General features: G+C 55.9%; 54 protein-coding genes (1 of these 54 running past the window's edge). 34 read left to right on the top strand and 20 right to left on the bottom strand.

All coding sequences use genetic code 11. The features are described from left to right. Positions 1-715, top strand: the end of a protein-coding gene (gene flgK, locus IM284_RS05885; RefSeq protein WP_047368283.1) for a flagellar hook-associated protein FlgK. The gene continues 926 nt to the left of window position 1, outside the view; only the last 715 of its 1,641 coding nucleotides appear in the window; the start codon falls outside the window, past its left edge; it ends in the stop codon at positions 713-715. A 14-nt stretch (positions 716-729) separates the two neighbouring features. Next, positions 730-1,683: a flagellar hook-associated protein FlgL gene (flgL, locus tag IM284_RS05880; protein WP_041910520.1), complete on the top strand. Its 954-nt coding sequence runs from the start codon at positions 730-732 to the stop codon at positions 1,681-1,683. Between the two features lie 75 nt (positions 1,684-1,758). Here flgL and IM284_RS05875 read toward each other — a convergent pair whose 3' ends face one another. Further along, positions 1,759-2,973 (bottom strand): MFS transporter, encoded by a 1,215-nt coding sequence (locus tag IM284_RS05875; protein ID WP_045261646.1) that lies wholly within the window; start codon positions 2,971-2,973, stop codon positions 1,759-1,761. Between the two features lie 109 nt (positions 2,974-3,082). Here IM284_RS05875 and IM284_RS05870 point away from each other — a divergent pair, with 109 nt between their 5' ends. Beyond that, positions 3,083-4,021, top strand: a complete 939-nt coding sequence (locus IM284_RS05870; protein WP_193055752.1) for a LysR family transcriptional regulator — start codon at positions 3,083-3,085, stop codon at positions 4,019-4,021. Between the two features lie 41 nt (positions 4,022-4,062). On the opposite strand, the gene rne is transcribed toward IM284_RS05870, so the two are convergent. Continuing rightward, the gene (gene rne / locus IM284_RS05865; RefSeq protein WP_193055751.1) at positions 4,063-7,170 is read right to left on the bottom strand and encodes a ribonuclease E; all 3,108 of its coding nucleotides are present in this window, start codon (positions 7,168-7,170) and stop codon (positions 4,063-4,065) included. Positions 7,171-7,742: 572 nt separating this feature from the next. Between rne and rluC the strand changes: the two genes are divergently transcribed. After that, the gene (gene rluC / locus IM284_RS05860; protein ID WP_028012713.1) at positions 7,743-8,690 is read left to right on the top strand and encodes a 23S rRNA pseudouridine(955/2504/2580) synthase RluC; all 948 of its coding nucleotides are present in this window, start codon (positions 7,743-7,745) and stop codon (positions 8,688-8,690) included. 79 nt (positions 8,691-8,769) lie between these two features. Here the strand turns inward: rluC and IM284_RS05855 are convergent, their stop codons facing one another. Then, positions 8,770-9,354 (bottom strand): nucleoside triphosphate pyrophosphatase, encoded by a 585-nt coding sequence (locus IM284_RS05855; protein WP_047368285.1) that lies wholly within the window; start codon positions 9,352-9,354, stop codon positions 8,770-8,772. A 140-nt stretch (positions 9,355-9,494) separates the two neighbouring features. Here IM284_RS05855 and yceD point away from each other — a divergent pair, with 140 nt between their 5' ends. From yceD to ptsG, 14 genes are all read left to right on the top strand, one after another. Continuing rightward, the gene (gene yceD, locus IM284_RS05850; RefSeq protein ID WP_047368286.1) at positions 9,495-10,016 is read left to right on the top strand and encodes a 23S rRNA accumulation protein YceD; all 522 of its coding nucleotides are present in this window, start codon (positions 9,495-9,497) and stop codon (positions 10,014-10,016) included. A gap of 16 nt (positions 10,017-10,032) precedes the next feature. Beyond that, positions 10,033-10,206 (top strand): 50S ribosomal protein L32, encoded by a 174-nt coding sequence (rpmF, locus tag IM284_RS05845; RefSeq protein ID WP_003857964.1) that lies wholly within the window; start codon positions 10,033-10,035, stop codon positions 10,204-10,206. Between the two features lie 80 nt (positions 10,207-10,286). Further along, the gene (gene plsX, locus IM284_RS05840) at positions 10,287-11,321 is read left to right on the top strand and encodes a phosphate acyltransferase PlsX (RefSeq protein WP_028012715.1); all 1,035 of its coding nucleotides are present in this window, start codon (positions 10,287-10,289) and stop codon (positions 11,319-11,321) included. Positions 11,322-11,327: 6 nt separating this feature from the next. After that, complete coding sequence (locus IM284_RS05835; protein WP_041910515.1) at positions 11,328-12,281, top strand: beta-ketoacyl-ACP synthase III; 954 nt, start codon at positions 11,328-11,330, stop codon at positions 12,279-12,281. Between the two features lie 15 nt (positions 12,282-12,296). Then, complete coding sequence (gene fabD / locus IM284_RS05830) at positions 12,297-13,226, top strand: ACP S-malonyltransferase (RefSeq protein WP_047368287.1); 930 nt, start codon at positions 12,297-12,299, stop codon at positions 13,224-13,226. Positions 13,227-13,238: 12 nt separating this feature from the next. Then, positions 13,239-13,973, top strand: coding sequence for a 3-oxoacyl-ACP reductase FabG (gene fabG / locus IM284_RS05825; RefSeq protein WP_010429699.1), 735 nt, complete (start codon positions 13,239-13,241; stop codon positions 13,971-13,973). A 154-nt stretch (positions 13,974-14,127) separates the two neighbouring features. Further along, complete coding sequence (gene acpP, locus IM284_RS05820) at positions 14,128-14,364, top strand: acyl carrier protein (protein WP_003857954.1); 237 nt, start codon at positions 14,128-14,130, stop codon at positions 14,362-14,364. 91 nt (positions 14,365-14,455) lie between these two features. Further along, a complete protein-coding gene (gene fabF, locus IM284_RS05815) occupies positions 14,456-15,697 on the top strand; it encodes a beta-ketoacyl-ACP synthase II (protein ID WP_045630098.1) in 1,242 nt (413 codons plus the stop codon). A gap of 121 nt (positions 15,698-15,818) precedes the next feature. Beyond that, entirely contained in the window at positions 15,819-16,634 is an 816-nt protein-coding gene (gene pabC / locus IM284_RS05810; protein ID WP_047368288.1) for an aminodeoxychorismate lyase, read from the top strand. Next, positions 16,631-17,653, top strand: coding sequence for a cell division protein YceG (yceG, locus tag IM284_RS05805; protein WP_047368289.1), 1,023 nt, complete (start codon positions 16,631-16,633; stop codon positions 17,651-17,653). The genes pabC and yceG overlap by 4 nt, the downstream gene beginning before the upstream one ends. Further along, positions 17,643-18,284, top strand: coding sequence for a dTMP kinase (tmk, locus tag IM284_RS05800; RefSeq protein ID WP_047368290.1), 642 nt, complete (start codon positions 17,643-17,645; stop codon positions 18,282-18,284). Before yceG ends, tmk begins: the two co-directional genes overlap by 11 nt. Beyond that, positions 18,281-19,285, top strand: coding sequence for a DNA polymerase III subunit delta' (gene holB, locus IM284_RS05795; protein WP_045261638.1), 1,005 nt, complete (start codon positions 18,281-18,283; stop codon positions 19,283-19,285). The genes tmk and holB overlap by 4 nt, the downstream gene beginning before the upstream one ends. A 10-nt stretch (positions 19,286-19,295) precedes the next feature. Beyond that, positions 19,296-20,090, top strand: a complete 795-nt coding sequence (locus tag IM284_RS05790) for a metal-dependent hydrolase (protein ID WP_047368291.1) — start codon at positions 19,296-19,298, stop codon at positions 20,088-20,090. A 297-nt stretch (positions 20,091-20,387) separates the two neighbouring features. After that, positions 20,388-21,821 carry a PTS glucose transporter subunit IIBC gene (gene ptsG / locus IM284_RS05785; RefSeq protein ID WP_028012724.1) on the top strand — a complete coding sequence of 478 codons (1,434 nt, stop codon included), beginning with the start codon at positions 20,388-20,390 and terminating at the stop codon, positions 21,819-21,821. Between the two features lie 71 nt (positions 21,822-21,892). Here ptsG and fhuE read toward each other — a convergent pair whose 3' ends face one another. Next, positions 21,893-24,082, bottom strand: a complete 2,190-nt coding sequence (fhuE, locus tag IM284_RS05780) for a ferric-rhodotorulic acid/ferric-coprogen receptor FhuE (RefSeq protein ID WP_047368292.1) — start codon at positions 24,080-24,082, stop codon at positions 21,893-21,895. Between the two features lie 341 nt (positions 24,083-24,423). Between fhuE and hinT the strand changes: the two genes are divergently transcribed. The 8 genes from hinT (at position 24,424) to IM284_RS05740 (ending at position 30,511) form a co-directional block, all read left to right on the top strand. After that, positions 24,424-24,783 (top strand): purine nucleoside phosphoramidase, encoded by a 360-nt coding sequence (gene hinT / locus IM284_RS05775; protein WP_006809243.1) that lies wholly within the window; start codon positions 24,424-24,426, stop codon positions 24,781-24,783. Position 24,784: 1 nt separating this feature from the next. Beyond that, positions 24,785-25,159 (top strand): YcfL family protein, encoded by a 375-nt coding sequence (locus IM284_RS05770; protein WP_041910507.1) that lies wholly within the window; start codon positions 24,785-24,787, stop codon positions 25,157-25,159. 13 nt (positions 25,160-25,172) lie between these two features. Next, positions 25,173-25,817, top strand: coding sequence for a penicillin-binding protein activator LpoB (gene lpoB, locus IM284_RS05765; RefSeq protein WP_088205017.1), 645 nt, complete (start codon positions 25,173-25,175; stop codon positions 25,815-25,817). Continuing rightward, positions 25,798-26,622 (top strand): thiamine kinase, encoded by an 825-nt coding sequence (thiK, locus tag IM284_RS05760; RefSeq protein WP_047368293.1) that lies wholly within the window; start codon positions 25,798-25,800, stop codon positions 26,620-26,622. Before lpoB ends, thiK begins: the two co-directional genes overlap by 20 nt. An 11-nt stretch (positions 26,623-26,633) precedes the next feature. Continuing rightward, a complete protein-coding gene (gene nagZ, locus IM284_RS05755) occupies positions 26,634-27,659 on the top strand; it encodes a beta-N-acetylhexosaminidase (RefSeq protein WP_047368742.1) in 1,026 nt (341 codons plus the stop codon). Between the two features lie 34 nt (positions 27,660-27,693). Next, the gene (gene ycfP / locus IM284_RS05750; protein ID WP_008500781.1) at positions 27,694-28,236 is read left to right on the top strand and encodes an alpha/beta hydrolase YcfP; all 543 of its coding nucleotides are present in this window, start codon (positions 27,694-27,696) and stop codon (positions 28,234-28,236) included. A gap of 237 nt (positions 28,237-28,473) precedes the next feature. After that, entirely contained in the window at positions 28,474-29,778 is a 1,305-nt protein-coding gene (locus IM284_RS05745) for an NAD(P)/FAD-dependent oxidoreductase (RefSeq protein ID WP_028012730.1), read from the top strand. Between the two features lie 193 nt (positions 29,779-29,971). Then, positions 29,972-30,511, top strand: coding sequence for a glycine zipper 2TM domain-containing protein (locus IM284_RS05740; RefSeq protein WP_028012731.1), 540 nt, complete (start codon positions 29,972-29,974; stop codon positions 30,509-30,511). A 60-nt stretch (positions 30,512-30,571) separates the two neighbouring features. Here IM284_RS05740 and comR read toward each other — a convergent pair whose 3' ends face one another. Continuing rightward, positions 30,572-31,207, bottom strand: a complete 636-nt coding sequence (comR, locus tag IM284_RS05735; protein ID WP_193055750.1) for a TetR family copper-responsive transcriptional repressor ComR — start codon at positions 31,205-31,207, stop codon at positions 30,572-30,574. A gap of 244 nt (positions 31,208-31,451) precedes the next feature. Here comR and bhsA point away from each other — a divergent pair, with 244 nt between their 5' ends. Beyond that, entirely contained in the window at positions 31,452-31,709 is a 258-nt protein-coding gene (gene bhsA, locus IM284_RS05730) for a multiple stress resistance protein BhsA (RefSeq protein ID WP_023332711.1), read from the top strand. 73 nt (positions 31,710-31,782) lie between these two features. Here bhsA and IM284_RS05725 read toward each other — a convergent pair whose 3' ends face one another. The 3 genes from IM284_RS05725 to IM284_RS05715 all read right to left on the bottom strand — a co-directional run bounded on the left by IM284_RS05725 (position 31,783) and on the right by IM284_RS05715 (position 37,568). Continuing rightward, positions 31,783-32,748, bottom strand: a complete 966-nt coding sequence (locus IM284_RS05725) for a L,D-transpeptidase family protein (protein WP_047368294.1) — start codon at positions 32,746-32,748, stop codon at positions 31,783-31,785. A 150-nt stretch (positions 32,749-32,898) separates the two neighbouring features. Continuing rightward, a complete protein-coding gene (mfd, locus tag IM284_RS05720; RefSeq protein WP_047368295.1) occupies positions 32,899-36,345 on the bottom strand; it encodes a transcription-repair coupling factor in 3,447 nt (1,148 codons plus the stop codon). Positions 36,346-36,494: 149 nt separating this feature from the next. Further along, positions 36,495-37,568, bottom strand: coding sequence for an acyltransferase family protein (locus IM284_RS05715; RefSeq protein WP_047368296.1), 1,074 nt, complete (start codon positions 37,566-37,568; stop codon positions 36,495-36,497). Positions 37,569-37,824: 256 nt separating this feature from the next. On the opposite strand from IM284_RS05715, the gene lolC reads away from it, so the two are divergent. The 5 genes from lolC to cobB are packed head-to-tail and all read left to right on the top strand — an operon-like array spanning position 37,825 to position 42,763. Beyond that, positions 37,825-39,024, top strand: coding sequence for a lipoprotein-releasing ABC transporter permease subunit LolC (lolC, locus tag IM284_RS05710; protein WP_193055749.1), 1,200 nt, complete (start codon positions 37,825-37,827; stop codon positions 39,022-39,024). Next, positions 39,017-39,718 carry a lipoprotein-releasing ABC transporter ATP-binding protein LolD gene (gene lolD / locus IM284_RS05705; protein ID WP_047368297.1) on the top strand — a complete coding sequence of 234 codons (702 nt, stop codon included), beginning with the start codon at positions 39,017-39,019 and terminating at the stop codon, positions 39,716-39,718. Before lolC ends, lolD begins: the two co-directional genes overlap by 8 nt. Further along, entirely contained in the window at positions 39,718-40,962 is a 1,245-nt protein-coding gene (lolE, locus tag IM284_RS05700) for a lipoprotein-releasing ABC transporter permease subunit LolE (protein ID WP_047368298.1), read from the top strand. Before lolD ends, lolE begins: the two co-directional genes overlap by 1 nt. Before the next feature lie 53 nt (positions 40,963-41,015). Beyond that, positions 41,016-41,927 (top strand): N-acetylglucosamine kinase, encoded by a 912-nt coding sequence (gene nagK / locus IM284_RS05695; RefSeq protein WP_028012741.1) that lies wholly within the window; start codon positions 41,016-41,018, stop codon positions 41,925-41,927. A gap of 14 nt (positions 41,928-41,941) precedes the next feature. Continuing rightward, a complete protein-coding gene (cobB, locus tag IM284_RS05690) occupies positions 41,942-42,763 on the top strand; it encodes a Sir2 family NAD+-dependent deacetylase (protein ID WP_041910499.1) in 822 nt (273 codons plus the stop codon). 39 nt (positions 42,764-42,802) lie between these two features. Here cobB and potD read toward each other — a convergent pair whose 3' ends face one another. Genes potD through potA form a run of 4 tightly spaced genes read right to left on the bottom strand, consistent with a single transcriptional unit; the run spans position 42,803 to position 46,611 of the window. Continuing rightward, a complete protein-coding gene (potD, locus tag IM284_RS05685; RefSeq protein ID WP_028012743.1) occupies positions 42,803-43,837 on the bottom strand; it encodes a spermidine/putrescine ABC transporter substrate-binding protein PotD in 1,035 nt (344 codons plus the stop codon). Further along, entirely contained in the window at positions 43,834-44,625 is a 792-nt protein-coding gene (gene potC / locus IM284_RS05680; RefSeq protein WP_028012744.1) for a spermidine/putrescine ABC transporter permease PotC, read from the bottom strand. Before potC ends, potD begins: the two co-directional genes overlap by 4 nt. Continuing rightward, a complete protein-coding gene (gene potB / locus IM284_RS05675) occupies positions 44,622-45,479 on the bottom strand; it encodes a spermidine/putrescine ABC transporter permease PotB (protein WP_041910497.1) in 858 nt (285 codons plus the stop codon). Before potB ends, potC begins: the two co-directional genes overlap by 4 nt. Next, positions 45,463-46,611 carry a spermidine/putrescine ABC transporter ATP-binding protein PotA gene (gene potA / locus IM284_RS05670; RefSeq protein WP_167401640.1) on the bottom strand — a complete coding sequence of 383 codons (1,149 nt, stop codon included), beginning with the start codon at positions 46,609-46,611 and terminating at the stop codon, positions 45,463-45,465. Before potA ends, potB begins: the two co-directional genes overlap by 17 nt. Before the next feature lie 237 nt (positions 46,612-46,848). On the opposite strand from potA, the gene pepT reads away from it, so the two are divergent. Continuing rightward, positions 46,849-48,072 carry a peptidase T gene (pepT, locus tag IM284_RS05665; protein WP_032644861.1) on the top strand — a complete coding sequence of 408 codons (1,224 nt, stop codon included), beginning with the start codon at positions 46,849-46,851 and terminating at the stop codon, positions 48,070-48,072. A gap of 43 nt (positions 48,073-48,115) precedes the next feature. Here pepT and IM284_RS05660 read toward each other — a convergent pair whose 3' ends face one another. The 8 genes from IM284_RS05660 to rluE all read right to left on the bottom strand — a co-directional run bounded on the left by IM284_RS05660 (position 48,116) and on the right by rluE (position 55,923). Next, positions 48,116-49,237 (bottom strand): cupin domain-containing protein, encoded by a 1,122-nt coding sequence (locus IM284_RS05660; RefSeq protein WP_047368299.1) that lies wholly within the window; start codon positions 49,235-49,237, stop codon positions 48,116-48,118. Between the two features lie 90 nt (positions 49,238-49,327). Continuing rightward, positions 49,328-50,791, bottom strand: coding sequence for a two-component system sensor histidine kinase PhoQ (phoQ, locus tag IM284_RS05655; RefSeq protein ID WP_045630113.1), 1,464 nt, complete (start codon positions 50,789-50,791; stop codon positions 49,328-49,330). Continuing rightward, the gene (gene phoP / locus IM284_RS05650; RefSeq protein ID WP_025911763.1) at positions 50,792-51,463 is read right to left on the bottom strand and encodes a two-component system response regulator PhoP; all 672 of its coding nucleotides are present in this window, start codon (positions 51,461-51,463) and stop codon (positions 50,792-50,794) included. A 124-nt stretch (positions 51,464-51,587) separates the two neighbouring features. Next, positions 51,588-52,958: an adenylosuccinate lyase gene (gene purB, locus IM284_RS05645; protein ID WP_014883421.1), complete on the bottom strand. Its 1,371-nt coding sequence runs from the start codon at positions 52,956-52,958 to the stop codon at positions 51,588-51,590. Between the two features lie 19 nt (positions 52,959-52,977). Continuing rightward, positions 52,978-53,607 carry a high frequency lysogenization protein HflD gene (gene hflD, locus IM284_RS05640; RefSeq protein WP_013097081.1) on the bottom strand — a complete coding sequence of 210 codons (630 nt, stop codon included), beginning with the start codon at positions 53,605-53,607 and terminating at the stop codon, positions 52,978-52,980. Positions 53,608-53,633: 26 nt separating this feature from the next. Continuing rightward, complete coding sequence (gene mnmA / locus IM284_RS05635; RefSeq protein WP_028012751.1) at positions 53,634-54,746, bottom strand: tRNA 2-thiouridine(34) synthase MnmA; 1,113 nt, start codon at positions 54,744-54,746, stop codon at positions 53,634-53,636. 40 nt (positions 54,747-54,786) lie between these two features. Further along, positions 54,787-55,260 (bottom strand): NUDIX hydrolase, encoded by a 474-nt coding sequence (locus tag IM284_RS05630; protein WP_028012752.1) that lies wholly within the window; start codon positions 55,258-55,260, stop codon positions 54,787-54,789. A gap of 9 nt (positions 55,261-55,269) precedes the next feature. Then, on the bottom strand, positions 55,270-55,923 hold the full coding sequence (gene rluE, locus IM284_RS05625) for a 23S rRNA pseudouridine(2457) synthase RluE (RefSeq protein WP_047368300.1): 654 nt from the start codon (positions 55,921-55,923) through the stop codon (positions 55,270-55,272). A 117-nt stretch (positions 55,924-56,040) separates the two neighbouring features. On the opposite strand from rluE, the gene icd reads away from it, so the two are divergent. After that, positions 56,041-57,291 (top strand): NADP-dependent isocitrate dehydrogenase, encoded by a 1,251-nt coding sequence (gene icd, locus IM284_RS05620; RefSeq protein WP_003857898.1) that lies wholly within the window; start codon positions 56,041-56,043, stop codon positions 57,289-57,291. The last annotated feature ends 380 nt before the right edge of the window (positions 57,292-57,671 follow it).

Here is a 57,671-nt window from a genome sequence, read left to right as displayed (position 1 = left end):
GAACAAGCAGCATGAGGCCGGCTTTGATGCCAACGGCGATGCGGGCGGCAAGCTGTTCGGCTTCGGTTCTCCGGCTGTGCTTTCCAACAGCAAAAATAGCGGCACGGCGGTCGTCAATGCCACCGTTGCGGACAGCACCAAAGTTCAGGCAACGGACTATAAGCTGCAGTTTAACGGCACCGACTGGACCATCACCCGCACGTCTGACAAGACCAGCTTTACCATGAGCCCGGATGCCAGCGGTAATCTGTCGTTTGACGGTCTTAACGTGAACGTCAGCGGTTCGGCCAACGCCAAAGACAGCTTTACCGTGAAGCCCGTCTCTGACGTCATCATGAATATGGAACTGTCGATCAGCGACGAATCCAAACTGGCCATGGCCGCGGTGCAGAACGGCGGTGAGAGCGATAACCGCAACGGGCAGAAAATGCTCGATCTGCAAAACAGCAAAGTGGTTGGCGGGAACAAAACCTTTAACGATGCCTATGCCTCACTGGTGAGCACCGTAGGGAGCACCACCGCTTCACTGAAAGTCAGTAGCCAGACGAAAGCCAATGTGGAAACGCAGTTAATTAAGCAGCAGCAGACCATCTCTGGGGTAAACCTCGACGAAGAGTATGGCAACCTGCAGCGTTATCAGCAGTATTACCTCGCCAACGCGCAGGTGCTTCAGACTGCCAGTACGCTCTTCGATGCAATTATCAACATTCGTTAAGGTTGAGGTGAAAAATGCGTATTAGCACCCAGATGATGTACGAACAGAACATGCGCGGGATCACCGATTCCCAGAGCAGATGGCTGAGCTACGGTGAGCAAATGTCCACCGGCAAGCGCGTTAACCGTCCGTCGGACGATCCTATCGCGGCTTCACAGTCTATTGTGCTGTCACAGTCTCAGTCTCAAAACAGCCAGTTCGCGTTAGCGCGCACCTTTGCTACGCAAAAAGTGTCGCTGGAAGATAACGTGCTGACCCAGGTGAACACCGCGTTATCAAGCGTGCGTGAGAAGCTGGTCTACGCGTCAAACGGCACCTTAAGCGATGACGACCGTCTCTCTCTGGCGACCGATATCCAGGGGATCCGCGACCAACTGATGAACCTGGCTAACACGACGGATGGCAATGGTCGCTTTATCTTTGCGGGATACAAAACCGAGAGTGCACCGTTTGATGCCGCAACCGGCACCTACAATGGTGGTACTGAGGCGATCACTCAGCAGGTCGATACGGCGCGAAACATGGCGATCAGCCATACCGGCCAGCAGATCTTTGAGAGCATTACCAGCAATGCACAAGAGCTGCCGGGCGGTGGGTATGGCGATACCAACATGTTTAAAATCCTTGATTCCGCCATTGCTTCGCTGAAGACGCCGATTGAGAACGATCCGGCCGCGGCCGCCGCGCAAGGTCAGGTGATTTCCAACGCGCAGATCGGTATTAAAAATGCTCAGAACAACGTCCTGACGGTCGTTGCGGATGTGGGTACTAAACTGAACGAACTGGAAAAACTCGATACCCTGGGTGACGACCGCGCGCTGGGTCAGACTAAGCAGATGAGCGACCTGGTGGACGTGGACTGGAACGAAGCGATTTCCTCTTACACCATGCAGCAGGCGGCCCTGCAGGCCTCTTATAAAGCGTTTAGCGATATGCAGGGCATGTCTCTGTTCCAGCTGAACAAATAACATCTTGACCTCTTGGAACATGTCTTGAAACTGGGCATGTTTTACTGCCCAATCCGTCTGGATTGGGCATTTTTTTTATGCCATTTCTGCTGGTGCCGAGGCGACCCGCGCGCTTTCAATCATACGGATTGCCAGCGCAATGATGCCGCAGACCGTTGCCAGCGCAACCACGCCCGTCCAGCCAGCCAGCGTGTAAATATTGCTGCCTAACGCGGAACCCAACGCCATGCCGATAAAGATCACGGTAAAGAGCAGGGCGTTCAGACGACCCCGCGCCTGTGGCTCAAGGCTGTAAACCAGATTCTGGTGCGCGACCAGGCTGGACTGCAGACCCAGATCGAACCCGATAGCAGAGACGGCAATCAGAATCAGCTGTCCGTGAACTCCCAGGGCGGGCATCAGGAACATCAGGGCAAACGAGACGGTCACAAGGACGGCACCAAGCTGCGTGACTTTCCCGGCACCCAGTTTATCCGCCAGGCCGCCCGCCAGCGGGGCTGCCAACGCACCGGCTGCCCCTGCGATACCAAAACCACCGGCGACGGCACTCCCGAGGTGATAGCGTTCCAGCAGCATGACCGCAAGCGTAGACCAGAAGGCGCTAAAGGCTATCGACAGAAAACCCTGGGCCAGCGCGGCACGGCGCAGAGCGGGGTAGCGACGCCACAGATGTTCCATCGAGCGCAGCAGAGCGGGATAGCTCAGCGTGGAGTGAACGGCGAAACGAGGGAGTACGGCCCACATCACCACGCCGATAAACGCAATACTTGCCGCAGCCAGTTGATACATCACGCGCCAGCCAAACGCTTCGCCCACCACGCCGCTGACGGTTCGGGAGAGCAAAATACCCAGCAGCAGACCGGTCATCACCGTACCCACGGTTTTCCCCTGTTTGCCTTCCGGCGCAAGGATCGCCGCAGCCGGGACAATATCCTGCGCCATGGTGGCGGCCATGCCGATGAGCAGGCTTGCCAGCAGCAGGGAGTGGATCTGTCCGGTCAGGCTACAGCCCAGCAGGAACAGCGCCAGGGCCGCGCTCTTTATCAGGATTAATGTTCTGCGGTCGTGGCGATCGCCGAGCGGCAGCAGGAACAGGATCCCTAAGGCATATCCCGCCTGGGTGAGGGTCGGGACCAGGCCCATTCCTTCGATACTCAGGTGAAGGTCGGCGCCCATCAGAGGCAGCAGAGGCTGGGCATAATAAATGGATGCCACGCTGAAGCCTGCACCGAGCGCCAGCATTAAGATTACCCAGCGGCTTACGGCATGGGCGGCGGTTGTTGTGTTCATAAGACGTTCCTCATTCATCGTGTGAGGCTATTTTTTATCAGTACGCCTTGCGGCGGTAGCGGGCGCGGTGGTAAAACGCTTATACGTTGAACGTATAGATGAAAAGTAAATGAAAAGAGCTGAGCGTATAGACAGGGTAGAGCTGATGCGGACGTTTGTCCGCATTGTGGAGGCGGGTTCCCTTTCTGCGGCGGCACGGCAGCTGGACACCACCCAGGCTACGGTGAGCCGGCGGCTGCAGTCGCTTGAGACAATGCTGGGCGTGCGTCTGATGTTGCGCACCACCCACACGACGCGGCTGACGGATGACGGGGAGCGCTGTTATCAGCATGCCCGCCGGGTAATTGACAGCTGGCTGGCGCTGGAAGATGAGGTGGGGCAGACGGAAGATGAACCTGTAGGCGTGCTGCGGGTGCGGGCACCGCATGCGTTTGGTCAGGATCAGCTCCTGAAACCACTAACCGAATTTCTACAGCGTTATCCGCAGCTTTCTATTGAGTGGATGCTCAACGATCGGTCGGCTGATTTTCTGGGCGACAACCTTGACTGCGCTATTCGGGTGGGAATGGAAGTCGACCCGGCGACCGTGTCCGTGCTGCTGGCCGAAGTGCCGCGCTCGGTGGTGGCTTCTCCGGCATTGCTGGACCGCTTTCCGACGGTTAACACCCCGGAGGATCTGCAGCAGCTTCCCTGGATTGCCATCAGCTCTTTCTACCAGCGCCATGTGGAGCTTTTTCACGAGGCATCATCCGCCACCGCGCGCGTGATAATTACCCCACGCCTGAGCACCGACAGTCTGTATGTCGCACGCAATACGGCACTCACCGGTCTTGGCGTGGCGGTAGTATCCAGCTGGACGGTACAGGATGATATCCGGGAAGGTCGGCTGGTACATTTGCTGCCAGAGTGGCAGCCGGCGGCGTTACCGGTGCATCTGGTTTACCCCTGGTCCCGGTATTATCCTGCGCGCTTGCGGCGATTTCTGGAGCTAATGCGGCAGATCATGCCGGGGGTCACCGGGATGAGAAAGCCCGTGCAGCAGCCATAAAAAAAGCCGACCCGAAGGTCGGCTTTTTACTTTCTGCGTCGTTATTCGACAGACTGTGGACGCGTCGCTGGTGCAGTCGCCTGATGCGTTGCACTGTGACCGCCTGCAGCGCCTTTACCGTCAAAGCTGAACGCCGGGCGAACCCAGTCGCTGTGACGCGGTGCTTCAGGCACATACTCTGGTGCCGGAGCGCGCGTCATCGGCGCTGTCGCAACGTGAGCAGGCGCAGGAGCGGCAACAACCTTAACCGGCTCTGGTTCCACTTCAGGCGCTTTCGCTTCTTCAACAACCGGTTCAACCTGAATCTCAACGTCCTGAACGATTTCTTCAGTGGTGGTTTCTACGACGGTTTCAGCGGCTTCTTCCACTGCGGCTACTGGTTCAGCCTCTTCAGCGACTTCCTCAGCCACCACGACATCTTCTTCGGCGATAATCTGCGGTGCGGCATCAACCGGCGCGGCAATCACTTCAGGATGGGTGGTTTCGACGTCCACTGCGTGTGGTTCTGCCGCTTCAACAACCTGAGGTTCAACCACGGTTGCTGCTTCGGTCACAGCGTCTTCAACCGCTGCTACAGGAGCAATCACCTCTTCGGTCACAGCCTGCTCTTCAACAGCCTGCTCCAGGCGAGCGACCGGATAACGGATCCAGACTTTGCCGGATGCCATTTCTGGTGACGCGCACGCCACGGTCAACGGCATTGGAGACTGAGTCGGATAACGCTCGTCACGGTAGCGACGACGACGCTGGCCACTCACGCGCAGATGACGCGGAGAACGGCGGGAGCGACGCGGCATACCTGCGTTGTCACGGTTTTCACCGTTTTCATCCTGCTCAACGTTATTGTCCACGATGGCTGGCAGGTCAACTTTTGCAACCTGCGTGCCTGTTGCGGTTTCTGCCGCTTCAGCCGCAACTACGGTGGTTTCTTCTACCGGAGCCGCACCAACGCGCACTTTCTGTGACAGCTGGCGCTGCTTACGACGAGGCATCACCTGAGTACGTTCTTCCTGCTCGCCGTCCTGCTGCTCAGCGGGCTCTTCGCGGTTCAGGTTTTTAACTTCCTGCTGCGCCTGACGCTTCTCGTCGTTACGACGACGGTTGCGTTCGCGGCGTGGCTGCTGCTCGTCGCGCTGTTTGCTCTTCTCGGACTCATCGCCCGCCTGCTGGCGAATTTCACGATCTTCAACATTCTGCTGCTGTTTCTCGCGACGGTTGCGACGGTTGTCTTCGCGCTGCTCACGGCCTTCGTTATTGTCTGAACGGCTGTCACGACGCTCGTTACGGTCGCTGCGGTCGTTACGATCGCGGCGGTTGTTCTGACGCTTGCGACGGTCCTGCTGACGTTCAGGTTTGGCTGCTTTAGGTTCTTCTTTCGGCTGCTCTGGCTGAACTTCTTCACCCGCAAACATCTTCTTCAGCGCGCCGAAGAAGCGGCTCAGCAGACCCGGTTGCGCCGGCTGGGCTTTCACTGCCGTTGCTTCTGGTTTCTGCGCCGCCGGTTTGGCTGCAGGTTTTTCCAGCGCCGCTTCCGGTGGTGCTTCAGGCATAATGAAGGTCGCTAACGCAGGCTGCTCTGGGAGTTTGCGCTCGGCAGGTTCTTCATCGGAAGGCAGCGCCATCTCTTCTTCATGCAGCTTCGGCAGCAGGTAGCTGAGGGTGCTGGTCTCTTCGCCCTTACGGACACGCAGCACGTGATAGTGCGGAGTTTCCATCTGGTCGTTTGGCACGATGATGCAGCGAACGCCGCCCTGACGCGCTTCGATTGCGCTGACCGCTGCACGTTTTTCGTTCAGCAGGTAGGAGGCAATCGGCACAGGCACAATGGCGTGAACCTCTTTGGTGTTCTCTTTCAGCGCTTCTTCTTCAATCAGACGCAGGATAGAGAGAGACAGCGATTCGTTATCACGCACGGTGCCGGTGCCGGAGCAGCGCGGGCAGACGTGATGGCTGGACTCACCCAGCGACGGGCTCAGACGCTGGCGGGACATCTCCAGCAGGCCGAAGCGCGAGATGTGGCTAATCTGGATACGCGCGCGATCCTGACGCACCGCTTCACGCAGGCGGTTTTCAACCGCGCGCTGGTGGCGAACAGGAGTCATGTCGATGAAGTCGATAACAATCAGACCGCCCAGGTCGCGCAGGCGGAGCTGGCGGGCGATTTCATCAGCGGCTTCAAGGTTGGTGTTGAAGGCCGTCTCTTCGATGTCCCCGCCGCGGGTTGCACGCGCGGAGTTGATGTCGATAGCGGTCAGCGCTTCGGTGGTATCGATAACGATAGAACCGCCGGACGGCAGGCGCACTTCACGCTGGAAGGCGGACTCGATCTGGGATTCGATCTGATAGTGGCTGAACAGCGGGATTTCACCGGTGTACAGTTTAATTTTGCTGGTGAAATCCGGACGACCCAGCGCGGCGATGTGCTGGCGAGCCAGCTCAAGCACTTTCGGGTTATCGATCAGAATCTCACCGATGTCCTGACGCAGGTAATCACGGAAGGCACGCACGATAACGTTGCTTTCCTGGTGAATCAGGAACGGAGCAGGGCGGCTTTCTGCGGCTTTCTGGATAGCTTCCCAGTGCTTCAGACGGAAGCTCAGGTCCCACTGCAGCGCTTCGGCAGATTTGCCCACGCCCGCGGTACGCACGATAAGCCCCATGCCATCCGGCAGCTCAAGGCTTGCCAGCGCTTCTTTCAGCTCGGTACGGTCATCACCTTCGATACGGCGAGAGATGCCCCCCGCGCGCGGGTTGTTTGGCATCAGCACCAGATAGCTCCCCGCCAGGCTGATAAAGGTGGTCAGTGCGGCACCTTTGTTGCCGCGCTCTTCTTTATCAATCTGAACGATAACTTCCTGACCTTCACGCAGAACATCTTTGATGTTTGGGCGGCCATGGGCGTTGTAGTTTGCAGGGAAATATTCGCGGGCGATTTCTTTCAGAGGGAGGAAACCATGACGCTCAGCACCGTAATCGACAAATGCAGCTTCAAGGCTTGGTTCAATGCGGGTGATTTTACCTTTGTAAATGTTCGCTTTTTTCTGTTCGTGTCCAGGACTTTCGATATCCAGATCGTACAGGCGCTGCCCATCCACAAGGGCGACACGCAACTCTTCTTGCTGAGTTGCGTTGATTAACATTCTTTTCATCGTAACTTACTCGTTATTCTTACATTGACGACAAAGCTGCGGGCAAGGTGACGCTTTCCGGGGTATGAACCGATGGCCTCGTGTCTGTTCACGTCGCCAACCTCACGGTTGTCGCTCGCTTAAGAGGCGCAGAGTGTCGGTTGCCTGTATTTCATACGGAAACACAGCGCAATTATCAGGGGAATTGCCTGGGTAGAACTCTCCAGAGAACAATCCTTATACCGGGAAGTACTGCAACCCGCAGCCCGCTAACTGCCTGAAAGATCAATACGTCTTACGCCATTGCTGCGTGGATGATCGGTCAGACAAAATTGGTCATTCCGTCGACATCCTTACAAAACCCGGATTTAACGCGGAAAACAGCCCCATTATTCCACTGCTCGCCGGGTTATAGCAAGATGACTTTTACCAATTATCACCCGGTTACTCACAGTTTCTTCACCTCAAGGTGGTGATTGGTTTAATAACCACCAAATCGATTGCGTGAAACGGGGCGCAGGCCGGATAAAAGTAAATATAAGCATAGAAAAATGAGTGGCGCTAATGGCTGACGATATTTAGAATCGCCAACCATGAAAACAGAGACTCCAGCCGTAAAAATGGTTGCTATCGCGGATGACTACGCGGGGCAACGCATCGATAACTTCTTGCGCACCCAACTGAAGGGCGTGCCAAAGAGTATGATTTACCGCATCCTGCGTAAGGGCGAGGTGCGGGTGAATAAAAAACGCGTGAAGCCTGAGTATAAGCTCGAAGCCGGTGATGAAGTGCGTATTCCACCGGTGCGCGTGGCTGAACGTGAAGAAGAGGTGGTTTCGCCGAAGCTGCAAAAAGTCGCGGCCCTGAGCGATGTCATCCTTTATGAGGACGATCATATTCTGGTGCTGAATAAGCCATCGGGTACCGCGGTCCACGGTGGTAGCGGTCTGAGCTTCGGCGTGATTGAAGGGTTACGTGCGCTGCGTCCGGAAGCCCGTTTCCTCGAACTGGTTCACCGCCTGGACCGTGATACCTCAGGCGTGCTGCTGGTAGCGAAAAAGCGTTCAGCGCTGCGTTCCCTGCACGAGCAGCTGCGTGAAAAGGGCATGCAGAAAGATTATCTGGCGCTGGTGCGCGGTCAGTGGCAGTCCCATGTGAAGGTGGTGCAGGCCCCGCTGCTGAAGAACATTCTGCAAAGCGGCGAGCGCATTGTGCGCGTGAGCCAGGAAGGGAAACCGTCTGAGACGCGCTTTAAGGTTGAAGAGCGCTACGAGTTTGCCACGCTGGTGCGCTGCAGCCCGGTGACGGGGCGTACCCATCAGATTCGCGTGCATACCCAGTTTGCGGGCCATCCGATTGCGTTTGATGACCGCTACGGCGATCGCGAGTTCGATAAGCAACTGGCGGGTACGGGCCTGTCGCGTCTGTTCCTGCATGCGGCAGCGCTGAAGTTTACCCATCCTAATACCGGGGAAGTTATCCGTATTGAAGCGCCGCTGGATGAGCAGTTGAAACGCTGCCTGAAGGTTCTGCGCGGCTGATTAGGTGCCGGGTGGCGCTGCGCTTACCCGGCCTACGAAACCCGTAGGCCCATGCAAGCGAAGCGCCGCTGGGCATAACTTACACGATCAGCGGATTACACTCTTCTCGCCGTAACATCTGGCACAAGGCAATCAGCGGCAATCCCACCAGTGTGTTCGGATCCCGACCGTCCAGCTTGTCGAACAGCGCAATTCCCAGCCCCTCACTTTTGAAGCTTCCTGCGCAGTTCAGCGGACGTTCCCGGCGCACGTAGTCCATAATCTCCTGCTCGCTAAGATGGCGGAAGTGCACGTCGAACGGCTCGCATTCGGTTTGCAGATGGCTGGAGGCGGAGTTATAGAGCGCCAGGCCCGTGTAAAAGGTCACGATAGTGCCCCGCGCACGCAGAAGCTGCTGGCAGGCATTCTCCTCCGTATGGGGCTTGCCGGTGATTTCGCCGTCCAGCACGCAAACCTGATCGGAGCCTATAATCAAATGTGCAGGATAACGTGCGGCCAGTGATTGCGCTTTCTCCTTAGCGAGACGCGTTACCAGGTGGCGCGGTGATTCACCCGGCTGCGGCGTCTCATCAACGTCCGGCGCGGCGCATTCAAACGGGATCCCGAGCTTTTCCAGCAGCGTTCGACGGTAGGGAGAAGTGGAAGCAAGGACGAGATTTGGCATATTTTTATCACCAGATATAGCGTATCGATGCCAGCCATTTTAAACTACAGGCCGCAATGTGTGCGAATAATTGGCAAAAGGCAGCTCTGGTTGCCTTTTTCTTTGACTCTATGACGTTACAAAGTTAATATGCGCGCCCTATGCAAAAGGTAAAATTACCCCAGACTCTTGATCCGGTTCGTACGGCTCAAAAACGCCTTGATTACGAAGGTATCTATACTTCCGATCAGGCCGAGCGTATTGCCGAATCTGTAGTCAGTGTGGACAGTGATGTAGAATGCTCCATGTCGTTCGCTATCGACAACCAGCGTCTCGCCGTTTTAACCGGTGATGCAAAGGTAACGGTAACGCTCGAGTGTCAGCGTTGCGGGAAACCGTTTGTACAGCATGTTCACACAACGTATTGTTTCAGTCCGGTTCGTTCTGACGAACAGGCTGAAGCACTCCCGGAAGCGTATGAGCCGATTGAGGTTAACGAATTCGGTGAAATCGATCTTCTGGCTCTGGTTGAAGATGAAATCATCCTCTCCTTGCCAGTCGTTCCGGTGCATGATTCTGAACACTGTGAAGTGTCCGAGGCGGACATGGTCTTTGGGGAACTGCCTGATGAAGCGCAAAAACCAAACCCATTTGCCGTATTAGCCAGCTTAAAGCGTAAGTAATTGAGGAGTAAGGTCCATGGCCGTACAACAGAATAAACCAACCCGTTCCAAACGTGGCATGCGTCGTTCCCATGACGCGCTGACTGCAGTTACCAGCCTGTCTGTAGACAAGACTTCTGGTGAGAAACACCTGCGTCACCACATCACCGCTGACGGTTTCTACCGCGGCCGCAAGGTTATCACTAAGTAATCGCGCGAAAGCGTGATTAGGCTTAGTGAGGATTTCCCCGTGCAAACGGGGAAGTTACCGAACCAGGCTGCGACGATACCTTGACACGTCTAACCCTGGCGTTAGATGTCATGGGGGGAGATTTTGGCCCTTCCGTGACAGTGCCTGCAGCATTGCAGGCACTGAATTCTAATTCGCAACTCACACTTCTTTTAGTCGGCAATCCCGACACAATCACGCCATTACTTGCAAAAGCTGACTTTGAACAACGTTCGCGTCTGCAGATTATTCCTGCGCAGTCAGTTATTGCCAGTGATGCACGCCCCTCACAGGCGATTCGTAATAGCCGTGGCAGCTCTATGCGCATGGCGCTGGAGCTGGTAAAAGAAGGGCGAGCGCAGGCTTGCGTCAGCGCCGGCAATACCGGCGCGCTGATGGGGCTGTCGAAATTACTGCTCAAGCCGATTGAGGGCATTGAGCGCCCGGCGCTGGTGACGGTGTTACCGCATCAGCAGAAGGGGAAAACGGTGGTGCTCGATTTGGGCGCTAACGTGGATTGTGATAGTACCATGCTGGCTCAGTTCGCCGTGATGGGGTCGGTGCTGGCAGAAGACGTGGTCGGGATCAACAATCCCCGCGTTGCGTTATTGAATATTGGTGAAGAAGAGACCAAAGGCCTGGACAGCATTCGCGACGCTGCTGAAATGCTCAAACAGGTTCCCTCCATCAACTATATTGGTTATCTCGAAGCCAATGAGTTGCTGACGGGAAAAACGGATGTTCTGGTGTGCGATGGCTTCACCGGAAACGTAACGTTGAAGACCATGGAAGGGGTCGTGCGCATGTTCCTTTCTCTGCTGAAATCTCAGGGAGAAGGCAAAAAAAGCGCCTGGTGGTTGATTTTATTGAAGCGTTGGTTACAAAAGAGCCTGACGCGGCGATTCAGTCACCTCAACCCCGACCAGTATAATGGCGCCTGTCTGTTAGGATTGCGCGGCATCGTGATTAAGAGTCATGGCGCCGCCAATCAGCGAGCATTTTCTGTCGCCATTGAACAGGCAGTGCAGGCGGTGCAGCGACAAGTCCCTCAGCGGATTGCCGCTCGCCTGGAATCTGTATTAGCTAAAAGTGACTGAGCGTACATGTATACGAAGATTTTAGGTACCGGCAGCTACCTGCCAAAACAAGTGCGTACCAACGCCGATCTGGAAAAAATGGTAGATACGTCTGACGAGTGGATTGTCACGCGCACAGGTATCCGTGAACGTCGTATCGCCGCGCCAGACGAAACCGTGTCCACCATGGGTTACGAAGCCGCACAGCGCGCTATCGAAATGGCGGGTATCGATAAAGAAGAGATTGGCTTGATCGTGGTTGCCACGACGTCAGCCACGCATGCTTTCCCAAGCGCGGCGTGTCAGGTGCAGAACATGCTCGGTATTAAAGGCTGCCCGGCGTTTGACGTTGCCGCCGCGTGCGCAGGTTTCACCTACGCGCTGAGCATTGCCGATCAGTATGTTAAATCTGGCTCCGTCAAATATGCGCTGGTTATCGGTGCTGACGTTTTGGCGCGTACCTGCGATCCAACCGATCGCGGAACGATCATTATTTTCGGTGATGGTGCCGGTGCGGTGCTGCTGGGGCAGTCCGAAGAGCCGGGTATCATCTCCACGCATCTGCATGCCGATGGCCGCTACGGCGAGCTGTTAACGCTGCCTAACGCCGATCGCGTTAATCCGGACAGCTCCATCTACCTGACCATGGCGGGTAACGAGGTGTTCAAGGTGGCGGTGACCGAGCTTGCGCACATTGTCGATGAGACGCTGGAAGCAAATAACCTTGAACGCACCGCACTCGACTGGCTGGTGCCGCATCAGGCGAACCTGCGTATCATCAGCGCCACCGCTAAAAAGCTGGGCATGTCGATGGATAACGTTGTGGTGACGCTGGATCGTCACGGCAACACCTCTGCGGCGTCGGTACCGTGCGCATTTGATGAAGCGGTACGCGACGGACGAATCAAACGGGGCCAGCTGGTCTTGCTTGAAGCCTTCGGTGGCGGGTTCACCTGGGGTTCCGCGCTGGTTCGTTTCTAGTATAAGGAATAAAAAATGACGCAATTTGCTTTTGTGTTCCCGGGCCAGGGTTCTCAAACCGTTGGGATGTTGTCTGAAATGGCAGCAAACTACCCGGTCATTGAAGAGACTTTTCGTGAAGCTTCTGATGCGCTGGGTTATGATCTGTGGGCGCTGACCCAACAGGGTCCGGCCGAAGAGCTGAACAAAACCTGGCAAACTCAGCCAGCGTTGCTGACTGCGTCCGTTGCGCTGTGGCGCGTATGGCAGCAGCAGGGCGGTCAAGCGCCAGCGCTGCTCGCGGGCCATAGCCTGGGTGAATACTCTGCGCTGGTGTGCGCCGGTGTGATTGCGTTTGCTGACGCGGTGCGCCTGGTAGAACTGCGCGGTAAATTCATGCAGGAAGCGGTGCCAGAAGGAACGGGTGGCATGTCTGCCATTATTGGTCTGGATGATGCCGCGATTGCAAAAGCGTGTGAAGAATCTGCTGAAGGGCAGGTGGTTTCTCCGGTTAACTTCAACTCGCCGGGCCAGGTTGTTATTGCTGGTCATAAAGAGGCCGTTGAACGTGCCGGTGCTGCCTGTAAAGCCGCGGGCGCCAAACGCGCACTGCCGCTGCCGGTCAGCGTACCGTCTCACTGCGCACTGATGAAGCCCGCAGCCGAGAAACTGGCGGCTGAGCTGGAAAAAATTACCTTTAACGCACCGACGATTTCCGTTGTGAACAACGTCGATGTGAAATGCGAAACCGCGCCGGAGGCGATCCGTGACGCACTGGTTCGCCAGCTCTATAGCCCGGTACAGTGGACCAAAACCGTTGAGTTTATGGCCTCTCAGGGCGTTGAGCACCTTTATGAAGTCGGTCCTGGTAAAGTCCTCACCGGTCTGACGAAACGTATTGTTGACACCCTGACTGCCTCGGCGATTAACGAGCCGGAAGCGATGTCAGCGGCACTCTCGCAATAAAAGAGGAATACCATGAGTTTTGAAGGAAAAATTGCCCTGGTTACTGGCGCAAGCCGCGGTATCGGGCGTGCAATTGCTGAAACACTGGTCGCGCGCGGCGCGAAGGTGATTGGTACAGCAACCAGCGAGAATGGCGCTCAGGCCATCAGCGAGTATCTGGGTGCGAACGGTAAAGGTCTGGTACTGAATGTGACCGAACCTGCATCTATCGAATCTGTTCTGGAAAATATTCGCGCAGAGTTTGGTGAAGTGGATATTCTGGTCAATAATGCCGGGATCACTCGCGACAACCTGCTGATGCGAATGAAAGATGATGAGTGGAACGATATTATCGAAACCAACCTGTCATCTGTATTCCGTCTGTCAAAAGCGGTAATGCGCGCTATGATGAAAAAACGTCATGGTCGTATTATCACTGTTGGTTCTGTGGTTGGTACCATGGGAAATGCTGGTCAGGCTAACTACGCTGCGGCGAAAGCAGGTCTGATCGGTTTCAGTAAGTCGCTGGCGCGTGAAGTCGCGTCCCGCGGGATTACTGTAAACGTTGTTGCTCCGGGCTTTATTGAAACGGACATGACGCGTGCGCTGACTGATGATCAGCGTGCGGGTACGCTGGCGGCAGTTCCGGCGGGTCGTCTTGGCGACCCTAAAGAAATCGCCAGTGCGGTTGCATTTTTAGCCTCTGACGAAGCGGGTTACATCACTGGTGAGACCCTCCACGTCAACGGCGGGATGTACATGGTTTAATCACGATCGAAAATATTTGCGTTATTAGGGCAAATGGCCTCAAAATAACGTAAAATCGTGGTAAGACCTGCCGGGATTTAGTTGCAAATTTTTCAACATTTTATACACTACGAAAACCATCGCGAAAGCGAGTTTTGATAGGAAATTTAAGAGTATGAGCACTATCGAAGAACGCGTTAAGAAAATTATCGGCGAACAGCTGGGCGTTAAGCAGGAAGAAGTTGTGAACTCCGCTTCCTTCGTTGAAGACCTGGGCGCAGATTCTCTTGACACCGTTGAGCTGGTAATGGCTCTGGAAGAAGAGTTTGATACTGAGATTCCGGACGAAGAAGCTGAGAAAATCACCACCGTTCAGGCTGCCATTGATTACATCAACGGCCACCAGGCGTAAGTGAACATCTCCAGGCGGTCATTCGACCGCCTGAGTTTTATCTTTTTTAGTCCCACGTATCTCTTTTTTTATCCCTCCCTGGAGGACAAACGTGTCTAAGCGTCGTGTAGTTGTGACCGGACTTGGCATGTTGTCTCCTGTCGGCAATACCGTAGAGTCCACCTGGAAAGCTCTCCTTGCCGGTCAGAGCGGCATCAGCCTAATCGACCATTTCGATACTAGCGCCTATGCAACGAAATTTGCTGGCTTAGTAAAGGATTTTAACTGTGAAGAGATTATCTCGCGCAAAGAACAGCGCAAGATGGATGCCTTCATTCAATATGGAATTGTCGCTGGCGTTCAGGCCATGCAGGATTCTGGCCTTGAGATTACGGAAGAGAACGCAACCCGTATCGGCGCCGCTATCGGCTCCGGGATTGGTGGTCTTGGCCTGATCGAGGAAAACCATACATCGCTGATGAATGGCGGACCGCGTAAGATCAGCCCGTTCTTCGTTCCGTCCACGATTGTTAACATGGTGGCAGGTCACCTGACCATTATGTTCGGCCTGCGTGGGCCAAGCATCTCTATCGCTACCGCGTGTACGTCTGGCGTACATAATATCGGCCAGGCCGCGCGTATCATTGCGTACGGCGATGCAGATGCTATGGTTGCGGGCGGTGCTGAAAAAGCCAGTACCCCACTGGGTGTTGGTGGTTTCGGCGCAGCGCGTGCGCTCTCTACCCGTAACGATAACCCTCAGGCGGCGAGCCGTCCGTGGGATAAAGACCGCGATGGTTTCGTGCTGGGTGACGGCGCAGGTATGCTCGTACTGGAAGAGTACGAACATGCGAAAAAACGTGGCGCGAAAATTTATGCTGAAGTCGTTGGCTTCGGGATGAGCAGCGATGCGTATCACATGACGTCTCCTCCGGAGAACGGCGCGGGTGCTGCGCTGGCGATGGAAAATGCGATCCGTGATGCGGGTATTACCCCTGCACAGATTGGCTACGTTAACGCGCACGGCACTTCTACGCCTGCAGGCGATAAAGCAGAAGCGCAGGCGGTTAAGTCTATCTTCGGCGAGGCTGCCAGCCGCGTAATGGTCAGCTCCACGAAATCCATGACCGGTCACCTGCTGGGTGCGGCGGGTGCAGTAGAGTCAATCTACTCTATCCTTGCGCTGCGCGATCAGGCTGTGCCGCCAACCATCAACCTGGATAACCCGGATGAAGGTTGCGATCTGGACTTCGTTCCGCACGAAGCGCGTCAGGTTAGCGGTATGGAGTACACCCTGTGTAACTCCTTCGGCTTTGGCGGTACGAATGGTTCTCTGATCTTCAAAAAGGTCTGAGCCTGACTGCCTGAAAGCTATAAAAAAAGGTCCGCTTGGCGGGCCTTTTTTATTAGGGAAAATCCCCTTGTCCGGCTTTTAACATCCTGCCAGACTGAGCCTCCACGCATAAGGAGCCACCATGTTTTTAATTAATGGCCTTGAGCAAGAAACGCTGCCGGCAAGCGACAGGGCAACCCAGTTTGGCGATGGTTGTTTCACCACTGCGCGTATTCTTGACGGTGAGGTGAGCCTGCTTGACGCCCATATCCGTCGTTTACAAAAAGCCTGCGAGAAATTGCTGATTCCCTTCATGCAGTGGGACATTCTCGAGCGCGAGATGCGCCGGCTGGCGTCAGGTAATACAAACGGCGTTTTAAAAGTTATTCTTAGCCGTGGCAGCGGTGGGCGAGGGTACAGCGGTTCCGCCTGTCAGCATCCCACGCGTATTCTTTCCGTATCAGCGTATCCTGCTCACTATGCACTCTGGCGTGAGGAGGGGGTAACGTTGACGCTGAGCCCGGTACGGCTGGGGCGAAACCCTATGCTCGCCGGAATAAAACATCTTAACCGCCTTGAACAGGTGCTTATTCGTACTCATCTTGAACAGACGGACGCCGATGAGGCGCTAGTCCTTGACAGCGAAGGGTTAATTACGGAATGCTGTGCGGCTAATTTACTCTGGCGGAAGGGCCGTGAGGTCTTCACCCCTTCGCTGGAGCAGGCTGGGGTTAACGGCATCATGCGCCAGTTTTGTTTGCAACAGCTGGCACATGCAGGCTTTCGCGTTGTCGAAGTAAACGCGAAGGAAGAGGCGCTGCTGTCCGCCGATGAAGTTGTGATCTGCAATGCGCTGATGCCTGTTATACCCGTTCGGGCGTATGGTCAACAGCGCTGGTCTTCGCGAGAGCTCTTTACGTTTTTAGCCCCGATATGTGAGCAAATCAAAAAGTCATGAAGAAAATGTTGCGCTTTGTCCTTCTCCTGCTCGTTGCGCTGGGTATTGCCGGCGGAGCGGGAGTATGGAAGGTTCGCCAGCTGGCGGACAGTAAAATACTGATTAAAGACGAGACGATTTTTACCCTGAAAGCCGGTACCGGGCGGATGGCGCTGGGCGAGCAGCTTTACGGGGATAAAATCATCAACCGTCCACGCGTGTTCCAGTGGTTATTGCGTATCGAGCCTGAACTGTCTCACTTCAAGGCTGGTACCTATCGCTTTACGCCCGGCATGACCGTCAGAGAGATGCTGCAGCTGCTGGAAAGCGGTAAAGAGGCACAGTTCCCGCTGCGCTTTGTTGAAGGGATGCGCTTAAGCGATTACCTCAAGCAGCTGCGTGATGCGCCTTACATCAAGCACACGCTCAAAGATGACCGCTATGAGACGGTCGCCGAGGTGCTGAAATTTGAACATCCTGAGTGGGTGGAAGGCTGGTTCTGGCCAGACACCTGGATGTATACGGCGGGCACGATCGATGTGGCGATTCTTAAACGGGCACACAAAAAGATGGTCGAGGCAGTTGATTCCGCCTGGGAAGGGCGCATGGACGGGCTGCCTTATCAAGATCAAAACCAGTTTGTGACAATGGCCTCGATCATTGAGAAAGAGACGGCCGTGGCGGCCGAGCGCGACCGGGTCGCGTCGGTATTTATCAACCGCCTGCGCATCGGCATGCGTCTGCAAACCGACCCGACCGTTATCTACGGCATGGGCGAGAGCTATGCCGGTAAGATCTCCAGAAAAGATCTGGAGACGCCAACGGCGTATAATACCTACGTGATTAACGGCTTACCGCCGGGCCCGATAGCCACGCCGAGCGAGGCTTCGCTCAAAGCCGCCGCGCACCCGGCCAAAACACCGTACCTCTATTTTGTGGCTGATGGAAAAGGGGGGCATACCTTTAACACCAACCTTGCCAGCCATAATCGCTCTGTTCAGGACTATCTGAAGGCACTTAAGGAAAAAAATGCGCAGTAAATACATTGTCATTGAGGGACTCGAAGGGGCGGGTAAAACCACCGCCCGTAACGTGGTAGTGGATACGCTGAAATCGCTTGGCGTCGCTGACATGGTCTTTACCCGCGAGCCGGGCGGTACTCAGCTGGCGGAGAAACTGCGCAGTCTGGTGCTGGATATTAAATCCGTTGGCGACGAGGTTATTACTGACAAAGCCGAAGTGCTGATGTTCTATGCGGCGCGCGTCCAGCTGGTTGAGACCGTGATTAAACCTGCGCTGGCCGACGGCAAGTGGGTGATCGGTGACCGTCACGATCTGTCGACTCAGGCCTATCAGGGTGGCGGACGCGGTATTGACCAGGCGATGCTGGCAACCCTTCGCGATGCCGTACTGGGGGATTTTCGCCCGGACCTGACCCTCTACCTGGATGTGACCCCGGAAGTGGGCCTCAGGCGCGCCCGCGCGCGCGGCGAACTGGATCGCATTGAGCAAGAGTCATTCGATTTCTTTAACCGCACGCGCGCGCGCTATCTTGAGCTGGCCGCACGGGACAGCGCAATTTGTACCATTGACGCCACGCAATCTCTGGACGACGTCACGCGCGATATTCAACAGACCGTTACGCAGTGGCTACAGGAGCAGCAGGCATGAAATGGTATCCATGGTTGCGCCCGCACTTTGAACAGCTGATCGCCAGCTATCAGGCCGGTCGGGGGCATCATGCGTTACTGATTCAGGCGTTGCCGGGAATGGGGGATGATGCGTTGATCTACGCCATCACTCGTTTTCTGATGTGCCAGCAGCCGGAAGGGCATAAAAGCTGCGGTAAATGCCGCGGCTGCCAGCTGATGCAGGCCGGCACGCATCCTGACTATTACACGCTTGAGCCTGAGAAGGGCAAAAGCGCGCTTGGCATTGATGCCGTGCGTGAAGTCAGCGAGAAACTGTACGAACATGCGCGTCTGGGCGGGGCAAAAGTGGTCTGGCTCAACGACGCTGCGTTGCTTACCGAGGCGGCGGCGAACGCGCTGCTTAAAACACTGGAAGAGCCGCCGGAAAAGACGTGGTTTTTCCTTTCCTGCCGGGACCCGGGACGTTTACTGGCGACGCTGCGCAGCCGTTGTCGTCTCCATCATCTGGCGGTGCCTCAGGAATCGTGGGCGTTAAGCTGGCTTGAGCGAGAGGTGACAACGTCACAGGAGAGTGCGTTGTCTGCGCTGCGCCTCAGCAGCGGCGCCCCCGCGGCGGCGCTGGCATTACTACAGCCTGACGTCTGGTCGCAGCGAGAAGCGCTCTGCCGGGCCGTTGAGGCTTCACTTAACAACCAGGACTGGCTGAGTTTACTGCCTGCGCTGAATAGCGATCGGGCCGTCGAGCGTCTGCACTGGCTGGCCTCCTTATTGCTCGATGCGCTAAAAATCCAGCAAGGGGCTACGCTGCTGACTAACCCGGACGCGTGGCCCCTGGTGAACATGCTGGCAAGCCGCCTTACAGGCGCGTCTCTGCACGCTATCCTCCATGATGTTTGCGAGAGCCGCGAACAGCTTTTAACCGTGACGGGTCTTAATCGCGAGCTTTTGCTGACCGACCAGTTACTGCGTATTGAACACTACCTGCAACCGGGCGTTACGCCGCCTGTTTCCCATCTCTGAGAGAGACATTATGTTTTTAGTCGACTCACACTGCCATCTTGATGGCCTGGATTATCAATCCCTGCACAACGACGTGGATGACGTGCTGGCGAAAGCCGCTGCCCGCGATGTGAAATTTTGTCTTGCGGTGGCGACGACGCTGCCGGGGTATCGCTCAATGCGTGAGCTGGTGGGCGTTCGCGATAACGTGGTGTTCTCCTGCGGCGTTCATCCGCTGAACCAGGACGAAGAGTATGACGTAGAAGAGCTGCGCCGACTGGCAGCAGAAGCGGGCGTCGTGGCGATGGGTGAAACCGGGCTGGACTATTTTTACACGCCGGAAACGAAAGCGCGCCAGCAGGCGTCTTTCCGCAACCATATTCGCATCGGCCGCGAACTGAATAAACCGGTCATCGTACATACACGCGATGCGCGCGCCGATACGCTGGCGATCCTCCGGGAAGAAAACGTGACGGATTGCGGTGGCGTACTACACTGTTTCACAGAAGACAGAGAAACGGCGGGTAAACTGCTTGATTTGGGGTTTTATATTTCGTTTTCCGGGATCGTGACGTTCCGTAACGCTGAGCAGCTCCGTGATGCTGCGCGATATGTCCCGCTCGATCGCATTCTGGTGGAAACAGACTCTCCGTATCTGGCGCCGGTACCGCATCGCGGTAAAGAGAACCAGCCGGCCATGACGCGAGACGTCGCAGAGTACATGGCCGTGCTTAAAGGCGTCAGTATCGAAGAGCTGGCCCGCGTCACGACGCAAAACTTCTCTGCGCTGTTCCATATCGACCCCGCCCGCCTGCAATCCGTCTGATAAGCCTGTTTTTTTTAGGCTCGTAATTAATAAATAAAACGAGTAAAGTTCACCGCCTCATTTGGGGCGGTGACGGTGTTCTTAGAAACATCCAGACATGCTTTTTGTAAATTACTGAAAGTTTTTCGACCGTCTTAAGCTGAAACGTGATAGCCGTCAAACAAACTCAGAGGGAATTATTTTACTCTGTGTAATAAATAAAGGGCGCTTAGATGTCCTGTCCACGGCACGGTACTCCCCCCGGGCCAATGCGTGAAAGCGTAAAAAAAGCACAAATACTCAGGAGCACTCTCAATTATGTTTAAGAATGCATTTGCTAACCTGCAAAAGGTCGGTAAATCGCTGATGCTGCCAGTATCCGTACTGCCTATCGCAGGTATCCTGCTGGGTGTCGGTTCTGCTAACTTCAGCTGGCTGCCAGCCGTAGTTTCCCATGTGATGGCTGAAGCAGGCGGTTCCGTCTTTGCTAACATGCCTCTGATCTTCGCTATCGGTGTGGCGCTGGGCTTCACCAATAACGACGGCGTTTCTGCGCTGGCTGCAGTGGTTGCTTACGGCATCATGGTGAAAACCATGGCTGTGGTTGCGCCGCTGGTTCTGCATTTACCGGCAGAAGAGATTGCCGCGAAACACCTGGCAGATACCGGTGTTCTGGGCGGTATCATCTCCGGTGCGATTGCAGCGTATATGTTCAACCGCTTCTATCGCATCAAGCTGCCTGAGTATCTGGGCTTCTTCGCGGGCAAGCGTTTTGTTCCGATCATTTCTGGTCTGGCAGCGATTTTCACTGGCGTGATCCTCTCCTTCATCTGGCCACCGATTGGTTCCGCTATCCAGACCTTCTCTCAGTGGGCTGCTTACCAGAACCCGGTTGTCGCGTTCGGTATCTACGGCTTCATCGAGCGTTGCCTGGTGCCATTCGGTCTGCACCACATCTGGAACGTTCCATTCCAGATGCAGATTGGTGAATTCACCAACGCAGCAGGTCAGGTGTTCCACGGCGATATCCCACGTTACATGGCGGGTGACCCAACTGCAGGTAAACTGTCTGGTGGCTTCCTGTTCAAAATGTACGGCCTGCCGGCTGCTGCGATTGCAATCTGGCACTCTGCTAAGCCAGAAAACCGTGCAAAAGTGGGCGGTATCATGATCTCCGCAGCGCTGACCTCGTTCCTGACCGGTATCACCGAGCCGATCGAGTTCTCCTTCATGTTCGTTGCGCCAATCCTGTACATCATCCACGCTGTACTGGCTGGCCTGGCGTTCCCAATCTGTATCCTGCTGGGTATGCGTGACGGTACGTCCTTCTCTCACGGCCTGATCGACTTTATCGTTCTGTCCGGTAACAGCAGCAAGCTGTGGCTGTTCCCAATCGTGGGTGCATGCTACGCCGTTGTTTACTACACCATCTTCCGCGTGCTGATCAAAGCACTGGACCTGAAAACTCCGGGTCGTGAAGATGCAACTGAAGACAGCAAAGCAGGCGCGACCAGCGAAATGGCTCCGGCACTGGTTGCTGCGTTCGGCGGTAAAGAGAACATCACTAACCTGGACGCGTGCATCACTCGTCTGCGTGTGAGCGTTGCCGACGTTGCGAAAGTGGACCAGCCGGGTCTGAAAAAACTGGGTGCAGCGGGCGTGGTTGTTGCAGGTTCGGGCGTTCAGGCTATCTTCGGTACTAAATCCGATAACCTGAAAACCGAAATGGATGAGTACATCCGCAACAGCTAAGCTGTGACCTGGGGAGACTAAGGCAGCCGAATGGCTGCCTTTTTTATTGCTGTGGTTTGTTGTGCCAACACTCAGAAGTCGTAACTTGCGCTCACCGAGACGTTCAGCGGTGCGCCATAAACCACGTAAGAGCCGACGTAATCGTAATACTCTTTGTCAAACAGGTTGTTGACGTTCGCCTGAATAGCAAAATCTTTGGTGACCTGATAGCGGCTGAACAGATTAACCAGTCCGTAGCTGCCTTGCTCTGCGCGGGATTGTCCCGCCGGGCCACCGTCCACATCCGTCCACACTTTGTTCTGCCAGTTTACGCCACCGCCCACCGTCAGCGCCGGCAGCATTGGCAGTTGATAACGGGTAAACAGCTTCATTGTCGTGCGCGGCTGATCGGAACTGACAGCGCTGCCGTTCTTATCTTCCGCAATGTAGCGGGTCGCGCCGAACGTCAGCTGCCAGTTATCGGTCAGGGCGCCGTTCAGCTCGAACTCAATCCCTTTGCTGACCACGCCGTCCAGCGATTCATAAATCGACTCACCGCTCGGCATGTAGGTATAGGTGTTGCTCGCCACGTTATCCTGCTCGATGCGGAAAATCGCCAGCGAGGTGGTCAGACGGGTATTAAACCAGTCTGCTTTAACACCGGCTTCGTAGCTTTTGCCCGTGGTCGGATCGAGATAACGTCCGCTGGCGTCGCGCTTGTCCTGCGGCTGGAAGATGGAGGTATAGCTGACGTAGGTCGACCAGTCTTCGTTGATATCGTAGACCAGGCCCGCGTAAGGCGTTACGTCATCTTCAGTGCTTTCCAGACGGGTGTCAGGAGAGCCCGCCGGGTTATAGCGAATGTTGTAGTTGGTGTAGCGCGCCCCGAGGATCAGGTGCAGCGGGTCAGCCAACGAGAAGCGGGCGGAGGTGTACGCTGAGGACTGGCGAATGTCGTCCTGGCTATAGAGCTTCCACGGCGTCCACTGCGGATCGGCGATATTTCCGTTCCAGTTTTTGAAATTCCCCACGTCCACCATGCCGTACAGCGCATCCGGCATTCTGTTGTCATAGTGGTTGCGCTGTCGGCTGAAACTGCCGCCAAACATCATCTCATGCTGGCGGCCGAAAAGATCGAAGCCGCCGCGCAGGAAGGCATCAACCGCATCCTGTTTGCGTTCACCTCTGTTCCAGCCGCCGTAGCCAACCATGCCCGCCCCGGTCTCTTTTTCCGGATAGCCGGACATATACATCAGCTTGCTGTCGAAGTTGGTCTCCGCGTGCATGCCGTTGACGTGCGCTTCCCAGCCGTTGTCGAAACGCTGGGTCAGGTTAGCAAAGATGCGGGTGCTATCCTTGTCCGAGTAGGCCCAGTCAGGCGCGACGGTCTGGCTGCGATTGTAGTCGGTTTTACTCCCGTCGCTGTACCAGGTCGGCAATCCGCCCCAGGTCGGATCGGCGGTGTGGCTTTCCTGATATTCATACCCTACAGAAAGGGTGGTGCTGTCAGTGACGTCCGCATCCACGACGCCGTAGAGGAACTTCTTCCGGTAGTGGTAGTTATCCACGAAGCTGTCGTTGTCCTGATAGCCCGTAATCAGGCGTCCCCGTACCTTCCCGGACTCTACCAGCGGTGCCTGGAGATCCAGCACGTAGCGCTGCTTGTCCCAGCTGCCGTAGCTGGCCGAGACATTGCCTTTGAACTCATTGCTGTCCGCATGCTTACGCACCATATTGACGTACGCCGCCGGGTTACCGGTGCCGGACATCAGCCCGGTTGCGCCGCGAACCACTTCGATACGGTCGTAAATCGCGGTATCGGCGGCGGTGTCGCCGAAGTTCCACACTTCGCTGATGGAGGTGGGCAGGTCGTCAAAGGCGTAGTTACTGACGAAAAATCCGCGCGAGTAAAAGACGGTACGATCGCTGTCCTGCACCTGCGCCGTTACGCCCGTGGTGTTGGTTAACACCTGGCCGATGGACTGCAGGTTCTGATCCGCCATGCGCTGCTGGGTAATCACGCTGACGGACTGCGGGATATCACGGGGAACCAGCAACAGCTTTGTGCCGGTGGTGGTGGTTTTTACGCTGTAATCCCGGTCCTGACTTGCGGAAGGATCCTGCGTATTGTCAAAACCTCCATCCACGACGACGGTGTCTTCGGTTGCTGATGCAGCGAAAGCGGCGGCTGGCGTCAATGCCATAGCAATACAGGCTGCCAGCAACGAAGGCGTTGCGACAGGCTGACGTTGCCCATCCCTGGTGTGATCAATGAAAGACATTATCAAACCCTTATGAACGGTGAAGAGTGTTTGCGTCAGTCCCACAAATACGGTCTGACGTCGTTTTCTATGTTAAAAATGCGCATGAAAATGCAAATGCGAAATATACGCATTGCCATTAATGCTGTAAACAGATGTGTCGTGCGAAACTGAAATAATGTTTCAGCCCGTTAAGGCACGCGAGCGGTCACTCTTCAGTCAGCTGATGAATATTCAGCAAAGAATTCGGGGGGAGAAGGTTGAAAGGACAGGAGAAACTCGCTCATACTCTTGAATTGTGTCACACAGTCCTCCAGAGAGTGTGTTAACAGCGGACGCACCTAACAAAAAAGGAAAAGGTCATGGCTGAAGAAACAATTTTCAGTAAAATTATTCGCCGCGAAATCCCGTCGGATATCGTCTATCAGGATGAACTGGTAACGGCTTTCCGGGACATTTCCCCTCAGGCACCGACACACATCCTTATCATTCCTAATATTCTGATTCCGACCGTAAACGACGTAAAAACCGAGCACGAAGTGGCGTTAGGTCGTATGCTGACGGTGGCGGCGAAAATTGCCGAGCAGGAAGGCATAGCGGAAGACGGTTATCGTCTGATCATGAACTGTAATCGTCATGGCGGCCAGGAAGTTTATCATATTCACATGCATCTGCTGGGTGGACGTCCGCTGGGACCGATGCTGGCTCACAAAGGTCTGTAACATGTTTAAAGGGCGTATTGCAGCGCTGGTAATGACGATGATGGTTGTGGGGTGCAGCACGCGTCCGGCGATCCCCGTCAGCGATGAACAGACGCTGGTGATGGAATCCTCCGTGCTGGCTGCGGGCATCACGGCGCAACAGCCCGCACTGACCATCAGTGAAATTAAATCTTCTGCCTCCTCTACGCTCTATAACGAAAGAAATGAACCGGTGACGGTCCACTACCGTTTTTTCTGGTATGACGTAAGAGGTCTTGAGATGCACCCGCTGGAGGCGCCGCGTAGCGTCACTCTTCCGGCAAGGTCGTCGGTAACGCTCTATGACAGCGCCAGCTATCTGGGTGCGCATAAGGTGAGACTTTATCTTTATCTCTAAGGGGTGAACCTTGATTAAAAATATGAGCCGTTATGCGCTCGTGACCGCATTCGCACTGTTCCTCGCAGGGTGTGTGACCCGTACAGAACAGCCAGCACCTGTGGAAGAGGCAAAGCCGGGTACCGAGCAGCCGACACCGCCAACGCAGACCCAGCCAACCGTGCCGTCTGTACCGTCTATTCCGTCACAGCCTGGCCCGATTGAACATCAGGACCAGACGTCACAACCTGCGCCGCGCGTGCGCCATTACGACTGGAACGGTGCGATGCAGCCGATGGTCGGTAAAATGCTGCAGGCTCAGGGCGTGACGGCAGGCAGCGTGCTGCTGGTCGATAGCGTGAACAACCGTACCAACGGTTCGCTGAACGCGGGCGAAGCGACAGAAACGCTGCGCAATGCCCTGGCAAACAACGGTAAGTTTACGCTGGTCTCTGCTCAGCAGCTCGCGTTAGCCAAACAGCAGCTGGGCCTGTCGCCGCAGGATAGCCTCGGTACCCGCAGCAAGGCGATTGGCATTGCCCGCAACGTTGGCGCCCAGTATGTGCTGTACTCTAATGCGACCGGTAACGTGAATACCCCAGCCCTGCAGATGCAGCTGATGCTGGTTCAGACAGGCGAAATTATCTGGTCAGGTAAAGGTGCGGTTACGCAACAATAACACCACGCGTGAAGAGATTCTGACGCGTTATTTTCCACAGTACCGCCTTATCGCGCCGCAGGCCCACTCAGGGCTTAGCGGCGCGAGTTGCATTATAGCGCGGGGCGCGCACCGTCTGGTCTTGCGGCAGAACCACGATCCCTTCGCCCCGGCTTTCCAGTTTCGCCGTCAGTTTCGTGCCCTCAAACGCCTTCCGTCGGATCTCGTGCCTGAACCCCGATTTTTCAGCAAGGGCTGGATGGCCGTCGACTATCTGGAGGGGGAGGTGAAAAGCGCGCTGCCGGACAACCCAGCGCTTGCGGCGATGCTGTATCATCTGCACCAGCAACAGCGTCTGGGGTGGCGAATCGCCTTACTTCCACTGCTGGAAAACTACTGGCAACAAGCCTCTCCAGCAAGACGTACCCCAGTGTGGCTTGCGCATCTCAAACGGCTGCGTAAAGCGGGCGAGCCGCAACCGATTCGGCTCTCGCCGTTACATATGGATGTGCACGCCGGGAACATCGTGCATACGCCACAGGGCGCCAGGCTTATCGACTGGGAATATGCCGGAGACGGCGATGTGGCGCTGGAGCTGGCCGCGGTCTGGACGGAAAGTGAAGCCGGGCGGCAGAAACTCATCAGAGAGTATGCCAGCGTTGCGCACTTTAACGCCGATGCGCTGGCACGCCAGGTGAGACGCTGGCGGCCCTGGGTCATCATGCTGATGGCGGGCTGGTTTGAGATGCGTTTGCAGCAGTCCCGAGATAAACACTTTATTGCGCTGGCAGACGATGCCTGGCGCCAGTTACAAACGAAAGGATAAGAGAGGTGAGTGTGGGTCCAGTCATGTTGGATGTAGAAGGGTTTGAGCTGGATGCGGAGGAGCGTGAAATTCTGGCGCATCCGCTGGTGGGCGGCCTGATCCTGTTTACCCGCAACTATCACGATCCGGCGCAACTGCGTGAACTGGTGCGCCAGATCCGCGCCGCGTCGCGCAATCATCTGGTGGTGGCCGTCGATCAGGAAGGCGGCCGCGTGCAGCGTTTTCGCGACGGTTTTACCCGCCTGCCGGCAGCCCAGTCTTTCGCCGCGCTGCTCGGCACGGAAGAGGGTGGGAAACTGGCGCAGGAAGCCGGCTGGCTGATGGCCAGCGAAATGATTGCCATGGATATCGACATCAGCTTTGCCCCGGTGCTGGACGTGGGCCATATCAGCGCCGCGATTGGCGAGCGCTCCTACCATGAAGATCCGCGTATTGCGCTGGCAATGGCGACCCGGTTTATCGACGGGATGCACGATGCGGGAATGAAAACCACCGGGAAACACTTCCCGGGCCACGGGGCGGTGACGGCGGATTCCCACAAAGAGACCCCGCGCGACCCGCGTCCGGAAGCGGAAATTCGCGCCAAAGATATGTCGGTGTTCCGCTCGCTTATCACCGATAACAAGCTGGACGCCATTATGCCCGCGCACGTGATTTACAGCGATGTGGATCCGCGTCCTGCCAGCGGCTCCCCGCACTGGCTGAAAACCGTTCTGCGCCATGAGCTGGGTTTCAACGGCGTGATTTTCTCCGACGATCTGTCGATGGAAGGGGCGGCAATCATGGGCAGCTATGCTGAGCGCGGTCAGGCCTCGCTGGATGCAGGTTGCGATATGATCCTGGTCTGCAATAATCGTAAAGGTGCCGTTAGCGTGTTGGATAACCTGTCACCGATCAATGCAGAGCGTGTTACGCATTTGTATCATAAAGGTTCATTTAGCCGTCAGGAGCTGATGGATTTGGCGCGCTGGAAGTCGGTCAACGCCCGGCTTGAAGACCTGAATGAGCGCTGGCAGGCACATAAAGCCAGCCTGTAAACCCTCCCGGAAGGCGTAGCGTGGTGAGAAGACAATGATCATCTATTTACACGGTTTTGACTCAAACAGTCCTGGTAATCATGAGAAGGTGCTACAGCTGCAGTTTATCGATCCCGATGTACGGCTGATTAGCTACAGTACGCGCCATCCGAAGCATGATATGCAGCATCTGCTCAAAGAGGTGGACAAGATGCTGCAGCTTAACGTCGACGATCGCCCGTTGATTTGCGGCGTGGGGCTGGGCGGCTATTGGGCGGAGCGGATTGGCTTCCTGTGCGACATCCGCCAGGTGGTCTTCAATCCTAACCTTTTCCCGAATGAGAACATGGAAGGCAAAATTGACCGCCCGGAAGAGTATGTCGATATTGCGACCAAGTGCGTGAGCAACTTCCGTGAGAAAAACCGCGATCGCTGTCTGGTGATCCTCTCGCGTAATGATGAAGCACTGAACAGCCATCGGGCCGCAGAGCTGCTGCATCACTATTACGAGATCGTCTGGGACGAAGAGCAGACCCACAAGTTCAAGAACATCTCCCCGCACCTCCAGCGCATCAAAGCCTTTAAAACGCTGGGCTAAACCACAGCCTGCCACTTCAGAAACCCGGTCGCGAATGCGCACCGGGTTTCTTTTTGTCCAGAATTGTCTACTTTTAAGCCATCAAAACTTGATGCATATCAATTTTGGTATGACCAATGCGCCTGACGTGTTATTCTCAATGCACCTGAATGGTTTCAGTGCTGTAACCTGTTGTTAATTAAGGGTTATTTTCATAACTTTTAATTAACAATTGGTTAATAATTTGAGGGGGTCACGTTGACTACGCCATTGAAAAAGATAGTGATTGTAGGCGGTGGTGCTGGCGGGCTGGAGCTGGCCACACAGTTAGGCAAGAAGCTGGGGCGCGGTAAAAAAGCCAAAATCACGCTGGTGGATCGTAACCACAGCCACCTGTGGAAACCGCTGCTGCACGAAGTGGCGACCGGCTCACTGGATGAGGGCGTGGACGCGCTGAGCTATCTGGCGCACGCGCGCAACCATCATTTCCAGTTCCAGCTGGGCTCGGTGGTTGACATCAACCGTGAGAGCAAAACCATTACCCTGGCCGAGCTGCGTGATGAAAAAGGCGAGCTGCTGGTCCCCGAGCGCAAGCTGGCGTATGACACGCTGGTGATGGCGCTCGGCAGTACCTCCAACGACTTCAACACGCCGGGCGTTAAAGAGCACTGTATCTTCCTCGATAACCCGCACCAGGCGCGTCGTTTCCATCAGGAAATGCTGAACCTGTTCCTGAAGTACACCAGCAATCTGGGTGCGAATGGCAAGGTTAACATTGCCATTGTCGGCGGCGGCGCGACAGGCGTTGAGCTGTCCGCAGAGCTACACAATGCGGTTAAACAGCTGCACAGCTACGGTTACAAAGGGTTAACTAACGAAGCGCTGAACGTGACGCTGGTTGAAGCGGGTGAGCGTATTCTGCCTGCGCTGCCTCCGCGCATTTCAGGCGCAGCGCACAATGAACTGACGAAACTGGGCGTGCGCGTCCTGACGCAGACCATGGTGACCAGCGCTGATGAAGGTGGACTGCACACCAAAGACGGCGAGTACATCAAAGCGGATCTGATGGTCTGGGCGGCAGGTATCAAAGCGCCTGACTTTATGAAAGATATCGGTGGTCTGGAGACGAACCGCATTAACCAGCTGGTCACCGAGCCGACGCTGCAAACCACGCGCGACCCTGAAATCTTCGCTATTGGTGACTGTGCCTCCTGCGCGCGTCCTGAAGGGGGCTTCGTGCCGCCGCGCGCTCAGGCCGCGCACCAGATGGCAAGCCTGGTGCTGCACAACATCCTGGCGCAGTACAAAGGCAAGCCAATGAAGGCGTATGTCTATAAAGACCACGGTTCTCTGGTATCGCTGTCAAACTTCTCTACCGTCGGTAGCCTGATGGGTAACCTGATGCGTGGCTCGATGATGGTGGAAGGGCGCATTGCACGCTTCGTGTATATCTCCCTGTACCGTATGCACCAGATCGCGCTGCACGGTTACTTTAAAACGGGCCTGATGATGCTGGTGGGCAGAATCAACCGCGTCATTCGTCCGCGTCTGAAGCTGCACTAATCTTTCACTCCCTCCGGGCCCTCCGGAGGGATTTTTTAGCATATCATGCTGTTCGTCGTGGATTAGGTGCTTAAGAGTTCTCCTAAACACGATATATCCCCACCCAATGTCCACTTTTTGATCCTTTGTCTTATTGGCGAAGCCGCGCCTTCATAGCAGAATTGTTACCAATAGCAACAAAGGAGGAAGTCCCGTGAATAAATCAATGTTGGCGGGTATAGGGATCGGCGTCGCAGCTGCGTTAGGTGTGGCTGCTGTTGCCAGTCTCAACGTTTTAGATCGCGGCCCGCAGTATGCGCAGGTGGTTTCTGCAACGCCTATTAAAGAAACCGTAAAAACCCCACGTCAGGAGTGCCGTAACGTCTCCGTAACCCACCGTCGTCCGGTACAGGATGAAAACCGTATTGCCGGCTCTGTTCTGGGTGCGGTAGCGGGTGGGGTGATTGGTCACCAGTTTGGCGGTGGCCGGGGTAAAGATGTCGCGACCGTGGTCGGCGCGCTGGGTGGCGGCTATGCCGGTAACCAGGTGCAGGGCGCAATGCAGGATAACGATACTTACACCACGACCCAGCAGCGCTGTAAAACCGTCTATGACAAGTCGGAAAAAATGCTGGGCTATGACGTGACCTACAAAATTGGCGATCAGCAGGGCAAAATCCGCATGGATAAAGACCCGGGCACCCAAATTCCACTGGATGGAAACGGCCAGCTGGTACTGAATAACAAAGCGTAAAAAAGATGTTCTCTGAACTTAGCTCCTCAAGCGCTCAGGCTGAGGAGCTTTTTTTTTGCGTCAGATTTTGAGCAGTTCAGGCCACAGGCGCAGCGTGGTGTCGGAAATGTTCTGCAGTTTTTCCCGCGTCGCCCCTTCACGGGCGCTGATCGACATTCCCTGTAAAATACAGCTCAGGTATTGCGCCAGCATCTGAGGCTGGCAGTGTGCGGGAATTTCACCGCGCTGCTGGCGCTGAGCCAGAAATGCGCTGAGCGTCTCCTCCTGCATCGCATGACGCGATTTCACCGTATTGGCGATCTCTTTTGATGCTGCCGCCAGGGTGGCAGAGGTGTTAATCATAAAGCAGCCCGCGGGCGTCTCTTTACTGGTGAAGCAGGTGGCAACGGCGGTAAAGTAATCCCGTAGCGCCTGTTCAACGCTTTTCTCTTCACAAAATAGCTGGGCTTCGTGTTTCGCCGCAAAGCGCGAAATGTACCTGTCCAGCACCGCCCTGAACAGCCCCTCTTTATTGGTAAATTCAGCATAAAGCGTCGGCGCTTTAGCTCCGGTGGCTTCTACCAGATCGGAAAGCGAGGTCGCTTCATACCCATGTTGCCAGAAGAGAGTCATGGCCTTATCAAGCGCTGCATCCCTGTCGAACACTTTTGGTCGGCCACGGCTTTTCTTCACACAACTCGTGACGTCGGTTGTCATTTGCCGTTGGTCCTCTGTTGGTTTGTTGAATGACCATTATAAAAATAAACGCAACCCACCACCAGTGCAGAATGCTTAAAAATAAATTAATCATATATGTATGAAAAATAACAATTTTAAAATTTAATTAATGCTCGTTATAAAAATGTGTTGACGCGTGAGCTGGATCACATTTATTATTTACCTATCGATCGTTAACTAAATAGCTAACGACCAAAAAATTCATCTGCCAAAGGTAAACATTATGAAAAACGTCAAAACCCTCATCGCTGCTGCTGTACTGAGTTCACTCTCTTTCGCAAGCTTTGCTGCTGTACAGGTACAATCTACGCCAGCCGATCAGCATAAAGTCGGGACGATCTCTGCGTCTGCCGGGACTAACCTGGGCTCTCTGGAAGATCAGCTGGCACAAAAAGCGGAAGCAATGGGTGCAAAATCTTACCGCATCACCTCTGTGACCGGTCCTAACACCCTGCACGGCACCGCCGTTATCTACAAATAAGCCGGGCATAAACCCTCATTTATGCCACTGCAATAAAAAACGCCCTGCTTAGCAGGGCGTTTTACTTTCCGTCTTACATGGACTGCTGGATAACATCGTGATGCCGGGTGACATCGGTCGGCATGCCTGACCGCGCTTCCATAGCGCGCTCCATCACCAGGCTATCGGTATCCGCATTCGTTTTGAAGCTCACCATCGTGGCATTCAGGTTAATGGGTAACGTCTGGGGATCATCGCCGATATTTTTTGATAGCGGCTGGTGAATCTCAACCAGCCGCACGCCGCCTGGCTCTTCAGAGACCTTAATCGGCGTATTGATAATATTCACCTTCGTTCCCGGCGTAACGACGTTAAACAGCGTTTTGATATCGTCATCGCGCAGACGAATGCAGCCGGAGCTGACGCGCATGCCGATGCCAAAATCCGCGTTCGTACCGTGCAGCAGGTAAACGCCGCCGTATGCGGCAAGGCGGATCGCGTGATGACCCATCGGGTTATCCGGGCCTGCCGGAACCACGGCAGGAAGATCTATGCCCTGGGCCTTATAGCGGGCGCGAATGTTGGCCGTCGGCGTCCAGGTTGGGTTGGCGCGTTTATCCGAGACGGTGGTGACCATCGTCGGTGTCAGCGTATCGCCGCCCAGTTGACCAATACCGATAGGGTAGACGGTAACCTCATTTTTACCCGGCGGGTAATAGTACAAACGCAACTCCGCCAGGTTGATCACGATCCCCTCGCGCGGGGCATCCGGCAGGATAGTCTGTAACGGAATGGTCAGTACGCTGCCCGCGCGCGGGACGTACGGATCGACGCCGGGGTTCGCCTGCAGCAGGGCCAGAAAACCGACGTTATATTTTTTGGCTATCGCTTCCAGTGAGCCACCATTGTTTTCAACCACATGAAAGCGGTTTTCGCCCACCACCTTGCTGCCGGGCGGGGGAAGGGGCCAGGTGTTTGCCCGCGCAGGAAGCGCAACCGCGACGGTGGCTGCCAGCGCAAACAGGGTTATCCAGCGGGTAAAACGCGAAGAGGTCATCATCACCATAATCCATGTAAATGATAAGGTTATTGTTTTATAAGGGGTTAAAGATAATTATGGCGAATGGGTGTGTCGGGAAGATCGGGTGAAGTGCAAAGAGTTTGTAAATTGTCCCCCCGCCAGCACTGCGCTAACGGGGGGAAGAGCGAGTTACGCGACAGCGTTCTCTTCCAGCTGACGCATAAAGTTACGCACCCAGTCCATGCGCGTTTTGCGCTCCGTCAGCTCCTGGGTAAATTTCAGTCGCGTCGGGCCATCAAGACGGAAATGCTGCGGCTGTTTTTGCAGCAGGCCGATCAGCCACATCGGGTTGACGTGGTTCTTCTCGGCAAATTCAATGACGCCGCCTTTTTCGTTGCCCTCAAGCTTGCGAATGCCCAGCTTCTGCGCCTGCTGGCGCAGGCGCGCGATATCCAGCAGGTTACGCGCAGCATCTGGCAGCAGGCCGAAGCGGTCAATCAGCTCAACCTTAATTTCTTCCAGCTCGTTTTCCGTCTTCGCGCTGGCGATGCGCTTGTAGAACGACAGTCGGGTATTCACGTCCGGAATGAAATCATCCGGCAGCAGGGAAGGCATTCGCAGCTCGACCTCGGTTTGCTGGCTGGTCAAATCTTCCAGAGACGGCTCGCGCCCGGCCTTCAGAGCGTCCACCGCGTTTTCCAGCAGCTCCATATAGAGCGAGAAGCCGATGGTCTCCATGGAGCCGCTCTGGTCCTCACCCAGCAGTTCACCCGCACCGCGGATCTCCAGGTCGTGCGTGGCCAGCGCGAAGCCTGCGCCGAGGTCTTCCAGCGAGGCGATGGCTTCCAGGCGCTTTTGCGCGTCGGTGGTCATCGCTTTCGGATGCGGCGTCAGCAGCCAGGCGTAGGCCTGATGGTGCGAACGCCCGACGCGGCCGCGCAGCTGGTGAAGCTGGGCCAGGCCGAAGTGATCCGCGCGTTCGATGATAATCGTGTTCGCCGTTGGAATGTCGATCCCGGTTTCGATGATGGTGGTACACACCAGCACGTTAAAGCGCTGGTGGTGGAAGTCGTTCATCACCCGCTCCAGCTCGCGTTCGCGCATCTGTCCGTGACCGATGGCAACACGCGCTTCCGGTACCAGTTCCGCCAGCCTGTCGGCGGCTTTCTGGATATTTTCGACATCGTTATACAGGTAATAGACCTGACCCCCGCGCAGCACCTCACGCAGAATGGCCTCACGCACCACCAGATTGTCGTACTCGCGGACAAAGGTTTTTACCGCCAGACGACGCGCCGGCGGCGTGGCGATAATCGACAGATCGCGCATGCCGCTCATCGCCATGTTCAGGGTTCGCGGGATCGGCGTCGCGGTCAGGGTCAGGATATCGACGTCGGCGCGCATCGCTTTGATGCGCTCTTTATGTCGCACCCCGAAGCGGTGCTCTTCGTCGACGATCAGCAGCCCCAAATCTTTCCACTTCACGTCGCTTTGCAGCAGCTTGTGGGTGCCGATCAGAATATCGATCTTGCCTTCGCTTGCCTGCTCCAGGATCTGCGTCTGCTCTTTGGTGCTGCGAAAACGCGACAGCATTTCGATGCGTACCGGCCAGTTGGCGAAGCGGTCGCGGAAGTTGTCGAAGTGCTGCTGAGCGAGCAGGGTGGTTGGCACCAGCACCGCCACCTGCTTGTTGTTTTCAACCGCAAGGAAGGCGGCGCGCATCGCCACTTCGGTTTTACCGAAGCCGACGTCGCCGCAGACTAAGCGGTCCATTGCCAGCGGCTGGCACATGTCGCTCAGCACGGCATTGATCGCCTGGGCCTGATCCGGCGTAGTTTCAAACGGGAAGCTGTCGCAGAACAGCTGGTACTGTTCTTTGTCGTGCTTAAAGGCGAAGCCCTCTTTGGCCGCGCGCTGGGCGTAGATATCCAGCAGTTCGGCCGCCACGTCGCGCACTTTTTCCGCCGCTTTCTGGCGTGCACGCGCCCAGGCGTCGCCGCCCAGCTTGTGCAGCGGCGCATTTTCCTCCGCGCCGCCCGCATAGCTGCTGATCAGGTGCAGCGACGAGACCGGTACATAGAGTTTGGCGTCGTTGGCGTAGGTCAGCATCAGGTACTCACCTTTGATACCGCCCGCTTCCAGCGTGGTCATCCCCTGATAGCGGCCAACGCCGTGCTCCAGGTGAACAATCGGCTGGCCTGGATGCAGCTCGGCCAGGTTGCGGATCAGCGTGTCCGGGTTGATGGTCCGACGGCTGTCCTGACGGCGGCGCGCGACGCGCTCGCCCAGCAGGTCGCTTTCGCAAATCAGCGCCAGGTTGTTGAGCGTGTCAATGAACCCGTGCTCGGCGGCGCCAATCATCAGGTAACGACCGTTTCCGGTTGCTTCGCTCAGGCGAAGAATGCGCTTCGGCGCCACCTTAATGCGTCCCAGCAGCTCACCGAGCGCCTCGCGGCGGCCTTCACTCTCAACGGAGAACACCACCGGCCCGGTAAAGGATTCCAGGAACTTGCGCAGATTATCCAGCGGGGATTTCTGCTGCGCTTGAACGGCCAGCTCCGGCAGCGTGCGGAAGGCGAGGTTGGTGTTGGCGGCCTTATCGGCAAGCGAATCGGTTTTCAGCTGCATGCGCGGCCAGCGCTTCAGCTCGGCGTTGAGTTCGTCGGTGCGCAGCCACAGCGCTTCCGGTGGCAGGAGCGGACGCATCGGGTCAACGCCCCGGTTTTCGAAGCGTGCGCGGGTTTCGCTTTCAAAGCGGCTGGCGCTGGCGTCGATATCGCCGGTGTTCACAATCAGCGTATTCGCCGGGAAGTAGCTGAACAGGGCGGGCAGCGGCTCGCTGAAGAACAGCGGCTGCCAGTATTCGATTCCGGCCGGGAGCGTACCTTTGCTGACCTGCTGATAGATATGTTCTGCATCGCGCTTTACGTCGAACCTGTCGCGCCACTGGCTGCGGAACAGCTCGATGGCGGTTTTGTCCGTCGGGAACTCGTGGGCAGGCAGTAAATTGATGGATTCCACCTCTTCCAGCGTGCGCTGGGTGTCGGCATCGAACACGCGCAGGCTGTCGATTTCATCATCAAAGAAATCCAGACGATACGGCTGGTCGCTGCCCATCGGGTAAAGGTCGAGCAGCGCGCCGCGGGTGGCATATTCCCCGTGCTCCATGACCTGATCGACATGGCGATATCCGGCACCGTCAAGCTGGTCTCGCAGGGTGTCGCGAGACAGGCGCTGGCCTTTTTTCATCACCAGCGCGTGGCCGTGCAGATAGCTGTGCGGGCAGACGCGCTGCATCAGGGTATTCACCGGCACAATCAGCACGCCGCGCTGCATGGTCGGGAGTTGATATAGCGTCGACAGGCGCGAGGAGATGATCTCCTGATGCGGGGAGAAACTGTCATACGGCAGCGTTTCCCAGTCGGCCAGGCTGAACACCAGGCTATCGGTGAACTGGCGGATTTCATCGTGCAGGCGCAGGGCGTTTTGCATATCCGGGGCAACCAGCACCACCGGGCCAGGGTGCCGCTCAGCGATTTCTGCCACCAGCGTGGCGCAGGCCGCGCCCGTGAGTTCACCCAACTGGCGCTGGTCGCCCGCTTTGACGGGCAAGGAATAACGATAGTGTTCAGGCATGGCTATGTCAGAGTCTCTTATGGATATACCAACAGTATTGGGGCATATCACTGATACGCAATGTCTTTATTATCCTCGATCGTTTTACATAAGCAAATTGTAACCGCACGGCAGGGCTAAACGCCCCCAAAACGGGGGCGGAGAGGGCATTAACGGGTGGCAGGTGACAGGCTCCGCGCAGACGGAGGAGAGAAGAAAAGGTCCCCGAACAGCGCGGTGGAAATTTTACGCACCCCGAGCCCGGCAAGGGTACAGATAAGCAGGCTGGCAAACGGGTAGATCAGAATTAAGCACAGCTCTGCCCAGACCGGCCAGTAAGCGGCATTCATCTCGCCAATCAGGATCAGGCTGAAGGCCTCAATTAAGATGCGGTGGGTGGTATAGATCGCAATGGTGTTTGAGCCAATCACGTTCAGCAGGTTGTTGGGATGTACGGCATAACGCTGCTCAAGGCTGTAGAACAGCTTCATGATCAACACGATCGACAGCAGAGAAAGCAGGAGAGGAACGTTAGCAAACCACAGCACCACGGAGACGGCCGCGAAAGCGCCAGTAGCCAGCCAGGTGCGGCGCAGGTTGAAACTTTTCATCCACGCCATCAGCTCGGCGCCATACCACGCCCCCAGGCTGTAGTAGATCATGTTGCGTACCACGCTGTTCATTCCCCACCACGGCAGCGGCAGGAAGTTGATCGCGATGCTCGCCAGCGCAAGCAGTCCGAGTACCGGCAGCTTCCAGCGGCTCAGAAGTTTACACAGCGTGAAGTAGACCACCAGAGCATACAGATACCACAGGCTGGTGCTGGCGGTGAGCATGCCCCGCACAAATCCTGCCAGGGAATCGGCGTAGGCCGCGTTCGACGAGGTGGCAAGCTCGCGATCGGGCGCCAGCCAGGCGTTCAGGTGGGTCAGCGCCTGCCATTGCAGAATACCCCACAGCGCCAGCACCCAGACAATACTCCAGATCCGCTTGTCGAGGCTGGTGCGCCAGTCTACCTCATCAATATAACGACGGATCAGATAGCCGGAGATAAAGAAGAAAACCGGCATCCGGAACGGGGCGAGATAGAGGTTAAAATAGACCCAGCATTTGGCGAGGAGACCGGAGAGCGGATGCTGTAGCCCGCTGAGATGAGGATAAAAGGTGATGACCGAGTGGTAAATCACCACCAGACAGATGCACAGCCCTTTTATCTGGTTTATCCATAATGCTTTTTGCTTCATTGTTCGCAACTACCTTATTGCCATAGACGAACGAGCAATTGTTGTTAAACGAAACCGTGATGTAATGGGTAACAGTCTGTATCAGGAGGTTTTTCGGAAAAGGTGGAGGTTGCGAGGCGCGGTTTCAGACATTAGTACCCTGATTTATCTGAATTTTTCGGAAAAATGATTACCAAAGCTTACGGTTTCAGTCATTTACCCTTAACGGATTCGCTTATATACTCGTGGGTCTGCTATCAGCAAACAGACGGACTTCATGTATCAACCTGTCGCACTCTTCATAGGCTTACGTTACATGCGTGGGCGCGCCGCGGACCGCTTCGGTCGCTTTGTCTCCTGGCTTTCGACTATTGGCATTACGCTCGGCGTGATGGCTCTGGTGACGGTGCTTTCCGTCATGAATGGCTTCGAGCGCGAGCTGCAAAACAACATCCTGGGGCTGATGCCGCAGGCCGTTCTCTCATCGAATAACGGTTCCGTTAACCCGCAACAGCTGCCGGAAAGCGCGGCGAAGTTACAGGGTGTCACGCGCGTTGCGCCCTTAACCACTGGCGATGTGGTGCTGCAAAGCGCCCGCAGCGTGGCGGTCGGCGTGATGCTGGGGATTGACCCGGCGCAAAAAGACCCGCTGACGCCGTTCCTGGTTAACGTGAAGCAAACCGATCTGGAAGCCGGAAAATACAACGTGATTCTGGGTGAGCAGCTTGCCGGACAGCTTGGCGTCAACCGCGGCGATCAGCTGCGCGTGATGGTGCCGTCCGCCAGCCAGTTTACGCCAATGGGTCGCCTGCCGAGCCAGCGCCTGTTTAACGTGATTGGTACTTTTGCCGCCAACAGCGAAGTTGACGGCTATCAGATGCTGGTGAACATTCAGGATGCGTCACGCCTGATGCGTTACCCGGCGGGAAATATCACCGGCTGGCGCCTGTGGCTCGATCAGCCCCTGAAGGTCGATACCCTCAGCCAGCAAAAACTGCCGGACGGTACCAAATGGCAGGACTGGCGCGAGCGTAAAGGCGAGCTGTTCCAGGCCGTGCGCATGGAAAAAAACATGATGGGGCTGCTGCTGAGCCTGATCGTCGCCGTGGCTGCATTTAACATCATCACCTCGCTGGGCCTGATGGTGATGGAGAAGCAGGGCGAAGTCGCTATCCTGCAAACCCAGGGTCTGACGCCGCGCCAGATCATGGCGGTCTTTATGGTGCAGGGGGCCAGTGCAGGCATTATCGGCGCGCTGTTGGGCGCCGTGCTCGGCGCGCTGCTTGCCAGCCAGCTTAATAAGTTAATGCCGATCATCGGCGCGCTCCTTGACGGCGCGGCGCTACCGGTGGCTATCGAGCCGCTGCAGGTGGTCGGAATTGCGCTGGCCGCGATGGCCATTGCGCTGCTTTCTACGCTTTACCCTTCCTGGCGCGCTGCCGCCACTCAACCCGCTGAGGCTTTACGTTATGAATAAGATCCTGTTGCAATGCGACAACCTGTCCAAACGCTATCAGGAAGGCACTGTGCAGACTGACGTGCTGCACAATGTGAGCTTCAGCGTGGGCGAGTGCGAGATGATGGCGATTGTCGGCAGCTCCGGCTCGGGCAAAAGTACTCTGCTGCACCTGCTGGGCGGGCTGGACACGCCAACCAACGGCGACGTGATCTTCTCCGGTCAGCCGATGAGTAAAATGTCCTCTGCGGCGAAGGCCGAGCTGCGTAACCGCGAGCTGGGCTTTATCTACCAGTTCCACCACCTGCTGCCGGATTTCACGGCGCTGGAAAACGTGGCGATGCCGCTGCTGATTGGCAAAAAGAAACCGGCAGAGATTAACGCCCGCGCCAGCGATATGCTGAAAGCGGTAGGGCTGGGCCACCGGGGAAATCACCGCCCGTCGGAGCTGTCCGGCGGCGAGCGCCAGCGCGTGGCGATTGCCCGCGCGCTGGTCAACAACCCGCGTCTGGTGCTGGCGGATGAACCGACCGGTAACCTGGACGCGCGCAATGCGGACAGTATCTTCCAGCTTCTCGGCGAGCTGAACGCCTCGCAGGGAACCGCGTTTCTGGTGGTGACTCACGACCTGCAGCTGGCAAAACGCATGGGTCGCCAGCTTGAGATGCGCGACGGCCATCTGAATGCGGAACTGACCCTGATGGGGGCAGAGTAATGGCGTCACCGTTATCGTTACTCATCGGGTTACGCTTTAGCCGCGGCCGCCGTCGCGGCGGTATGGTGTCGCTGATCTCCGTGATCTCCACCATCGGTATTGCGCTGGGCGTGGCGGTCCTGATTGTCGGCTTAAGCGCCATGAACGGCTTTGAGCGCGAACTGAATAACCGCATTCTGGCGGTGGTGCCGCACGGGGAGATCGAGCCGGTTAACCAGCCGTGGGCCAACTGGAGCGATGCGCTCGCCAAAGTGGAAAAAGTGCCGGGCATTGCCGCGGCCGCGCCATACATTAACTTTACCGGGCTGGTGGAGAGCGGGGTAAACCTGCGCGCCATTCAGGTGAAAGGGGTGAATCCGGCCCAGGAGGAGCGGCTCAGCGCGCTGCCGAAATATGTGCAGAACGGCGCGTGGGCGAACTTTAAGGCCGGCGAGCAGCAGATCATTATGGGTAAAGGCGTTGCCGATGCCCTGAAGGTGAAGCAGGGCGACTGGGTGTCAATCATGATCCCGAATGCCAGCGCCGATCACAAACTGCAGCAGCCAAAACGCGTGCGCCTGCACGTCACCGGTATTCTTCAGCTGAGCGGCCAGCTTGACCATAGCTTTGCGATGGTTCCGCTGGAAGATGCGCGCCAGTATCTCGACATGGGCGACAGCGTGACGGGCATTGCCATTAAGGTGAACGACGTCTTTAACGCCAACAAACTGGTGCGTGATGCCGGCAGCGTGACCAATAACTATGTCTACATCAAAAGCTGGATCGGCACTTACGGCTATATGTACCGTGATATCCAGATGATCCGTGCGATCATGTATCTGGCGATGGTGCTGGTGATAGGCGTGGCGTGCTTTAATATCGTCTCGACGCTGGTAATGGCGGTTAAGGACAAGAGCGGCGACATCGCCGTGTTGCGTACCCTTGGGGCAAAAGACGGTCTTATTCGCGCCATCTTTGTCTGGTACGGTTTGCTGGCAGGGCTGTTCGGCAGCCTTTGCGGCGTGGTGATTGGCGTGGTGGTTTCTCTGCAGCTGACGCCGATTATCAACGGCATTGAAAAGCTTATTGGTCACCAGTTCCTGTCCGGTGACATCTATTTTATTGACTTCCTGCCGTCTGAACTGCACTGGCTGGACGTTTTTTATGTGCTGGTTACAGCACTTTTACTGAGTCTGCTGGCAAGCTGGTATCCGGCGCGTCGCGCAAGCCGAATTGATCCGGCGAGGGTATTAAGTGGCCAGTAATTACGTCATGATCTAGCGGCTCTCGGGTCGCCAGATCGAAAGAGGAATGCGTTATGTATTATGGATTTGATATTGGCGGCACCAAGATTGCGCTCGGCGTGTTTGATAAAGACCTCAAACTGCAGTGGGAAACCCGCGTTCCCACGCCGCGCGAAAGCTACGATGAATTTTTAACCGCCATTACTGCGCTGGTGGCGCAGGCGGATGAACGCTTTGGCGTGAAAGGCAGCGTCGGCATCGGTATTCCGGGGATGCCGGAAACCGATGATGGCACGCTGTATGCCGCCAACGTGCCTGCCGCCAGCGGTAAACCGCTCCGCGCCGACCTCTCGGCCCTCCTAGAACGCGACGTGCGTTTAGATAACGATGCCAACTGCTTTGCCCTCTCTGAAGCCTGGGACGATGAATTCCGCCGCTATCCGCTGGTGATGGGGCTGATCCTCGGTACCGGCGTAGGCGGGGGGATTGTCATCAACGGCAAGCCGATTACCGGGCGCAGCTACATCACCGGGGAGTTTGGTCATATCCGTCTCCCGGTGGATGCGCTGGAGGTGGTAGGGCGTGATTTCCCGCTGACCCGCTGCGGCTGCGGCCAGCACGGCTGTATCGAGAACTATCTCTCAGGACGCGGGTTTGCATGGCTTTACGAACACTTCTATCATCAGAAACTTGAGGCCCCTCAAATTATTACCCTGTGGGAGCAGGGGGATGCGCAGGCGCGTGAACACGTCGAGCGCTATCTGGATCTGCTGGCGGTGTGTCTGGGAAATATTCTCACCATCGTCGACCCGGATCTGCTGGTGATCGGGGGAGGGCTGTCAAACTTTACTGCGATTACGGAACGGTTGTCCGGGCGTCTGCCCCGACATTTATTGCCGGTCGCCCGCGTGCCGCGCATTGAACGCGCGCGACACGGGGACGCGGGAGGCATGCGCGGAGCCGCATTCCTTCATCTCACCGATTAGTTTACGAGGTCTTTATGCTGTCGCGTCGCCAGGGTCGACTCAGCCGTTTTCGCAAAAACAAACGCCGCTTACGAGAGCGCTTGCGCCAGCGGATCTTTTTCAGAGACAGAATCATGCCTGAAGCGATGGATAAACCCAGAGTGGTGGTACTGACCGGAGCGGGGATCTCCGCCGAGTCAGGAATTCAAACCTTCCGTGCGGCAGACGGGCTGTGGGAAGAGCACCGCGTCGAGGACGTGGCGACGCCGGAAGGCTTTGCCCGCGATCCGGATCTCGTGCAGGCGTTTTACAACGCTCGCCGTCGGCAGCTTCAGCAGCCTGAGATTGCGCCAAACGCGGCGCATCTGGCGCTGGCGAAGCTGGAAGAGGCGCTCGGGGACCGCTTTCTGCTGGTGACGCAGAATATCGACAACCTGCACGAGCGGGCAGGTAACAAGAACATCATCCACATGCATGGCGAGCTGCTTAAAGTTCGCTGCGCCTGGAGCGGCCAGGTGCTGGACTGGAAAGAGGACGTGCTGCCAGAGGACAAGTGCCACTGCTGCCAGTTCCCGTCGCGCCTGCGTCCGCACGTGGTCTGGTTTGGCGAAATGCCGCTGGGGATGGATGAGATCTACAGCGCGCTGGCGATGGCGGACGTGTTTATCGCTATTGGCACATCAGGGCACGTTTACCCGGCGGCGGGGTTTGTTCACGAAGCGCGACTGCACGGGGCGCATACGGTGGAGCTCAATCTGGAGCCGAGCCAGGTGGGCAGCGAGTTTGAAGAGAAGCAATATGGCCTGGCGAGCGAGGTGGTGCCAGCGTTTGTAGATAAGCTTCTGAAGGGGCTGTAAGAGTAACGGGCGACGTTGCGTCGCCCGTTATGTATTGCATTAACGACCTGCTTTTAACTTCTGATAATACTCTTCGTAAAGGCGGCTCGCGTCGCCTACATCGTTCTGCCATTCTCCTTTGCTGATGGTTTCGGCATCCGGATAGAGTGACTTATCGTTAGCCACGTCAGGCTTCAGCAGCTTGCGGGCGGCCAGGTTTGGCGTCGGGTAGCCAATCGTCTCGGCTACCTGTTTCGCCACGTCCGGACGCAGCAGGAAATTAATCAGCTTCAGCGCACCGTCCACGTTCTTCGCGTTGGCCGGGATCGCGAGGCTATCCATCCAGAAGATCCCGCCTTCCTTCGGCCAGACCACCTCCAGCGGCGTCCCGGCCTGACGGGCAACATACGCAGAGCCGTTCCACACCATCCCCAGGTTTACTTCGCCTTCCATATACGGGTTTGCCGGGTTATCAGAGTTGAATGCCGCCACGTTAGGCATCAGCTTTTTCAGCTCGTTGTAAGCCGCGTCGATCTCTTTCGGATCGGTGGTGTTACCGGAATAGCCAAGTTTACGCAGCGCGATCTGGAACACTTCACGCGCGTCATCGGTTAACAGCAGGCTGCCTTTGTATTCCGGTTTCCACAGATCCGCCCAGCCGGTGACCGTTTTCGGATCGATGGCCTCGCTGTTCACGCCAATCGCCGTCGCGCCCCAGATGTACGGAATGGAGTAGTCGTTATTCGGGTCGAAAGGCTTGTTGAGCATCTCAGGATCGAGGTTTGAAAAATTAGTTAGCTTCGTTTTGTCGATCTTCTGGATCATGCCCTCTTTGCGCATTTTGTCGACAAAGTACGTGGAAGGAACCACCAGATCGTAGGCGCCGTCCTTGTAGGTTTTGAGCTTGGCGTACATGGTTTCATTCGACTCGTAGGTCGAGTAGATCACCTTGATGCCCGTCTCCTTTGTGAACTGTTCCAACAGGCCCGGCGGCACGTATTCCGTCCAGTTGTAGAAGTAGAGCGTTTTGCTGTCATCAGCGTGCGCGGCACCCATGCCAAGCACCAGCGCCGCAGCGGCGAGCATTTTTTTCATTTCATTGTCCCCTGAGATTTTGTTTTATCACGAGCAAGAACCTGGCTGGCGATCACCAGAACCAGCGAAAACAGCAGCAGTATGGTCGCCAGCGCGTTCACCTCCGGTGAGACGCCAACTTTTACCATCGAATAGATCTTCAACGGCAGAATTTCGTAGCTCGGCCCGGTCACGAAGGAGGAAACCACGACGTCATCCATCGACAGGGTAAAGCTGAGCAGCCATCCGGCGGCGACGGCAGGCATCGCCAGCGGCAGGATGATTTTGCGCAGGATGATCGTCTCGCTGGCACCCAGATCTTTCGCCGCTTCCAGCATGCGCACGTCGAACCCTTTCAGACGCGCGTAGACGGTGACCACCACAAACGGCAGGCAGAAGGTGATATGGGAAAACAGCAGCGACCAGAAGCCAAGCTGTACGCCCAGCAGCATAAACAGCACCAGCAGCGAAATCGCCATCACGATGTCCGGCGACATCATCACTACAAACAGCATGCCGCTGACGAACGGCTTGCCGCGAAAACGGTAGCGATACAGCGCCACGGCGGTCAGCGAGCCAATCAGCGTGGCGAAGGTGGCGGAAACGATCGCCATCGTCAGCGAGTGCTGTGCGGCCTGCAGCAGGCTGTCATTGTTCATCAGCAGGCTGTACCAGTTGGTGGTAAACCCCTGCCAGTTGATCCCGAACCGCGAGCTGTTAAACGAGTTCACGATCAAAATGATAATCGGGATATAAAGGTAAGCGTAAATGGCGGTCATAAAACCGCCGCGAAGCAGTCGACCGATCATTCGAGTTCCACCTTCTTGTTGAGCAGGCGAGAAGCGCGCCAGTAGACCAGCAGCATCAGCCCCATCACCACCGTGAGCGTAATGCTGGTCGCGGAGCCGAACGGCCAGTCGCGAATGTTCAGGAACTGGCTCTTAATCACGTTGCCGATAAGCAGGTTTTTCGCCCCGCCCATCAGGTCAGACACGTAGAACAGGCCCATCGCCGGGAGCATCACCAGCAGACAGCCCGCAATAATACCGGGCATGGTCAGCGGAATGATAATGCGGATAAAGGTCTGCAGCTTGCTGGCCCCCAGATCTTTTGCCGCTTCCAGCAGCGGTTTATCGAGCTTCTCAATGCTGGAGTAGAGCGGCATCACCATAAACGGCAGCAGGATATAGACCAGGCCAATGATTACCGCACCTGGGGTAAACATGATGCGCACTGGCGTATCAATCACGCCCAGCCACAGCAGAAACGCGTTGAGGTAGCCTTTGGTGCTGAGGAAGATTTTCAGCCCGTAGATGCGAATCAGCGAGTTGGTCCAGAACGGCACAATCAGCAGAAACAGCAGCAGCGGGCGCACCTTTTGCGGCAGTCCCGCCAGGAACCATGCGAAAGGGTACCCCAGCAGCAGGCAGGCCACGGTGGCAATCAGCGCCATATTGAGCGAGTGCAACAGCACGTCGAAATAGAGCGGATCGAGCAGGCGCGCGTAGTTGTCCAGCGTAAAGACCAGCGAAACGAAGTTTGCATCGTCGCGGGTCAGGAAGCTGGTGGCGATGATCATCAGGTTGGGTAAAAAGACAAATAACACAAGCCAACCGACGATAGTGGCAATGACCACCTTCTGGAACTTACTTGTGTTCTTCATCAGCCAGCACAACCTCCCAGCTTTCTACCCAGTTGATAACCATTTTCTGGTCAAGAGAGTGGTCAAAGTCAGGATCGTCCTCGTTAAAGAATTCGCTGACCATCACCATTTTGCCGTTCTCCAGTTCCACAACGGACTCGAGGGTCATCCCTTTATAGTTACGTTCGCGAACGTAACCGATCAGACCTTCGACGTCGGCCGTGTCGTGGATCTCATCAACGCGGAGATCTTCCGGGCGCAGCAGGACGTTGAGTTTTTGTCCTTTCTCGACGGCAAAGTTCACGGTGATAATGCAGTCGCGTCCCTCGACGTTCGCGCGAACGCGCTGTGCATCCAGACGCTCAAGTACGGTGGCGTTGAAGATATTGATCTCGCCAATAAAGCTCGCGACAAACAGGTTTTTCGGCTCTTCGTAAATTTCACGCGGCGTACCGTCCTGCTCAATCTTACCGTCACGCATTACCACGATACGGTCTGACATGGTCAGCGCCTCTTCCTGATCGTGGGTGACAAAGACAAAGGTAATACCGAGCTTGCGCTGTAGCGCTTTCAGCTCGTTCTGCATCTGCTTGCGCAGCTTGTAATCTAGCGCGGAGAGGGATTCATCCAGCAGAAGCAGGCGCGGTTTATTGACGACCGCGCGGGCAATGGCCACGCGCTGCTGCTGACCGCCGGAGAGCTGGTGGGGCTTTCGCTGGGCAAACGTCTCCAACTGAACCATGCGCAGGGCTTCGGTGACGCGCGGTTCGATCTCATTAGCCGGGGTTTTTTGCATCCGCAAGCCAAACGCCACGTTCTCAAACACGGTCATGTGCGGGAACAGGGCGTAGCTCTGAAAAACGGTATTGACGTGGCGATCTTCGGCAGGAACCTGGGTTATGTCCTGGTTCTCAAGATGGATGCGGCCATTATCAACGCTTTCCAGCCCGGCGATAAGGCGCAGTACGGTAGTTTTGCCGCAGCCGGAAGGGCCAAGCAGCGTAAGAAACTCACCATCATTGATGGTCAGGTTGAGGTCGGAAATGACGTCTTTGCCATCAAAGCTTTTACGAATTCGTTCCAGTTGCACCAGCGGTGAACGAGAACGGGATTGTGTATTCAATTTTTGCGCTGTCCCATATAGACGCCTCAGGCAGCAGACTGAAGCGGGGTTTGTGTGTAACCACCTTGGTGACTCGTAATGAGGGCGGACATTCTACGGCAATCCCCCGTAATCGCCAATCCTTGTCACTGATTCATAAGCTACATTTATTAACGCATAAAGATATAAACGTAAAAAGTTCTCGTTTGCGGGATAAAAGTGACCTGACGCAATATTTGCGTTTTGATGCTTACTGATAATGTTGTCACAAAAAGTGAGGGTGACTGCATGGATAAATTACTTGAGCGTTTTTTACAGTATGTTTCGCTGGATACCCAATCTAAGCCGGGTGTCCGCCAGGTGCCAAGCACCGAAGGCCAGTGGAAGTTGTTAAACCTGCTTAAAGAGCAGCTTGAGGCCATGGGGCTGGTCAACGTCACGTTAAGCGAAAAAGGCACTGTGATGGGAACGCTGCCGGCGAATGTGCCGGGTGATATTCCGGCGATTGGCTTTATTTCTCATGTCGATACCTCACCTGATTTTAGCGGCAAACACGTGAACCCGCAGATCGTGGAAAACTACCGCGGCGGTGATATCGCGCTGGGGATTGGCGACGAAGTGCTGTCGCCGGTGATGTTCCCGGTGCTGCACCAGTTGCTCGGCCAGACGCTGATCACCACCGACGGCAAAACGCTGCTGGGGGCGGATGACAAGGCGGGCATCGCGGAAATCATGACGGCGCTGGCAGTGCTGAAAGGTAAAAACATCCCGCACGGGGACATCCGCGTTGCTTTTACCCCAGATGAAGAGGTAGGTAAGGGCGCGAAGCACTTCGACGTGGACGCTTTTAACGCGCAGTGGGCGTATACCGTCGACGGCGGTGGCGTGGGCGAGCTGGAGTATGAAAACTTCAACGCGGCGTCGGTGACCATAAAAATTGTCGGAAACAACGTTCACCCCGGGTCTGCCAAAGGGGTGATGGTGAACGCGCTGTCGCTGGCGTCGCGTATTCATGCGGAAGTCCCGGCGGAAGAGAGCCCTGAACAGACAGAGGGGTACGAGGGCTTTTATCACCTCACCAGCATCAAAGGCACCGTGGACAGCGCGCAGATGCACTACATCATCCGCGATTTTGACCGTAAAGCTTTTGAGGCGCGCAAGCGCAAAATGATGGAGATCGCCAAGAAGGTTGGGAAGGGATTGCATCCTGACTGCTATATTGAGCTGATCATTGAAGACAGCTATTACAATATGCGCGACAAGGTGATGGCCCATCCGCACATTCTGGATATCGCCCAGCAGGCGATGCGAGACTGCGATATTGAACCGGTCTTAAAACCGATTCGCGGCGGCACTGACGGCTCGCAGCTATCGTTTATGGGGCTACCGTGCCCGAACCTGTTTACCGGTGGCTATAACTACCACGGCAAGCATGAGTTTGTGACGCTGGAAGGGATGGAAAAGGCGGTGAAGGTGATTGTGCGCATAGCCGAGTTAACCGCGAAGCGGTAAGAAAAAGCCCGGTGGCGAAGCGCCACCGGGCAAATATCACAACTCAGTCCTCAAAGAACCAGTACCCGCTGTTGACCAGCGCGGCCAGCATCGCGAGGAAGGATGGGTCTTCCAGCGCGTCGCCAAAGGTTTCTGCAGTCAGTACCATATGGCTGGCAATGGCTTCCAGCGCCGGGCGGTGCGGGGAGTCGAGCTTCTCACCGTTGACGAAGACCTCTTCACCAATGCGCAGCACGCGTAATCCGCCCAGACGAACCAGCTTGTCACCCTGCTGCAGCGCATCATAGATCTCATCTGCCTGATACGGCGGCTCCGGCGGTGCAACGTCCAGCTCGTGACGTGACTGGCTAATAAATTCGCCAAACCACTGCCTGAAATGTTCCGGCTGGTTGATCAGATCCAGCATCATGCCGCGCAGCTTATCCAGCTCTTCTGGCACGATGTCTGCCGGATGCTCGCGTGCAGGCACATCCGGATCGCTGTAGCGATAGCTTCCCAGCTCGCGCTGCAGGACATAGTCGGCAAAGCCGCTGATCATCTCGCGGCCGCTCGGCGCGCGGAACCCGACAGAGTAGTTCAGCGAGTTCTCCAGGGAGTAACCTTCGTGAGGGAATCCTGGCGGAATGTAGAGAATATCGCCTGGCTCCAGCTCTTCGTCGATAATGCCTTCGAACGGATCCACCTGAAGCAGATCCGGGTGCGGGCAGTGCTGCTTCATCGGCACTTTTTCGCCCACGCGCCAGCGGCGGCGGCCCGTGCCCTGAATGATAAACACGTCGTACTGGTCCAGATGCGGACCCACGCCGCCGCCAGGTACGGAGAAGGAGATCATCAGATCGTCCATTCGCCAGTCGGGCAGGGCGCGGAACGGGCGCATTAGCGCGGCAGTCGGCTCGTGCCAGTGGTTAACCGCCTGCACCAGCAGCGACCAGTTGCTTTCGCCGAGATGATCGTAGCTTTCGAAAGGACCGTGGCTGACCTGCCATTTCCCGTCCTGGTGGCTGACCAGACGGCTGTCGACTTCGTTTTCCATGGCCAGACCGGCCAGCTCGTCAGGTGAGATAGGGTCGACAAAGTTGCTGAACCCGCGTTTCAGAACCACCGGGCGCTTTTGCCAGTAACGTTCAATAAACTCGGGCCAGTTAAGTGTTAAATGATAATCCATATTTTTTTTTCCGCAGGCTCTTACTGACTCGGATTATAACGGAAGCTCAGCCCCCCGGCTGCGAGATCCTCGCATTTTTCACATAACGGGTTAACTATCGTCCGATGTGGGCTGCTGACGACCAAAAATCACTTCCATTCTGGCCCCGCCGAGCAAGCTTTCGCTGGTTTCGATTTTTCCGTCATACTGGTCGACAATCTCGCGGGCGACGGCTAAACCCACGCCCTGACCGGGGCGCAGCGTATCCGCTCGCTGACCGCGATCGAACACCACATCACGTTTATTAAGCGGGATCCCGGGGCCATCATCCTCAACGATAATGTGTAACTCGTTATCCGTCTGGCGCGCCGATACTTCAACAAACTCCAGGCAGTATTTACAGGCGTTATCCAGCAGGTTCCCCATCACTTCCATAAAGTCATTTTTTTCGCCAACAAAGCTAATTTCAGGCGAAATGTCGAGGCTGATGTTGACCCCTTTACGCTGATACACCTTGTTAAGGGCGGACGTGAGATTATCCAGCAGCGGGGCCACCGGGTGCAGCTCGCGGCTCAGGAGCGCGCTGCCGGAACGCATGCTGGCGCGGTGCAGATAGTAGCCAATTTGCTGCGAGATTCGGCTGATTTGTTCCAGCATCACCGGCTCGGCATCGTCGACGCTCAGCCTTGAGCTGCGCATGGAACGCAGGGTGCTTTGCATTACGGCCAGCGGCGTTTTCAGGCTGTGGGTGAGGTCGGTCAGGGTCGTACGGTACTTATCATAGCGTTCACGCTCGCTTTTCAGCAGGCGATTGAGGTTACGCACCAGGCTGGTCAGCTCACGGGTGGTTTCCGGATTGAGCTTTTCACGATGATGTTCCTCAAGCTCGCGCACCTCTCGCGCCAGGGACTCAATAGGGCGCAAGCTCCACCACGCCGCCACCCAAAGCAGCGGGATCACCAGCAGCAGGTTTGCGGCCAGAACATAAACGAACCAGCCCCAGACCTTATAGGAACGTTTTAGCTCAACCGGAATGGTGTCGATCACCACAATGGTTAACTGTGGCATGTTCATGGTCGCCGGGTAGATATTGATCGCCACTGAGTGCGTCATTTCCGTCTCGGCGTCGTCAGCCCGGATTTCATTGAGCTTTTGCTGCATCGAGCGATCTTCGCGAATCAGCGTGCTGGTGGTATTGAGATCGGCTTCTATCTCATGAAACCCGTTGGTTTTGAGCCACTCCGGACGAATGCTTTTCGCCAGCCACGGAATATCGCGTTGCGCCCAAAGCAACTTTCCCTTTTCATTGTAAATCAGGGCTAAAGTAGGACTCTGTTGATCCAGGTTCTCCGGCATTTCAACGGTGATGTGGTTGTCTTCCCATGTGGCCAGGGTATAAAACAGATTACTTTCGCCGCGTAACAGTCGAAAGGTCGTTTTATCGAAGCTGACGCTGTAGCCCACCAGGGCGACCAGACCGTAGGAGAGCGACAGCACCAGCACCACCGCGGCCGTTGCCAGTAAAAAACGAACCCGCAGCGAGAGGGGCAGAATGTGGCGCAAAATCCGTCTCATTTAGCGTAATTCGAACAGGTAGCCCTGGCCGCGGACGGTCGTAATCACGTCCTGCGGATACTGCGCCTGAATTTTCTTACGCAAACGGCCCATCAGCACGTCGATGGTGTGACTCTCGCGCAGCTCAGCATCAGGGTAGAGCTGGAGCATTAAGGAGTCTTTGCTCACTACTTTTCCGCTGTTACGGATCAGCGTTTCCATAATGGTGTATTCGAACGCGGTGAGCTTGATCACTTCATCGTTAATCGACAGCTCGCGACGGGAGAGATCCACCTGGAAAGGCGGAATGGAGATAACCTGTGAAGCCAGCCCGCTGTTGCGGCGTAACAGCGCCTGCATGCGCGCCGCCACTTCTTCAATGTGAAACGGTTTGGTGACGTAATCATCCGCACCGGCGCTGAGCACTTCAACTTTGTCCTGCCACCCTTCGCGGGCGGTGAGAACCAGAACTGGCAGGGAAACGTCATGGCTGCGCCAGCGACGAATTAACGACAGGCCGTCTTCATCAGGCAGGCCTAAATCGACAATGGCGATGTCCGGCAGGTGTTCATTGAGATAATAATCGGCTTCTTTTGCATCTTCAGCATCATCCACCTGATGTCCCATCTCCTGAAGCTGAACCTTCAGGTGGTGGCGTAGCAATGCGTTATCCTCAACAACCAGTACGCGCATCATCTTTTCTCCCAGAATAAATAGTATGAATAGTTTAACGCTGATTATGTTGCTGTGGGGATAAACATTCAGTAAACCGGGGAAAAGCAACCCCCTTTCCGGGCGGAAAGGGGGGGAAGGAACATTACTTCAGCTCATCAACCATGGTGATGGCGCGGCCAATGTAATTCGCCGGAGTCATGGCCTTCAGGCGGGTTTTCTCTTCTTCCGGCAGTGCCAGACCGTCGATAAACTGTTTCATGCCTTCGGCATCGACGCGTTTACCGCGGGTCAGCTCTTTCAGCTTCTCGTACGGTTTTTCGATACCGTAGCGGCGCATCACGGTCTGAATCGGCTCTGCCAATACTTCCCAGTTGTGATCCAGCTCGTCCAGAAGACGGTCACGGTTCACTTCGAGCTTACTCACGCCCTTGAGGGTGGACTGATACGCGATCAGCGCGTAGCCAATGCCCACGCCCAGGTTACGCAGCACGGTGGAATCGGTCAGGTCGCGCTGCCAGCGGGAAACCGGCAGCTTGCTCGCCATATGCTGCAGCACGGCATTCGCCAGGCCCAGATTGCCTTCGGAGTTTTCGAAGTCGATTGGGTTCACTTTGTGCGGCATGGTGGAGGAGCCAATTTCTCCGGCGATGGTCTTCTGCTTGAAGTGGTTCAGCGCGATGTAGCCCCACACGTCGCGATCGAAGTCGATCAGGATGGTGTTGAAGCGCGCGATGCAGTCAAACAGCTCTGCAATGTAGTCGTGCGGCTCAATCTGGGTGGTGTACGGGTTCCACTGGATCCCCAGAGAGGTCACGAACTCTTCGCTGAACTGATGCCAGTCCACTTCCGGGTACGCGGCAATGTGGGCATTGTAGTTACCGACCGCGCCGTTGATTTTACCCAGAATTTCAACCTGCTCCAGCTGACGGTATTGGCGCTCCATCCGGTACGCCACGTTCGCCATCTCTTTACCCATCGTGGATGGGGTGGCTGGCTGGCCGTGAGTACGGGAAAGCAGCGGAATGTCGCGGTATTCCACGGACAGCGCTTTCACCGCGTCGATGATTTTACGCCAGTAAGGCAGCACCACTTCTTTACGCGCGGTGGAGAGCATCAGCGCGTGAGACAGGTTATTGATATCTTCGGACGTACAGGCGAAGTGAATGAACTCGGATACCGCATGCAGGGCCGGGACGCTTTCCACTTTCTCTTTCAGGAAGTACTCAACCGCTTTCACGTCGTGGTTGGTGGTGCGTTCAATGGTCTTAATGCGCGCGGCATCTTCTTCGCTAAACTCAGCAACGATTTTATCAAGGTAATCGTTTGCCTTTTCGTCAAAAGCAGGAACTTCCTTGATTGCTGCCTGGGCGGCCAGCTTCTGCAGCCAGCGTACTTCAACCTGAACACGGAACTTCAGCAAACCATATTCGCTGAAGATCCCGCGCAGCGCGCTGACTTTATCGCCGTAGCGTCCATCGACAGGGGATACGGCGGTCAGTGAGGATAATTCCATAATTCGCAACTCCGGGAGGTTAACAATGAGCAAGAATTTGTTTTGCCTGAGTGGTCAGGCGATTACGAGAAAACATTAACTGCAGGCGGCCACCGCCAACCTGATGCCACAGCACGGCGGCGCGGATCCCAGCCAGCAGGGAAGCGCGGACCTTCGCCTGCACCTGAGGGCTTTGCAGTACGGCAGGGGAGCCGGTGACCTGAATGCGCGGGCCCAGCGGGCTGATGACATCAACGTAAATGCCCGCCATGGCGCTCAGCAGCGTTTCAGACTGCAGGTCAAAATGGTCGAGCTGACGCTGTAGCCCGGCGATGCGATCGCCCAGGGTATTGAGCGCGCCTTTCGCCGCGCTCAGCTTACGCTCAAGCACCATCAGGCTTAAGGTGTAGCGGGTCAGTTCCGCGTTTAACCCCTGACGGCTACTGGCGTTAAGCACGCCAAGCAGGGTTTCAAGACCGAGACGAAGATTGGTTTCGCTGCCGCCGAACACGCCCAGGGTTGAACCGGGGTTGAGGTCGATAACGCTGTTGAGCGAAACGTGCAGGGCATCAGCGTCACAGTGACCCTGATGCGCCAGCTGTTGCACCAGACGAGCAGACTGGCAAATTCCTGCCAGCGCCAGGGTGATGTCATAATAATTCTTCGCCACACGGTCTCCTTTATGTGTGCAATCGGTTAAACAGCGGGCAGCGGCAGGCGCTGTTCAATGATCCCGCCGCCCAGGCAGATTTCGCCGCTGTAGAAGACAGCAGACTGGCCCGGGGTAACGGCGGCGACCGGCTCGTCGAAACGGACGTCAATACGGTCGTCATCAAGCGCGGTGATGGTGCAAGGAATATCGGTCTGGCGGTAGCGCGTTTTCACCGTGCAGCGCAGCGTGCCTTTCAGGGGCTCGCGATCGACCCAGTGCAACTGCTGTGCGATAAGGCCAACGGACATCAGACGCGGGTGGTCGTGACCCTGAGCCACCACCAGAATATTGTTTTCGACGTCTTTGTCGACCACGTACCACGGATCTTCGCTGCCTTCTTTCGTCCCACCAATACCCAGGCCTTTACGCTGGCCTAAGGTGTGGTACATCAGCCCCTGATGCTGACCAATCTCGTCGCCATCAACGGTGACAATTTTACCTGGCTGTGCAGGCAGGTAGCGGCCCAGGAAATCACGGAATTTGCGCTCGCCGATAAAGCAGATACCGGTGGAGTCTTTTTTCTTCGCGGTGATCAGGTCCAGCTCTTCGGCAATTTTACGCACTTCCGGCTTTTCCAGTTCGCCGACCGGGAACAGGCTTTGCGCAATCTGTTCGTGGCTCAGCGTATAAAGGAAGTAGCTCTGATCTTTATTGCCGTCGAGGCCGCGCAGCAGCTGGCTTTTGCCATTCACGTCCGCACGACGCACGTAGTGACCGGTCGCAATGTAGTCAGCGCCCAGATCTTCCGCGGCGAATTCCAGGAAGGCTTTAAATTTGATCTCTTTGTTGCACAGAATATCCGGGTTCGGGGTACGGCCCGCTTTGTACTCTTCAAGGAACAGTTCAAAGACGTTGTCCCAGTATTCTGCGGCAAAGTTAACGGTGTGCAGTTCAATGCCGAGCTTGTCGCATACGGCCTGTGCGTCGGCGAGATCCGCTGCGGCAGTGCAGTATTCCTCGCCATCGTCTTCCTCCCAGTTCTTCATGAACAGGCCCTCCACCTTATAGCCCTGTTGCTGCAACAGGTAGGCGGAAACGGAGGAATCGACACCGCCGGACATGCCGACGATCACTTTTTTCTGGCTGTTATCTGACATGGAATACTCACGACATTGAACTTCAAGGCGGCGTATTCTATCACGCCCCCCCACCGTTGACACCCTCTGTAAACGGCCAGTTAAATTCTCCGATGACACCCAGCGGCAGGCGTGCGCCTGACTGCCAGCAGCGGATGCTTTCCGCAACCAGCGGTGAGCGCAGGTTTGGCGCGTTCAGGATCTCCTCAGCGGTGACCCACAGGCAGCGATCGATATCGTCATCATGCGGTTCTGTGGCGCACGTTTCGCTAAGCTCAACGGCGAATAAAAAGCGCAGGAATGGGGTGCTGTCGGGCGCAATCCACTGGTGCATGCGAATGAAGTGCTGGGGCTCAGCGCGAATGCCGGTCTCTTCCCAGAGCTCGCGCTTCGCGGCCTGCAGCAACGTTTCATTGGCTTCAAGATGCCCGGCAGGCTGATTCCACAGCGCCCTGCCGTTGATGCTCTCTTCCACAACGAGGAATTTTCCCTGCGCGTGCACCACGCAGGCGACCGTAACATGAGGTTTAAACATCGTTTCTCCTTAAAGGGCAGCGTCGCGCCATTCGCCGTTTGCCAGCGTATCCAGCGTGTAGCTGCCCATGGCGTAGCGAATCAGACGTAGGGTAGGGAAGCCGACGTGCGCGGTCATTCGCCTCACCTGGCGGTTGCGGCCTTCATACAGGGTGATTTTGAGCCAGCTTGTCGGGATGGATTTGCGCTCGCGAATGGGCGGGTTACGCGGCCACAGCCACTCCGGCTCATTCACACGTTCAATACCGGCGGGCAGGGTGGGACCGTCGTTCAGCGTCACCCCGCTGCGCAGTTTCGCCAGCGTCTCTTCGTCCGGCTCGCCTTCAACCTGCACGAAGTAAATTTTGCCGGTGCGTTTGCCCGGCTGCGTAAGCTTTGCCTGTAGGGCGCCGTCGTTGGTTAGGACCAAAAGTCCTTCGCTGTCCCGGTCCAGGCGACCGGCGGCGTAGACGCCCTGAACAGGGATGTAATCCTTGAGCGTGCTGCGTCCGGCCTCATCGGTAAACTGCGGCAAAACATCGTAGGGTTTATTGAACAGAATAACCCGCTTTGGCTGGGTTTCTTGCGGTCGTCTGGCGGCTTGTCGCGAGCTGAATCGCTCAACCCGGTGTTTTGTAAAAGAAGTTTTCTTCATGGTATTTTCAGGCGTTATCAATTGCCGCATTATAGCCTAATAACGAAGACCTTTCATGGCGCAGGACAATCAGGTACTATCGAAGGGCTCATTACAATTTATTAACATAAGATCAGTAACAACCAGAAGCGCTCGAAGGAGAGGTTAATGGAAAGCAAAGTAGTTGTTCCGGCGGAAGGTAAAAAGATCACCCTGCAAAACGGCAAGATTAACGTTCCTCACAATCCGATTATTCCGTTCATCGAAGGCGACGGTATCGGTGTAGACGTTACCCCGGCAATGCTGAAAGTGGTTGATGCCGCTGTTGAGAAAGCCTACAAAGGCGAGCGTAAAATTTCCTGGATGGAAATTTACACCGGTGAGAAATCGACGCAAGTTTATGGCCAGGACGTCTGGCTGCCAGCGGAAACGCTGGACCTGATCCGCGACTACCGCGTTGCTATTAAAGGCCCACTGACCACTCCGGTCGGCGGCGGCATCCGTTCTCTGAACGTGGCGCTGCGTCAGGAGCTGGACCTGTACGTGTGTCTGCGTCCGGTTCGTTACTATCAGGGCACCCCAAGCCCGGTTAAGCACCCTGAACTGACCGACATGGTTATCTTCCGCGAAAACTCAGAAGACATCTACGCGGGCATCGAGTGGAAAGCGGACTCTGCTGATGCAGAAAAAGTGATTAAATTCCTGCGCGAAGAGATGGGCGTGAAGAAAATTCGCTTCCCTGAGCACTGCGGTATCGGTATTAAGCCGTGCTCTGAAGAAGGGACCAAGCGCCTGGTGCGTGCGGCCATTGAATACGCGATCACCAATGACCGTGATTCTGTGACCCTGGTTCACAAGGGCAACATCATGAAGTTCACCGAAGGCGCGTTCAAAGACTGGGGCTACCAGCTGGCGACCGAAGAGTTCGGCGGTGAGCTGATCGACGGCGGCCCGTGGCAGAAGATCAAGAACCCGAACACCGGCAAAGAGATCATCATTAAAGATGTGATCGCCGATGCGTTCCTGCAGCAGATCCTGCTGCGTCCTGCTGAATACGACGTGATCGCCTGTATGAACCTGAACGGTGACTACATTTCTGACGCCCTGGCGGCACAGGTTGGCGGTATCGGTATCGCCCCTGGCGCGAACATCGGCGACGAGTGCGCCCTGTTCGAAGCAACCCACGGTACTGCACCAAAATACGCAGGCCAGGACAAAGTGAACCCAGGCTCTATCATCCTCTCCGCAGAGATGATGCTGCGTCATATGGAATGGTTCGAAGCCGCAGACCTGATTGTTAAAGGTATGGAAGGCGCGATCAACGCGAAAACCGTAACCTATGACTTCGAACGTCTGATGGAAGGCGCTAAGCTGCTGAAATGCTCAGAGTTTGGCGACGCGATTATCGCGAACATGTAATCCAGATTCTGGGTTAAACAAGAGCGGGAGCCGATTGGTTCCCGTTTTTATTATTAGTTTTCGAACGGTTATCAACAATTTATCAAAATAGATTATCAAAATCCTCTCTTAATCAGATGTTTTTCCCTATTATTTCCGCATTTTCCAAAACAATTTACCAGACGGCATACAGGTTACTATAAGCATATAATATGTATTCGGGCGTTGTAGTTTCCAAACTATCAGAAATGTATACAACGTCGGTTCTCATATCCTTTTGCTATTTTATCTGGGTATCACTGGTTCCTGTTGATTTCCTTAGTCAATATACAAAAATATACATTTCATTGTGTGATTATAACTTTTTCTTGCGTATTTATATGATGGTAACACAATTTTAT

This window comes from Enterobacter cloacae complex sp. P12RS (assembly GCF_014895875.1).
In the GTDB taxonomy this organism is placed as follows: Bacteria; Pseudomonadota; Gammaproteobacteria; order Enterobacterales; family Enterobacteriaceae; genus Enterobacter; species Enterobacter bugandensis.
The sequence above is the reverse complement of the archived record's forward strand: the minus strand, read 5'-3'. Positions and strand labels throughout refer to the sequence as shown.

What these genes read in the sequence shown, in the direction of transcription:
- phoQ (WP_045630113.1), bottom strand. Translation starts at nt 50,791, where the DNA reads ATGAGACGGATTTTGCGCCACATTCTGCCCCTCTCGCTGCGGGTTCGT.
- pepT (WP_032644861.1), top strand. Translation starts at nt 46,849, where the DNA reads ATGGATAAATTACTTGAGCGTTTTTTACAGTATGTTTCGCTGGATACC.
- hinT (WP_006809243.1), top strand. Translation starts at nt 24,424, where the DNA reads ATGGCTGAAGAAACAATTTTCAGTAAAATTATTCGCCGCGAAATCCCG.
- mfd (WP_047368295.1), bottom strand. Translation starts at nt 36,345, where the DNA reads ATGCCTGAACACTATCGTTATTCCTTGCCCGTCAAAGCGGGCGACCAG.
- mnmA (WP_028012751.1), bottom strand. Translation starts at nt 54,746, where the DNA reads ATGTCAGATAACAGCCAGAAAAAAGTGATCGTCGGCATGTCCGGCGGT.
- yceG (WP_047368289.1), top strand. Translation starts at nt 16,631, where the DNA reads ATGAAGAAAATGTTGCGCTTTGTCCTTCTCCTGCTCGTTGCGCTGGGT.
- IM284_RS05855 (WP_047368285.1), bottom strand. Translation starts at nt 9,354, where the DNA reads ATGCCAAATCTCGTCCTTGCTTCCACTTCTCCCTACCGTCGAACGCTG.
- IM284_RS05870 (WP_193055752.1), top strand. Translation starts at nt 3,083, where the DNA reads ATGAAAAGAGCTGAGCGTATAGACAGGGTAGAGCTGATGCGGACGTTT.
- cobB (WP_041910499.1), top strand. Translation starts at nt 41,942, where the DNA reads ATGCTGTCGCGTCGCCAGGGTCGACTCAGCCGTTTTCGCAAAAACAAA.
- lolC (WP_193055749.1), top strand. Translation starts at nt 37,825, where the DNA reads ATGTATCAACCTGTCGCACTCTTCATAGGCTTACGTTACATGCGTGGG.
- phoP (WP_025911763.1), bottom strand. Translation starts at nt 51,463, where the DNA reads ATGCGCGTACTGGTTGTTGAGGATAACGCATTGCTACGCCACCACCTG.
- rluE (WP_047368300.1), bottom strand. Translation starts at nt 55,923, where the DNA reads ATGCGGCAATTGATAACGCCTGAAAATACCATGAAGAAAACTTCTTTT.
- lolE (WP_047368298.1), top strand. Translation starts at nt 39,718, where the DNA reads ATGGCGTCACCGTTATCGTTACTCATCGGGTTACGCTTTAGCCGCGGC.
- lolD (WP_047368297.1), top strand. Translation starts at nt 39,017, where the DNA reads ATGAATAAGATCCTGTTGCAATGCGACAACCTGTCCAAACGCTATCAG.
- IM284_RS05630 (WP_028012752.1), bottom strand. Translation starts at nt 55,260, where the DNA reads ATGTTTAAACCTCATGTTACGGTCGCCTGCGTGGTGCACGCGCAGGGA.
- potC (WP_028012744.1), bottom strand. Translation starts at nt 44,625, where the DNA reads ATGATCGGTCGACTGCTTCGCGGCGGTTTTATGACCGCCATTTACGCT.
- IM284_RS05725 (WP_047368294.1), bottom strand. Translation starts at nt 32,748, where the DNA reads ATGATGACCTCTTCGCGTTTTACCCGCTGGATAACCCTGTTTGCGCTG.
- fabD (WP_047368287.1), top strand. Translation starts at nt 12,297, where the DNA reads ATGACGCAATTTGCTTTTGTGTTCCCGGGCCAGGGTTCTCAAACCGTT.
- rpmF (WP_003857964.1), top strand. Translation starts at nt 10,033, where the DNA reads ATGGCCGTACAACAGAATAAACCAACCCGTTCCAAACGTGGCATGCGT.
- IM284_RS05715 (WP_047368296.1), bottom strand. Translation starts at nt 37,568, where the DNA reads ATGAAGCAAAAAGCATTATGGATAAACCAGATAAAAGGGCTGTGCATC.
- potB (WP_041910497.1), bottom strand. Translation starts at nt 45,479, where the DNA reads ATGAAGAACACAAGTAAGTTCCAGAAGGTGGTCATTGCCACTATCGTC.
- purB (WP_014883421.1), bottom strand. Translation starts at nt 52,958, where the DNA reads ATGGAATTATCCTCACTGACCGCCGTATCCCCTGTCGATGGACGCTAC.
- IM284_RS05660 (WP_047368299.1), bottom strand. Translation starts at nt 49,237, where the DNA reads ATGGATTATCATTTAACACTTAACTGGCCCGAGTTTATTGAACGTTAC.
- potD (WP_028012743.1), bottom strand. Translation starts at nt 43,837, where the DNA reads ATGAAAAAAATGCTCGCCGCTGCGGCGCTGGTGCTTGGCATGGGTGCC.
- yceD (WP_047368286.1), top strand. Translation starts at nt 9,495, where the DNA reads ATGCAAAAGGTAAAATTACCCCAGACTCTTGATCCGGTTCGTACGGCT.
- pabC (WP_047368288.1), top strand. Translation starts at nt 15,819, where the DNA reads ATGTTTTTAATTAATGGCCTTGAGCAAGAAACGCTGCCGGCAAGCGAC.
- rluC (WP_028012713.1), top strand. Translation starts at nt 7,743, where the DNA reads ATGAAAACAGAGACTCCAGCCGTAAAAATGGTTGCTATCGCGGATGAC.
- acpP (WP_003857954.1), top strand. Translation starts at nt 14,128, where the DNA reads ATGAGCACTATCGAAGAACGCGTTAAGAAAATTATCGGCGAACAGCTG.
- flgL (WP_041910520.1), top strand. Translation starts at nt 730, where the DNA reads ATGCGTATTAGCACCCAGATGATGTACGAACAGAACATGCGCGGGATC.
- bhsA (WP_023332711.1), top strand. Translation starts at nt 31,452, where the DNA reads ATGAAAAACGTCAAAACCCTCATCGCTGCTGCTGTACTGAGTTCACTC.
- tmk (WP_047368290.1), top strand. Translation starts at nt 17,643, where the DNA reads ATGCGCAGTAAATACATTGTCATTGAGGGACTCGAAGGGGCGGGTAAA.
- IM284_RS05835 (WP_041910515.1), top strand. Translation starts at nt 11,328, where the DNA reads ATGTATACGAAGATTTTAGGTACCGGCAGCTACCTGCCAAAACAAGTG.
- IM284_RS05875 (WP_045261646.1), bottom strand. Translation starts at nt 2,973, where the DNA reads ATGAACACAACAACCGCCGCCCATGCCGTAAGCCGCTGGGTAATCTTA.
- IM284_RS05770 (WP_041910507.1), top strand. Translation starts at nt 24,785, where the DNA reads ATGTTTAAAGGGCGTATTGCAGCGCTGGTAATGACGATGATGGTTGTG.
- nagK (WP_028012741.1), top strand. Translation starts at nt 41,016, where the DNA reads ATGTATTATGGATTTGATATTGGCGGCACCAAGATTGCGCTCGGCGTG.
- fabG (WP_010429699.1), top strand. Translation starts at nt 13,239, where the DNA reads ATGAGTTTTGAAGGAAAAATTGCCCTGGTTACTGGCGCAAGCCGCGGT.
- icd (WP_003857898.1), top strand. Translation starts at nt 56,041, where the DNA reads ATGGAAAGCAAAGTAGTTGTTCCGGCGGAAGGTAAAAAGATCACCCTG.
- fhuE (WP_047368292.1), bottom strand. Translation starts at nt 24,082, where the DNA reads ATGTCTTTCATTGATCACACCAGGGATGGGCAACGTCAGCCTGTCGCA.
- IM284_RS05790 (WP_047368291.1), top strand. Translation starts at nt 19,296, where the DNA reads ATGTTTTTAGTCGACTCACACTGCCATCTTGATGGCCTGGATTATCAA.
- ptsG (WP_028012724.1), top strand. Translation starts at nt 20,388, where the DNA reads ATGTTTAAGAATGCATTTGCTAACCTGCAAAAGGTCGGTAAATCGCTG.
- ycfP (WP_008500781.1), top strand. Translation starts at nt 27,694, where the DNA reads ATGATCATCTATTTACACGGTTTTGACTCAAACAGTCCTGGTAATCAT.
- comR (WP_193055750.1), bottom strand. Translation starts at nt 31,207, where the DNA reads ATGACAACCGACGTCACGAGTTGTGTGAAGAAAAGCCGTGGCCGACCA.
- rne (WP_193055751.1), bottom strand. Translation starts at nt 7,170, where the DNA reads ATGAAAAGAATGTTAATCAACGCAACTCAGCAAGAAGAGTTGCGTGTC.
- holB (WP_045261638.1), top strand. Translation starts at nt 18,281, where the DNA reads ATGAAATGGTATCCATGGTTGCGCCCGCACTTTGAACAGCTGATCGCC.